Below are 56,279 nucleotides of genomic sequence, written 5' to 3' on the forward strand. Positions count from 1 at the left end.
GGCTAGCAAAGTCGGACTGAACACGGCTCGACGGCTCCATATAGCAGTAGCCATAGGGCCTTCGGCCGATACCTTTCGGCTGCGCCCCAACGACGATCAGACATCGCGGCCGCGCCCATCCGAGGCGCCCCTGCTGTCCAATCCAATGGCGCGCACGGAACCGACTAGAATATGGGGTTCTCTGCACCCCAACTCACAGATTTATGCGCTCGCGAATCGCCAAACGCCTTCCTCCTGACGCCGACAAGCTCGTCGGCCTCTCGCTCGCCCTGTTCGCTTCAGGCAGCCGCACCGAAGACCGCTTCTGGGAGGCCAAGCTCGACACGCTGCTAGCGAAGGTCGTGCGCAACGGCAATCAGACTACGCTCGACGCCGCGCTCGATCATCTGCAGCAGAATCACCCGGACGCCTACGGCGCGCTTGCCGATATGGCCGAGACGCACAGCGAATCGTTCGTCGTCGAACATGAGGGCGCGCAATATGAAGCGCTGCTCGTCGCCGCGCCGGTGCTGGCCTGGACGCGCTATGTCATCCCTTCGGGCCCGCTGAAGGCCGAAGGCGCAGACGCGCTGCGCACCCATCTGCAGGCCCACGTGCTCGCGAACGGCACGCGCGTGGCGATGGCACCGTATCTCTATAGCATCGACCAGTTGCCGCGCCACCATGTCGAAACCTGGCGCCTCGCACAACAACTGACGCAGGCGGCGCTGAGCGGCGCACCGGCGAAAATCAGCTCGGGTGAGCTGCCGGAAACGTCGCCGATCCTCGCCGATCCGCGTTTCCTGCTCGCCGTTGTCGCGGCACCTGTCGGCGCCCCGCTCTTCCGCTGGCAGGAAGAGGAACACGGCTCGCGCATCGAACGCGGCCAATGCCTGGAGCAATGGGCCACCCAGGGCGGCGCCAACCTTGCCGTCGTCATGCCGGGCTGCGAATTCGAATGCCTGCTACCCGACGCCTACTACTCCGCCTGCCGCGACGCGGACGAGCGCGTGCGTCCGCACACGATCCGCACTGCCGTGCGCTACCTGCTCGACACGATTGGCGCGGGCGCGCAGGACTTGCGCGCCGTTGTCGCCGGCTTCGGCGAGCGCCGCATCGACGAATACCGCATCGGTTTCACGAAGCGCGGCAGCAACGACGTGCTGTATGGCGTTGTCTGGCCGCTTTATGGCCGCGAGAACGGCGACGCCGACATCGACGAAGAACCGACCGAAGAGAGCGTTAGCAGCGGTCCGCTCGAAGAGATCGTGGCGCTGCTCAAGGAATCGGGTATTACCGACATCCGCCGTCACGCCGGCCGCTTCGAGCCGGAATATTGCGATGACTGCGGCGTTCCGCTCTATGCGGATCCACTCGGCGAGATCGTCCACGCCGAGATGCCGGAAGATGCTGAGCCTGTACAGCCACACTTCCACTAAGACAATTCCAAAATTCCTACTTGGTCCCGCCTGTGTGCGGGACTTTTTTTTGCCCTATGTCTTATGCCTTTTGGACAGGCCGCCAGCGCCCAACCTTTTTGTCATCATGGTGCTGTTGGTCTGGTTCACCGCCGCTCAGAAGCGGTGCGCGTTGCACAACATTTCGAGAGACCGTCAACGAGAGGAGGGCATATCCATGCGGTTCGTTGTACTCAATCCGGACGCCGAACGGCGTGAAGGGCTCAAGGCGCTGTTAAGACAAATCGACCGTCGCGCACGCTTCAATGACGCGCCGGACTGGCGCAGCGCGGAGCGCGCCATGCAACGCTTCACCCCCAACCTGATCGTGATCGATTGGCACGACGGCATTCGCGCCGGCGAGCTGCGCCACTTTGTCATGCGGCACCGCAGCCTCCCCGTGGCCATCCTGGTAGACAGTGCCGAAACGCCCACGACCGTGCGGATGCTCATCGACGAAGGCGCCCGCGGCATCATCCGGCGCACAACGGACTCCATCCTGATCGTCAAGTTTCTGGAGCTGATCATGCTCGGCGGCGATCATCTACCGGCCGACGTGCTCGGTCCGTGTACGCCCTGGCCCCTGCCGCCCCGGCGCAACGCCAAGGCCGCTGCACAGGCACGCAAGGTGCGCCCGAAGGTCAACCTGTCGCCCCGGCAGGAGCAGATCCTGCGCTGCGTCCACATGGGCAATACGAACAAGATGATCGCTAGAGCGCTCGGCATCAGCGAGGGTACGGTGAAAGTCCATCTCACCAGCATCTTTCAGCAGCTCGGCGCGCCCAATCGCGCGGCGGCCGTCGCGATCTATAACGGATTGCTCGCAAACCAGCTGCAGGTGCTGCGCTCGCAGTGCGAACGGCCGGCGAAGCCCAGGCACGGCGAACACGGCCCCGTGCCGTTGCGCGCACGCGAGCCTCTGGCGTTTCGCTATCCGTTGCTGGCAGGCGACAGTGTGGAGGCGCTGCCCGTCGCCGCGGAGCCGCAGGCGCCTTACGGCGACCCTGCCGCGGCGCAGCAGGAGCGCCCCATCGAGGCCGACGAGGCCGACGAGAGTACTGACGAGGAAGCCCTGGTGCTCGCTCGCGCACACGTCTTGCCCTCCAACGAGTAATATGAAGCACATGGGGTTCCTATTTACGCCGCTTCCGCTCTGGGTTGCTATCGGTGCCTGGGTTGTCACCGTGGGGCTGCTCGCGCTCGCGTTGTGGAAGAACCCCTTCAAGCGTCTTCAGGACGCAACGCTCCAGCACGTGTGGCTCGCGATCGTCGTCGCGATCTCCGTGCTGTGGGCGAGCAATGCGTGGCTCGAAGACGGCACCGTGCTGCACCTGCTCGGCGCCACGCTCGTGGTGACGCTATTCGACTGGGGACTGGCGCTTGTCGCCATGGGCGTCGTCGTGGGGCTCGCCGCGCTCATCTTCGACGCCACCTGGGAAGGTGTCGCCCTCACCTTCCTGATATTCGGCGCGTTCCCTGTCGCGATTTCGGCGTTGTTGCAACGCGCCTGCACCGCGTGGCTGCCGCGCAACCTCTTCATGTTCATCGTCGGCCAGGGTTTCGTGTCGCCGGCCATCGCTGTTTCGGCGGCGGCTTATCTCGCGCTCGGCACCCATGTCGCGCTCAACGGTGGATCGGCGATCACCGTGCCCGCGGGTTATGCGTTCAGCGTATTTCTGCTCGCTTCGGGTGAAGCGTGGTTCACGGGCATGGCGACGGCGTTGATCGCCGTCTACCGGCCGACCTGGGTCACCACCTACGACGTGCGCCGCTATCGGTTGGGCGGCCCGCGAACCTGAGCCGCCGCTTCGATCGAGAGCCCCGCCGCCAGCAACGCAATGACGGGCGCGACGACACGTCGCGATCGGCGGGCGGCGCATACGTAGCAGCACTTGCGCCGATCCCTCCGTTCAGGCAGAAGAAAATAATTGTTTCCGGATTGAACTCAACCCGGCTGTGCCGCATCTTACGGTGCCTGACGTCACACCCTCTTCTCTAGCAAGCAGATGGACTGCAATCATGCATCCCGCCGGCTGTTGTTCGTCGCCGGTCAACTGGCGGCGTGTGCCGCGAGCCTCATGCTCATCGCCGCGCCAGCCGCGCGGGCCGATCAACTCGAGCAACACAACGATCTTGTTAATCAGTTCGTCACCCGGATGCACGCGGACCCGCTGGTCGCGGATTGCGCGGCGCACGGCGATTTCGTAGCAAACACGTCGGCGGCGCTCGATCACGTCGAGTTTCCGCCAAGTTCGTTCGACAGTGCACACGCAAGCGTGACGCCGTGGAACGACTCGTTCGACGAAGGCAAGCAGCGCGTGAAGGTCGACACGATCGTGACCGTCGACGGCATTGGCATTGCCAAGGACAGCGGCAACGCGCCCTACGATCTGAAATTCCGCTGCGGCTATGTCGGGCAGCAGATGCTCGCGTTTAGCTGGAACGATCCCGTCCCGCTAGCGCACGCACGCGGCGCGCACGGCACCGCACCGCAAAGCGGCGCACACGCAAAGGGCAAGCATTCGACCAAGAAGGCCACCGGCAAGGGTTCGAAGAAGACGGCGCCGAGCAAGTCGAGCCATAGTTCGTCGACGAGCGGCACGAAGTCCGCCAGCAAATCGACGAAATCGACAACGAAATCCACTGCAAAGAAAACAACTTCAAAGAAGACGACGGCTCACTGAAAGTCGTTGGCGTTCTCGATGCAAAAAGGGGGAAGCGGCCTGGCCGTTTCCCCCTTTTTTATGCGCCGTGGCAATGACGCCGTTACGCAAACGTCTCCACGTGATGCAATATGGCCTGCAACATCGCAGCGCCGAGCGCGGCGCTACGCTCACCGTTCCAGCCTACGCGTTCGTCGGGCAGATTGGCGTTGTCCTTGAACGGCATTTCAAGGGTGAGGGACAGGCAGCCATAGCGATGGCCGATGTACTTCGACGCGAGTTTGAGCGCATCTTCGCGATAGCGGCTCGCCTCGTAGCCGTGCTGGTCCTGGAAGTCCGGGCTCGCCACCTTGAACGCCTCGATGAACGCCTTCTGCTCCGTGCGTTGCTGATCGGTAAAGCCCGGCAGCATTTCAGAGCCCGCCACGAATACATAAGGCAGCGTCTCGTCGCCGTGGATGTCGAAGAAGAGATCGACGCCGGTGGCTTCGATCGCATCGCGCACGACCAGCACCTCGGGGCTGCGCTGCGCGTCCGGCTCCATCCACTCGCGGTTCAGGTTCGCGCCCACGGCGTTGGTGCGCAAATTGCCGTGCACGCTGCCGTCCGGATTCATGTTCGGCACGATATGGAACACGGCGCGGTCATACAGCTTGCGCGCGACCGGATCGCCTGCCCAGTCGCCCCAGCCGGCGAGCCGCTTGACGAGGCCTTCCACGAACCACTCGGCCATGCTCTCACCTGGGTGCTGACGAGCGATGATCCACACGGTCTTCTTGGGCTTGCCGTCGGGCGCGGTGTCGCCCGGCATGCCGAGCGAGAGCAGCGACATGGGACGGCCTTCCACGCTCTGACCCAGCTCCGTGAGCGTGGCGTGCGGCAGTTGCTGAAGCGCGCCGAGGAACTCCGAGTGGCGCTCCTCGCTATACGGCTCGAAGTACGCATAGTAGATGCTGTCGAAGTCGGGCGTGTGATCGATGACGAGCTGCTTGCCGTCATAGCGGGTCGGCACGCGGAACCAGTTCACGCGGTCGTAGCTCGCCGCGGCCTGGTAGTTGCGCCAGCCCTCGGGAAACGCACAGGCCGACGCATTTTCGAACGTCATCACGCAACGTTCGCCGCGCACGCCCGACACGCGGAAGTAGAACCATTGTGCGAACTCGGACTGGTTGTCCGAGCGCACGCGCAGACGGATGTCGTCGGCGCGCTCGCTCGACAGAACCTCGATCGCGCCCGCATCGAACTGGCTGGTGATGGCAATCGTCATAGTCTTTTCCTTCCGGCTTGCTTGTTCACTTACTCGGCAATGCGCCGACGAAATACATAGGTCGAATCGTTCGATGCATCCGCATCGAATGCATAGCCTTCCACGTCGAACGCCTTGAGCGCTTCGGGGTCGGCCACGCGGTTCTCGACGGCGTAACGCGCCATCAACCCGCGCGCGCGCTTCGCGTGGAAGCTGATGATCTTGTAGCGCCCGCCCTTCCAGTCTTCGAATACCGGTGTGACGACGGGCACGGCGAGCTTCTTCGGCTTCACGGCCTTGAAGTATTCGTTCGACGCGCAGTTCACGAGCACGCTCGCGCTTTTCGACGCGACTTCCCGATTGCGCTCGATCTGTGCGTTGAGCGCGTGCGTGATGCGCTCGCCCCAGAACGCATAGAGATCCTTGCCGCGCGCGTTTTCGAAACGCGTGCCCATTTCGAGACGATAAGGCTGAAGCAGGTCGAGCGGACGCAGCAAGCCATAGAGTCCCGAGAGCACGCGCACATGCTGCTGCGCATAGTCGAGATCCGCGGTCGAGAGCGACTTCGCGTCGAGGCCTTCATAAACATCGCCGTTGAACGCGAGCACCGCTTGTTTCGCGTTGGTCTGGCTGAACTGCTTCGACCAGTCGGCGTAGCGCTGGAAATTCAGGCGCGCGAGCGGGTCGGAAATGCTCATGAGCGACCCGATCTGCTGCGGCGAGAGGCGGCGCAGGCCCGCGATCAGCTCGGCCGCGTCGTCGACGAAATCGGGGATGGTGTGGGTTTCGATGTGCGCCGGCGTGTCATAGTCGAGCGATTTGGCCGGCGACAGAACGATTATCATAGAGGCTTGCAGGCACGATGTGCCGATGTTCAAAGGCGAAAGCCCGATTGTAGCGAATTCACGAATGACCGGCCTCACGCCCCCAACCGCAACCTCCCTCTCGCCGGCCTCCGCTGCCGCGCTTCCCGTGGTTCTCGACTCCAACGTCTGGCTCGATATTCTCGTGTTCGACGACCCGCACACGCGCCCCATTCGCGTGGCGCTCGAGCGCGGAGCGATCCGGGCGCTGATCGACGAACGCTGCCGTGCGGAACTGGCCCACGTGCTCGACTATCCGCAGTTCGCCGGCCGCGGCGTCGCGAAAGCGGACGCACTCGCCGCGCTGGCCGGGCTCGTTGCGCTGATCGAGTTGCCCAAGCTTGCCGCCGATGCGCGGCCCCTGCCCCAATGCCGCGACCGCGACGACCAGAAATTTCTGGAACTGGCGCGTGCAAGCGGCGCGCAGTGGCTCGTCTCGAAGGACCGCGCGGTGCTCAAGCTTGCGAAGCGCGTGGCGCGCGATTTCGGCTTTCGCATCGCGACGCCCGACGCGTTCGTCGCCGAATGCGTGCAAGATGCCGCTCAAGCCGCGCAGGCCTGATCTCCGCGTTGCGACGCCCGCGCCCGACCGGGCCACCGCAGCCGCGCCGATTTGCCTACAATCAACCTTTCCCGTCCCAACGCCCGACTTCCGCCCGCGACATGAACGCACCGCATCCCACGAAGCATTCGCAGGACACCCTGCTCACGCCCTCTTTTCCGTCGCGTCTGCCGAACGTCGGCACGACGATCTTCACCGTGATGAGCGCGCTCGCCGCTGAAAAGGGTGCGGTCAACCTGGGTCAGGGCTTTCCCGACTTCGATTGCGACCCACGCATCGTCGACGCCGTCGCGCAAGCCATGCGCGAGGGCCACAACCAGTACCCGCCGATGGCCGGCGTGGCCGCGCTGCGCGAGGCGATCGCGGACAAGATCGAGCACGTGTACGGCCGCCGCTACGACGCCAACAGCGAAATCACGGTGACGGCGGGCGCCACGCAAGCGCTGCTCACGGCGATTCTCGCGACCGTGCACACGGGCGACGAAGTGATCGTGGTCGAGCCGACCTACGACAGCTATCTGCCGTCGATCGAACTGGCGGGCGGCAAGCCCGTGTTCGTGACGCTCGAAGCGCCCGACTACGCGATTCCGTTCGACCGCCTCGCAGCGGCCATCACGCCGAAAACGCGCCTCATCCTCATCAATACGCCGCACAACCCCACGGGCACGGTGTGGCGCGCAGAGGACATGCAAAAGCTCGAGGAGATCGTGCGCGGCACCAACGTGCTGATCCTCTCCGACGAGGTGTACGAGCACATGGTCTACGACGGTCAGCCGCACGAGAGCGTCGCGCGCTATCCGGAACTGGCCGCGCGCAGCTTCATCGTGTCGAGCTTCGGCAAGACCTATCACGTGACGGGCTGGAAAGTGGGCTACGTGGCCGCGCCCGCGCCGCTCACGGCAGAGTTCCGCAAGGTGCATCAGTTCAACGTGTTCACCGTGAACACGCCCATGCAGTTCGGCCTCGCGCAATACCTGCGCGACCCCAAACCGTATCTGGAACTACCCGCGTTCTATCAGAAGAAGCGCGACTTCTTCCGCGCGGGACTCGCCAACACGCGCTTCAAGCTGCTGCCGTGCGAAGGCACCTACTTTCAGTGCGTGGACTACTCGGCGATCAGCGACCTGCCCGAAGCGGAATTCTCGAAGTGGCTCACGGCGGAGATCGGCGTGGCCGCCATTCCGGTTTCGGCGTTCTATCACGAGCCGCATGAGTCGGGCGTCGTGCGCTTTTGCTTCGCCAAGCAGGAAAGCACGCTTGCGACCGCGCTCGAGCGGCTTGCGCGACTCTGACGTGCTTCACGCGCGATGATTCCGCGAACGGCAGTGCGTTCCCGATCATCGCGCGCGATAGCGTGCGCGGCGCGTTGCCAGGCGCCGCAACGCTTACGCGTTCGCCTCAATATAGGCCTTGCGGTCGGCATTGACGCGCTGCGCCGTCGGGCGTTCGCCGATCAGCTTGAGATACGACTTCCAGTCGATGCCTGCGTCGGCGAGGAAATCGCTGCCGTACACCGCTTGCGTGGCGCGCCCCACGAGCGGCAAGCTCACGAACGCAGCAGCATCGGCCACGCCGAAGCGATCGCCCGCCACGTAAGGCGTGAACTTCGCGATCCGCTTGAAGCCCGCCACATAGCGGCGCAACCGCTTCTCCATGGTCGCCTTGACCTCCTCGGTCGCCTTGCTTCCAAAGAACGCCTCACCGTAAAGCTCGCGCGCGTTGAGCTCGAGGTGCGTCTCGATGAAGACGATCAGTTCGCGCTCCTTCGCCGCCTGCCACGGATCCGCCGCGAAGATGGGCTTTTCTGGAAAGCGCGCCGCCAGATACTCGACGATCACTTCCGATTCGCACAAAAAGCCCTGCTCCGTTTCGATGAAAGGCACCTTGCCGCCCGGCGACTGCGCGAGCAGCGCCTCTTCGAGCGGCAGCTTGTTCGGCACCTCCTCGAACGCGATACCGTGTTCGAGCAGCAGCAGCTTGACCTTGTTGTAGTAATTCGAAAGCGCGAAACCGTGCAGCTTGATCATCCTCATTGCCTCCTTGAGCGGGGCAGTTCCCTTACCGAAACCGCCGAACCGTTTTCATAAAATTGTACGACCGTGCTATTCTAGGCCAATCATGGAGCCAGGCTTCCAATGACTTCACATCATTTCAACATTGAGACAATCGGCATCGTCGGCACCGGTGCGATGGGCCGCGGCATTGCGCAGATCGCCGCGCAGGCGGGCCTCGCGGTGCGCCTCTACGACACGAACCCGCAGGCGGTCACCGCCGCGCGCGATCATCTCGCCGACACCTTCGCGAAACTCGCGGCAAAAGGCAAGCTCGACGAGCCCGCCGCCAAGGCCGCGCTCGAACGCGTGACCGGCGCGCACACGCTCGACGAACTCGCGGCCTGCGATCTCGTGATCGAGGCGATCGTCGAGAATCTCGAAGCCAAACGTACGCTGTTTCGCGAACTCGAAACCGTGGTGAGCGAGCGCTGCCTGCTCGTCTCCAACACCTCTTCCCTCTCGATTACCGCCATCGCCGCCGCGTGCAGCGACCCGTCGCGCGTTGCGGGCTATCACTTCTTCAACCCCGTGCCGCTCATGAAGGTGGTCGAAGTGATCGACGGGCTGCGCAGCGATCCCGCCGCCGGCGACGCGCTCATGGCGCTCGCACGCCGCATGGGCCACACGCCGGTGCGCGCGAAGGATATGCCCGGTTTCATCGTCAATCACGCGGGCCGCGGCATGAACACCGAGGGCTTGCGCGTGGCGGGCGAAGGCGTGGCGAGCTTCGTCGAAATCGATCGCATCATGCGCGAGCAGGCGGGCTTCCGGCTCGGACCGTTCGAGCTGCTCGACCTCACCGCGCTCGACGTGTCGCATCCGGTGATGGAGTCGATCTATCACCAGTTCTATGAGGAGCCGCGCTTCACGCCGTCGCCCATTACGGGCGTGCGGCTCGCGGGCGGGCTGGTTGGCCGCAAGGCGGGCGAAGGCTTCTATCGCTATGTCGATGGCAAGCAGCAGGTGCCCGACGAACCCGCAGCGCCCACTGCGCTGCCCGCGCGTGTCTGGGTGAGCCGCCGCAACGCCGCCGCGCGCGACGCCGTAATCGCGCTTGCGTCGAAAGCCGGTGTGGCCATTGACGAAGGCGATACGCCCGCCGCCGACGCGCTGATCGTCGTCGCGCCACTCGGCCTCGACGCCACGACGGCCGCGCTCGAGGAACAACTCGACGCGCGCCGCGTCGTCGCCATCGATACGCTGTTTCCGCTCGACGCAGCAAAGCGCCGCACGCTGATGACAACGCCCGCCACTACACGCGAAGCACGCGACGCGGGCCACGCGCTCTTCGCCGCCGACGGTGTGCCCGTCACGGTGATTCGCGATTCGACGGGCTTCGTCGCGCAGCGCATCGTCGCGACGATCGTCAATATCGGCTGCGATATCGCGCAGAAGCAGATCGCAACACCGCGCGACATCGACCTCGCGGTTACGCTCGGGCTCGGTTATCCGCGCGGCCCGCTCGCGCTCGGCGACGCGCTGGGCGCACGCACGATCCTCACGATCCTGCGCAACATCCACACCGTGCTCGGCGATCCGCGCTATCGCCCGTCGCCGTGGCTCGCGCGACGCGCACAGCTCGGCCTTTCGCTGACGCAAAGCGACGCAGCAGACATCAACGCATCGAACGAGGCACCGCAATGAGCGCCGAACTCCGTAGCACCCGCCCGCAAGGCCACGAATCGACACTCGTCCTCACGCTGTCGAATCCCGGCGCACGCAACGCGCTGCATCCCGACATGTACGCTGCGGCCATTGAAGCCTTCGATGCCGCCGAGCGCGACCCGTCGCTGCGCGCGATCATCCTGACGGGCGCCGACAATTTTTTCTGCGCGGGCGGCAACCTGAACCGCCTGCTCGAAAACCGCGCGAAGGACCCTTCGGTGCAGGCCGCCAGTATCGACCTGCTCGGCGCCTGGGTCACCGCCATGCGCCAGTCGAGCAAGCCGATCATCGCAGCCGTGGAGGGCGCGGCCGCCGGCGCGGGCTTCTCGCTCGCGCTCGCTGCCGACCTGCTCGTCGCCGCCGATGACGCGAAGTTCGTCATGGCCTATTCGCGCGTGGGTCTGACGCCCGACGGCGGCGGCTCGTGGTTCCTCGCGCGCTCGCTGCCGCGCTCGCTCGCGTTCGAACTGATGGTGGAAGGCAAGCCGATCGGCGCGGCGCGCCTCGCGGAACTCGGTGTGGTGAACCGGCTCGCGAAACCGCAAACCGCGCTCGACACGGCGCTTGCCTGGGCCGACGAGCTGACGAAGATCTCGCCGAATTCGGTGGCGCGCATCAAGGGTTTGACGAACGCCGCGGACACGCAACCGCTCGAAGCGCAGCTCGCCGCGGAGCGCGACAGTTTCGTCGCGTCGCTCCATCACCGCGACGGCCTCGAAGGCATTACCGCGTTCCTCGAAAAGCGCGCGCCTGTGTACAAGTAGAGAAGCGCGAACGCGGCGATCCACAGGAGAATCAGGAAAAGGGAGACGAACATGGCGCAAGCCACCCCGGATGGAGACACGCAAAAACCCGCGCAAACGCGCACCGACTACTCGGCGTTCGAAGGCACGCGCCCGGTTGCCGAGCGCCAGCGCTTCGACACCGAGGCGCTGAGCGCCTGGCTCACCGCTCACGTGGAAGGCTTCCAGGGCCCGCTTGCGATCGAGCAGTTCGCCGGCGGCCAGTCGAACCCGACGTTCAAGCTCGTTACGCCCGGCCGCACCTACGTAATGCGCGCCAAGCCAGGCCCCAAGTCGAAGCTGCTGCCCTCGGCGCACGCGATCGAACGCGAATACCGCGTGATGGATGCGCTCGCCGCAACAGACGTGCCGGTTGCGAAGATGCTCGCGCTGTGTGAGGACGAAGCGGTGATCGGCCGCGCGTTCTATGTGATGGAGTTCGTCGAGGGCCGCGTGCTCTGGGACCAGTCGCTGCCCGGCATGACGCGCGAGGAACGCGGCGCGATCTACGACGAGATGAACCGCGTGATCGCCGCGCTCCACAACGTGAAGCCCGATGCCGTGGGCCTTGCAGACTACGGCAAGCCCGGCAATTACTTCGCACGCCAGATCGATCGCTGGAGCCGGCAGTATCAAGCGTCGGAAACGGAACGCATCGACGCCATGCATCACCTGATCGAATGGCTGCCGAAGCACATGCCGGACGATGCGGGTTCGCGTGTGTCGGTCGTGCATGGCGACTATCGCCTCGACAACCTGATCTTCCACCCGCGCGAGCCGCGCGTACTGGCCGTGCTCGACTGGGAGCTCTCCACACTCGGCGACCCGCTCGCCGACTTCTCGTATCACTGCATGGCCTGGCACGTCGATCCCGCTCAATTCCGCGGCATTGCCGGGCTCGACTGGCAGGCGCTCGGCATTCCCGACGAGGTCCAGTACGTCGCGCGCTATTGCGAGCGCACCGGCCTCGAGATTCGCGGCGACTGGAACTTCTATCTTGCCTACAACATGTTCCGGATCGCGGCGATCCTGCAGGGCATCATGAAACGCGTGGTGGACGGCACCGCCGCGAGCGCGCAGGCAATCGACGCAGGCCGGCGCGCCAAGCCCATGGCCGAACTCGCCTGGCGCTACGCGCAGAAAGTTCGCTAAAACAAGCACGACTTACTTTTCACTGTCACTGCATCGCATTGCGAGGTCACCGATGAATTTCGATTACTCCCCGAAAGTGCAGGCGCTGCGCGAGAAACTGCTCGCGTTCTTCGACGAACATATTTATCCAAACGAGGCGGTCTTCCACGAGGAAGTCGAGCGCAATCGTGCGAACGGCAACCCGTGGGTGCCCACGCAGATCGTCGAGCAGTTGAAGGAGAAGGCGCGCGCGGCCGGGCTATGGAACCTGTTCCTGCCCGCCTCCGAACGTGGCGCGGGCCTCACGAACCTCGAATATGCGCCGCTGTGCGAAATCATGGGGCGCGTGCACTGGGCGCCCGAAGTGTTCAACTGCAGCGCGCCCGACACCGGCAACATGGAGACGATCGAGCGCTATGGCAGCGAGGCGCACAAGCAGCAATGGCTCGCGCCGCTGCTGGCAGGCCAGATCCGCTCGGCCTTTCTGATGACCGAGCCCGACGTGGCCTCGTCGGATGCGACGAACATCCAGACGCGCATCAAGCGCGACGGCGACGACTATGTGATCAACGGCACGAAGTGGTGGTCGTCGGGCGCGGGCGACCCGCGCTGCGCGATCTATATCCTGATGGGCAAGACCGATCCCGACGCACCGCGCCATGCACAACAGTCGATGATCCTCGTGCCCTCGGACACGGCCGGCATCACCGTGCGCCGCCCGCTCACGGTATTCGGCTACGACGACGCACCGCACGGCCATATGGAAATCACGCTCGAAAACGTCCGCGTGCCCGCATCGAATATCCTGCTGGGCGAAGGACGTGGCTTCGAGATCGCGCAAGGTCGCCTCGGGCCGGGCCGCATCCATCACTGCATGCGCCTCATCGGCCTGGCGGAACGCGCGCTCGAGTTCATGGCGAAACGCGCGCTCTCGCGCGTGGCCTTCGGCAAGCCGGTCGCCCAGCAGACCGTCACCCAGGAGCGCATTGCAGAAGCGCGCTGCATGATCGAGCAGGCACGCCTGCTCACACTCAAGACGGCATACATGATGGACACCGTCGGCAACAAGGGCGCGCGCGGCGAGATCGCGATGATCAAGGTGGTCGCGCCGAACATGGCCTGCCAGGTGATCGACTGGGCAATGCAGGTGCACGGCGCGGCGGGCGTGAGCGGCGACTTCCCGCTGGCCTACTCGTACGCTTCGGCGCGCACGCTGCGCTTCGCGGACGGCCCCGACGAAGTCCACCGCAACGCCATCGCCAAGCTCGAATTCGCGCGCTACATGGACGCGGGCGCGGCGTCGCGCGTGGAAATGCCGGTTACGCGCTCGTAAGCCCACAAGTGCAGCAGGGGCGCTTGGCCGCCCTCTGCGAGCGACGCCGATCTATGCTAATTTGCGCCAGATCCGGCGTCGCGACAGTCTCTCGCGGCGCCTTCCTTCCTGGTGCCAAGGAGCCACGATGATCGACGTCTACAGCTGGGCCACGCCGAATGGTCACAAAGTCCATATCATGCTCGAGGAAACCGGCCTCGAATACCGGGTGCATCCGGTCGATATCGGTGCGGGCGACCAGTTCAAGGCCGAATTCCTCGCCATCAGCCCGAACAACAAGATTCCCGCCATTACCGACTCCGAAGGTCCGCGCCGTGCCGACGGCCAGCCGTTTTCGCTGTTCGAGTCGGGCGCGATCCTGATTTATCTCGCAGCGAAAACGGGGCGCTTCATGCCCGAAGACCTCGCCGCGCGCTACGACGTGCTGCAATGGGTGATGTTCCAGATGGGCGGCCTCGGCCCCATGCTTGGCCAGGCGCACCACTTCCGCATCTACGCGCCCGAGAAGATCGACTATGCGGTCAATCGCTACACGAACGAAGCCAAGCGCCTCTACAACGTGATGGAAACGCAGCTGGAAAAGACCGAATATCTGGCCGGCGACGAGTACACCATCGCGGATATCGCCGCTTTCCCGTGGACGCGCTCCTGGCAAAACCAGGGCATCGATCTCGATTCGCTGCCCAACGTGAAGCGCTGGCACGAGGCGATCGCCGCGCGGCCTGCGGTCAAGCGCGGCGTCGAAGTGCTTGCGAATGCGCGCAAGCCGCTCATGGACGAAAAAGCGAAGGAAATGCTCTTCGGCGCGACGCAATACGCCAAGCACTGATTACGCTGAAACCCGGCAAAACGAAAGGGGCGCCCGCTTTGCAGCGGAGCGCCCCTTTTTTGTTGAGCACGCAACCGCTTCAGAAGTAATGCCGCGTGATGAACTCCGCCACGCATGCGGGACGTTCGCTCTCCTCACGCTCGATGCTCACATCCCACACGACCTGCACGCCGCCGCGTTCCACGTCGCTCACTTCCTTCACCGCGATACGCGCACGCACTTTCGCGCCCACAGGCACCGGCTGCGTGAAGCGCACGCGGTTGAGCCCATAGTTCACGCCCATGCGCTGGCGCATATGCAGCGTTCCCCCGAGCAGCACAGGAATCAGCGAAAGCGTGAGAAAACCGTGCGCAATCGGGCCGCCGAACGGCGACTCGCGGCGCGCCCGTTCGGCGTCGACGTGGATCCACTGGTGGTCGCCCGTGGCATCGGCGAAACCGTGCACGTCCGCCTCACTCACTTCGCGCCAGCCGCTCACGAGCGGCCCCGCACCGATCAGCGCGCGCAATGCCGCCGCGTCGGCAATCTGCGTGACGTCTCCTTCACTCACGATGCACTCCCCGGATGGCGAAGGCCGAAGAGCGCCTTCGAACGCACGACCACGATCAGTTCGCCGTGCTGGTTATGGCCTTCCCACTGCGTTTCGACGATGCCGCGATCGGGCTTGCTCGCCGAAACGCGCTTGCTCAATATCGTGTTCGTCATCGTGAGCGTGTCGCCGACGCGCGTGGGCTTGAGCCAGCGAATCTCGTCGACGCCGGGCGAGCCCATTGAGGTCGAGTCCTTCAGGAAGTGACGCACGAGCATGCCCATCATGACCGAGCAGGTATGCCAACCGCTCGCGACGAGGCCGCCGAACATCGACGCTTCGCCACCGGCCTCGCTCACGTGGAATGGCTGCGGATCGAACTGCTCCGCGAAATGCACCACCTCGTCGCGGCCAAACGTGTGCGAACCGACCGCATAGCGTTTGCCCACTTCGAGATCTTCGAAACTCAAACCCATCCATTTTCTCCGCTGATGTTGCTCGCTGCCGCCGCGCGTTACGCTGCCTGCGCGAAACCGGGCAGCGAGGCGAAGCGTTCAAGATGATGATCGACATCACCGAGCGTCGTTTCGATAATCGCGAGACGCTTGAACAAGTGCGCGGCCGCCACTTCGTTGGTGACGCCCATGCCGCCGTGCAGTTGCACGGCCTGCTGGCCGATGAAACGCGCCGCCTGGCCAACGCGCACCTTCGCCGCCGAAATCGCACGGCGCCGCTCGTCGGCGGATTCGCTACTGTAACGCGCGGCAGCGAGATAAGTCAGCGAGCGGGCCTGTTCCGCGTGGATCAGCATCTCGGCCATGCGGTGCTGCAGCGCCTGGAAGCGCGCGATCGGCACGCCGAACTGCTGGCGCGTTTTCGTGTACTCGACCGTGGCGTGGTTGAGCGCGTCCATGGCGCCCACGGCTTCCGCGCACAGCAGGAACGTGGCGTAGTCGGCAATCTTTTCCCACGTCGTCGCGCCCGCGCTTGGGTCGCCAAGACGACGCGCAGGCGCTTCCTTGAAGGTCAACGTTGCCGCGTGCTGGCCGTCGATCGTGCGGTAGTCGCTCACCTCGACGCCCTTCGCATCGCGCGCGATAACGAAGAGCGCCACCTCGCCCGCGAACCGTGCCGGCACGATCCAGTAGTCGGCCTGGGCACCGTGCTGCACGACCGATTTCGTGCCGGTGAGCGCGAAGCCGTCGCCGGTCTCCTTCGCCTGCGTTTCCAGCGAGAACAGGTCATAGCGCGACTGCGGCTCATGGAAGGCAGCGGCAAGCTTGATCTCGCCCAAGGCAACGCGTTCGAGCAGCGCCGCATTTTCGGCGTCGGCCACACCCGTGAGCTTGAGCGCCTCGACGCCTACCGCGGTTGCCCAGTACGGCTCGATCACGAGCGCGCGTCCCAGTTCCTGCATGACGACGAGCATATCGAACGGTGCGCCGTCGAAGCCGCCCTGATCCGCCGGCACCGGCAGCGCGGTCAGGCCAAGTTCGACGAACGCGTTCCAGTGCGCGTCCGACACGCCCGCAGGCGTCTTCACGATCGCCTGGCGCGCTTCGAAGCCATAGTTCTTGTCGAGATAGCGACGCAGCGCGTCGGCGAGTTGCTGCTGCTCTTCGGTGAAGTTGAAGTTCATTGCGCCGCTCCTCAAATACCCAGAATCATCTGCGAGATGATGTTCTTCTGAATTTCGTTCGATCCGCCGTAGATCGACGTCTTGCGATAGTTGAAGTAGTACGCCGCGAGCGGCGCCGCGTCGTTGTCGCCGCCTGCCGCGTGTTCGTGCTCGCCCTCCAGGAAGGCCGGATCGAACGCCGCAGCGAGTGGGCCTATCGCATCGACCATCAGCTCGGTCAGCGCCTGCTGGATCTCCGTGCCCTTGATCTTGAGCATCGACGCTTCGGGACCGGGGCCGCGCCCGTTGGAGGCGCTCGCGATCACACGCTCGGCGGTCACTTCGAGCGCCATCAGCTCGATCTCGACGGCGGCCACGCGCGCCGCGAACACGGGATCTGCCAGCAGCGGCTTGCCGTGTTTCTTCTGCTTGAGCGCGACGCCCTTGAGGAATGCCAGTTCGCGGTTCGACGCGCCCACGCGCGCAATGCCCGTGCGCTCATGACCAAGCAGATACTTCGCGTAAGTCCAGCCGCGGTTCTCCTCGCCAACGAGATTCTCGACGGGCACCTTCACGTCTTCGAAAAATACTTCGTTAACCTCATGGTCTTCATCGAGCGTGATGATCGGACGCACGGTAATGCCGGGCGTTTTCATGTCGATGAGGAGGAACGAAATGCCTTCCTGCTTCTTGGCCGCGGGATCGGTGCGCACGAGGCAGAACATCATGTCGGCGTGCTGGCCGAGCGTGGTCCAGGTCTTCTGGCCGTTCACGACGTAGTGATCGCCTTCGCGAACGGCACGTGTGCGCAGCGAAGCAAGATCGGAACCCGAGCCCGGCTCTGAGTAGCCCTGGCACCACCAGTCGTCACCGGATAGGATGCGCGGGAGATAGCGGCGCTTTTGGGCCTCGTTGCCGTACTTCATGAGCACGGGCGCGACCATCGAAACACCGAACGGCAGCACCGGCGGCGCGCCGATGCGACCACACTCGGCGTCCCAGATGTGGCGTTGCGCTTCGGTCCAGCCGGGGCCGCCCCATTCTGTTGGCCACGCAGGCGCGGACCAGCCCTTCTTCCCTAGCAGCTTGTGCCAGCTGGCGATGTCGTCGCGCGAGAGGCGCTTGTGGTTGAGAACCTTGTCGCGCATCGCCTGAGGCAGGTTGGCCTCGAGCCAGGCGCGGATTTCGGCGCGGAATGCGTCGTCGGCGGGGGTGTAGTCCAGATCCATGCGCTATGTCTCCTGGCCGCGGCCGGTGCGAAGCATTCCTCGCGCCGCGGCGAAGACCCGCATGACATTATTGCAGCGGACCCTTCAACGCGGCCGGAACCGGCAGCGGCATCACATCGATGCCTTCTTCGACGAGAGCTTGCGCATCTTCCGCGGAAGCGACTCCACGGATGTTGCGCGACGGCGCTTCGTTGTAGTGAATGCGCCGCGCCTCCTCGGCGAAACGGTCGCCTACGTTCTCCGTCTTATCGAGGACCTCGCGGATCACACGCATCGCATGCGCCTGCCATTGCGCCGCCTGCTCCTGCGGCGACGCTTTCGGCGTTTCGCTCGCGCCGGACAGGTTCAACCGGGGCGCGGACGGCAAGCGGGTCACGTGGGTGGCGCCGCACATCGGACATTCGACCAGCTTGCGGGACAGTTGCGATTCGAAATCGTCAACCGATGCGAACCAGCCTTCAAACCGATGTCCGTCTGGACACTGTAAATCGAGGACCTTCATGGGAATCGAGGCTTGCGATGAGTTTAGCGCAAATCGTAAATTTGTGAACGACCGTTCGAAAAAATTCCTGCGGCCAGGCACCGGGATTTTCCCGGGGGTTCGATTGTAGCGCTGCTCGGGCGAGCGCGCTGAAGGTGCTTGGTGCGCGCAGAAGCGACAACGGCGGCCGCGAGGCCGCCGTTGATCGGGTGTTCGACGCAGCGGCTAGCTGTCAGCCCTGCTCCGCCTTCGCGAGCGGCCACGCGCCCGACAGCGCCTTTTCGAGCCAGAACGTACCGATGATCGTCTTCACGTCGGTGATCTTGCCCGTGCGCACCCATTCGAGCAGTTCGGGAACCGTCGCCGTGAAGGTTTCGAGAAACTCGCCGTCGTCGAGCTGCGCCGCGCCTGCCGTCAGCCCGCGTGCGAGATAGATGTCGATGAACTCGGTCGAGTACGAAATCACCGGATGGATCTGCGTGAGATAGACGTACTCGCGTGCCGTATAGCCCGTCTCTTCCTTGAGTTCGCGGATCGCGCAGGCGAGCGCGCCTTCCTGCGGATCGAGCTTGCCAGCCGGGAATTCCGTCATCACGCGCGAGAGCGGGTAGCGGTACTGGCGCTCCATCAGCACGCGGCCGTCATCGAAGAGCGGGATCACCATTACCGCGCCGGGATGCTGAACGTACTCGCGCGTGGCGTGCTTGCCGTCCGGCAACGCGACCGTGTCGCGCTTCAGGGTAAGAAAATTGCCCGCGTAGAGCGTCGTGCTTTCCATGCACGTCTCGGCGAGCGCCGGGTCGTGTTGATGATGTTCAGCCATAGTCAGCCTCGTGGGTGCTCAGAATAGTCGGGAAGCCGCGGGCGCGCCGCAAGAAGTGAAGTCGGACAGACTGCCGGCCGGACTTCCGGGACGCACAGCACGTGCCGGCCGCGGGCCGGCCACGCGCATCACGCCGGGCGGCGTTTGATGAGATATTGCCAGGTGAAGCCGGGAAACGCGAACACGACAAAAAGACTGAAGGTGATCGCGTAGAACTGCCAGCCCTGGTCAAAACGGTTGCCGGCGCGCGCCTCCAGCAGGAAGCCGAACGCACCGACCACAAAATACAGCACGATCATTTCAGCAATGCGAATCCACGCACTCTTCTTCGGTGCGCGAAGCGGCACGACGCCGAACAATCGCTGGTTGAGGAACGGCAGGTTGGCGCCCGCGAGCGCCAACAGCACGATGAACCAACCCGCTGCCGACATTAGAGCGGCAGCGTATGCGTGACGGCTTGCAGGCAGACCGACATCAGCGGGCCCGGGATGATGCCCAGCACGAGCACCGCCACACCATTGAGCGTGAGCAGCGCGCGGTTGCATGCGTGACTTTCGATCGGTGCTTCGTCCTGCGGTGCGTCGAAGTACATCAGCTTGACGATACGCAGGTAATAGAACGCGCCGAACAGCGACGTGATCACGGCGAGCACGGCAAGCCACGTGAGGCCGGCGTTCATGGTCGCTTCGAGCACGGCGAGCTTCGCGTAGAAGCCAACCGTCGGCGGAATACCGGCGAGCGAGAACATCATGAGCATCATGACGAACGCGAACACGGGGTTGCGCTGGTTCAAGCCCTTGAAGTCGTCGATCGTTTCCGCTTCGAAATCGCGACGCGAGAGCAGCATGACCACGCCAAACGCGCCGAGCGTCGTGATGAGGTAGACGATGCTGTAGAACATGGCCGAACTGTATGCGCTGGCCGCGCCCGTCGCCTTGTTGTCGACGATACCGGCGAGCAGGCCGAGCAGCACGAAGCCCATGTTCGAAATGGCCGAGTACGCGAGCATACGCTTGACGTTGCGCTGCACGATACCCGTGATGTTGCCCACGATCATCGAAAGCGCGGCGAGGATGATCAGCATCTCTTGCCAGTCCACTGCCAGCGGCAGCAGGCCCATCACGAGGAAGCGCACGGCCCACGCGAATGCCGCGACCTTCGGGCCGCCGCCGGTGAGCAGCGTCATGGCCGTAGGCGCGCCTTGATAGACGTCGGGCACCCACATATGGAATGGCACCGCGCCCATCTTGAACGCGACGCCGGCGACGATGAACACCACGCCGAACAGCAGGACGATATCGTTGATATGGCCCGACGCCACGGCCTTGAACACTTCGTTCAGTTCGAGCGAGCCGGTCGCGCCGTACAACATCGAGATGCCATAGAGCAGGAAGCCCGAAGCGAGTGCGCCCAGCACGTAGTACTTCATCGCGGCTTCGTTCGACTGAGTCGCGTCACGGCGCAGTGCAATGACCGCGTAGAGCGAGAGCGACATCAGCTCGAGGCCGAGGTACAGCGTGAGGAAGTTGTTGCCCGAGATCATTGTGATCTGGCCGAGCAGCGAGAACATGCCAAGCAGGAAGAACTCGCCCCTGAACATGTCGCGGTCTTCGAGGTACTTGCGCGAGTACACGATCGACACGGCGTAGCCGAGCGTGACCACCGACTTCATCGCGCTTGCGAACGGATCGATCACGTACATGCGCGTGAAGTAGTAGTACACGTGCGGATCGAACGCGTTCACCGCAAACCAGATACCGGCTATGACCGTAGTCAGCAGCGCGATGAAATAGGTTGTGCGACGGCCCGAAGGGCCGGTGAACGTGTCGTTGAGCCACGCGACGACGAGGCCGGTCATCACCAGCGCGTCGGGTAGCAGAGCGTTCAAAGGGGCGTTTGGCATGATCTTTTGTTCCTCCGCTCGGTATTACTGTGACAGCGGCAGTTTCGACACTGCGACGTGGGAGAGGAGGTTTTCCACGGAAACGTGCATCACATCGGTAAAGGGCTTCGGGTAGATGCCCATGAAAAGCGTAAACAGCGCGAGCACCGCAAGCATGAAGTATTCGCGACTGTTGATGTCCTTCAGCTCGCGAACATGGTCGTTCGCGACGGCGCCGAAGTACACCCGCTTGTACATCCACAACGTATAGGCCGCGCCCAGGATCAGCGTGAACGCCGCCCCGAAAGCGATCCAGAAGTTGTACTTCACGGCAGCCAGAATCACCATGAATTCGCCGACGAATCCAGAGGTGCCCGGCAGACCGCAGTTGGCCATGGCGAACAGCATGACCAGCGCCGCGAACTTCGGCATGGTGTTGACCACGCCGCCGTAGTCCGCGATATCGCGTGTGTGCATACGGTCATACAGCACACCGATGCACAGGAACATGGCGCCCGAGACGAAGCCGTGCGAGATCATCTGGATGATCCCGCCTTCCATCGCGAGCTGGCTCGACGGGCCGAACATAAAGAAGCCGAGCGTGACGAAGCCCATGTGGGCGATCGACGAATACGCGACCAGCTTTTTCATGTCCGACTGCACCATCGCCACGAGGCCGATGTAGATCACAGCGATCAAGGACAGCGTGATGATGACCGGCGCCAGGTAGTGACTCGCGTCCGGTGTGACCGGCAGCGAGAAACGCAGGAAACCGTACGCGCCGAGCTTGAGCATGATCGCGGCCAGCACGACCGAGCCGCCCGTGGGCGCTTCGACGTGCGCGTCCGGCAACCACGTGTGGACCGGCCACATCGGCACCTTGACGGCGAACGCGAAGAAGAACGCGACGAACAACAGGATCTGCGGCGTCATGGCGATCTTCGCGGCCTGCCACGAGGCGAGGTCGAAGGTCCCGGTAATGCGGTACAGGTACAGCAACGCGACCAGCATGAGCAGCGAGCCGGCCAGCGTGTAGAGAAAGAACTTGAACGCTGCGTACACACGGTTCGGTCCGCCCCACACGCCGATGATGATGTACATCGGAATGAGCGTGGCTTCGAAGAACACGTAGAACAACAGACCGTCGGCGGCGCAGAAAACGCCGATCATGATGCCCGACAGGATGAGGAACGACGCGTAATACTGCGCAACGTTCTTCGTGATGACCTGCCAGCCGGCGATCACGACGATCACGGTGATGAGCGCCGTGAGCACGACGAACCACATCGCAATGCCGTCGACGCCCAGGTGATACGCAATGTTGAACCGCTCGATCCAGACCGTCTTCTCCTCGAATTGCAGCGAAGCCGTAGTCGTATCGAAGCCCGTAACGAGCGGGATGGTGACGAGGAAACTAAGCACCGAACCGATGAGTGCGAGCCAGCGGTCCGCACTCGGATTCCGACGGGAACCCACTACAAGAACGATGATGCCGAATACGATCGGCATCCAGATCGCAATACTGAGAATCGGAGTTGCGTGCATGCGTTTCCTCGTCTTATTTTGCCTTATTTGCCGCTGAGCGTTACAAACAGGGTGAGGAGGCCAAGCATGCCAATAATCATGGCAAATGCGTAGTGGTAGATATAGCCGGATTGCAGGAAACGAATGACAGTTGCAAACCAGCCGATAAACTTGGCGCTCCCGTTTACGACGCCGTCGATCACGACGACATCGCCCTCCTTCCACAGACCGCGACCGATAGCGACTGCTCCGCGAGCGAAGACGATTTCGTTGATCTTGTCGAGGTAATACGCGTTTGCCAGCAGCTTGTAGACCGGCGCGAACGTACGCGACACGACGGTCGGCAGATCCGGGCGCTTCATGTAGAAGAACCACGCCACCACCACACCCGCGAGTGCGAGCCACACCGGCAGACCCGAGAACGCATGCGCGCCCATCGCGGCCCAGCCCTGGAATTCCTTGCCCATTTCCGCGAGCGCTTCGTGGTTCTCGCCAACGAAGATGACGTTCTGGAACGCCACGCCATGCGAGAAGAAGTCACCGAAGAGCAGCGGCTGGATCGCGAACGCACCGGCGATCACCGAGGGGATCGCGAGCAGAACGAGCGGCACCCAGATGACCCACGGCGACTCGTGCGGCACGTGCACGTGGTGTTCGTCGTGGCCATGGCCATGCCCGTGGGCGGCTTCGATCGCCATCGGCGATTCGGGATGCTTCGGACCGCGGAAGCGCTCTTCACCGTGGAACACGAGGAAGTACATGCGGAACGAGTACAGCGCCGTGACGAACACGCTTGCCACCACTGCGAAGTACGCGAAGCCCGAACCCGGCAGGTGCGAGAGCTTCACGGCGTCGATGATCGAATCCTTCGAGTAGAAGCCCGAGAAGAACGGCGTGCCGATCAGCGCGAGCGAACCGACGAGCGACGTGATCCACGTAATGGGCATGTACTTGCGCAGGCCGCCCATGTTGCGCATGTCCTGGTCGTGGTGCATGCCGATGATGATCGAACCCGCGCCGAGGAACAGCAGCGCCTTGAAGAACGCGTGCGTCATCAGGTGGAAGATCGCGACCGGGTAAGCCGACACGCCGAGCGCGACCGTCATGTAGCCGAGCTGCGAGAGCGTGGAGTACGCGACCACGCGCTTGATGTCGTTTTGCACGACGCCAAGGAAACCCATGAAGAGCGCGGTGATAGCGCCGATCACAACGATGAACGAAAGTGCCGTTTCCGAAAGCTCGAACAGCGGCGACATGCGCGCGACCATGAAGATACCGGCCGTCACCATGGTTGCCGCGTGAATCAGCGCGGAGATCGGCGTCGGGCCTTCCATCGAGTCCGGGAGCCAGACGTGCAGCGGGAACTGCGCCGACTTACCCATCGCGCCGATGAACAGGCAAATACACGCAACGGTGAGCAGGTTCCACGAGGTGCCCGGGAACGTCAGCGCGGAGAGCTCATGACCCCGCGCGAAGATGTCGTTGTAGTTCAGCGAGCCGCCGTACGCGAGCAGCAGGCCGATGCCGAGCAGGAAGCCGAAGTCGCCCACGCGGTTCACGAGGAACGCCTTCATGTTCGCGTAGATGGCGCTTTCACGCTTGAAGTAGAAGCCGATCAGCAGGTACGAGACGAGACCCACCGCTTCCCAGCCGAAGAACAGCTGCAGGAAGTTGTTGCTCATCACGAGCATCAGCATCGAGAACGTGAAGAGCGCGATGTACGAGAAGAAGCGCTGGTAGCCCTCTTCTTCCGCCATGTAGCCGATCGTGTAGATGTGGACCATCAGCGACACGAAGGTCACGACGACCATCATGAGCGCCGTCAACGAGTCGATGAGGAAGCCGACTTCGAACTTCAGGCCGCCTACCGACATCCATTCGTAGACCGTTGCGTTGAAGCTCGCACCGCCCATCACGTCGAACAACGTGATGCACGACAGCACGAACGCAATCGCGACGCCAAGAATGGTCACCGTATGCGCGCCCGCGCGCCCGACCGTCTTGCCGAACAAACCGGCAATGAGAGAACCGGCGAGTGGCGCCAGCGGGATCGCCAGCAATAAGGTTTCGTTGAGTGTTGTTGCCATAGCAGCCTGCCTTAGCCTTTGAGCTGATCGAGGTCCTCGACGTTGATCGTGTCGAGGCTGCGGAACAGAGTCACAAGAATAGCCAGACCAATCGCGGCTTCCGCTGCCGCAACAGTTAGCACGAAGAACACGAAAATCTGTCCGTGAACGTCACCGAGGTAATGCGAGAACGCGACGAAGTTCGTGTTCACCGCCAACAGCATCAGCTCAATCGCCATCAGGATGATGATGACGTTGCGCCGATTGAGAAAAATGCCAACGATCGAGATCGCAAAAAGGATCGCGCCGAGGACGAGGTAATGGGCCAGTGTCAGCATGGTTCGCTCCTTCGCGCTTAGCTCTTCGTTGCCGGTGCAGCCGCGGGTGCGGCGCTCGCGCCTGCCGCGGGCGCAGCCCCGGCTTCGGCTTGCGCCGGTTCCGCCGGCTCCGGCACTTCGACGACCGGCTGCATCTTCACGAGGCGCACGCGGTCCTGGCGACGCACGCTGACCTGCTTCGACACGTCCTGACGCTTCGAATCTTTCGGCTCGCGCACGGTCAGCGCGATGGCCGCGACGATCGCCACCAGCAGCACGAGGCCGGCGACTTCGAAGGCGAAGATGTAGTCGGTGTAGATGATCTTGCCGATCAGGTGCGCGTTCGAGATCGCGGCGGCGGCAGCCGGCGTGGTGTCGGGCACCGGCGTGCTCGTCGCGCCGTAGCCGTGCCACAGGATCAGCGCGGTTTCGATCACGATGATCGCGCCCACGATGGTCGCCACCGGGATGAAGCGCTTGAAGTCGCGGCTCAGCACGTCGATGTTGATGTCCAGCATCATCACCACGAACAGGAACAGCACCATCACCGCGCCCACATAGACGAGCACCAGCAGGATCGCGAGGAATTCAGCCTCGAGCAGCATCCAGATCGCGGCCGCGTTGAAGAACGCGAGCACGAGGAAGAGCGCAGACGCGACAGGATTGCGCGAAGTGATCACCTTCAGCCCTGACAGCGTGAGCAGCAGCGCGAAGATGTAGAACAGGACGGTCGTGAATTCCATGATTACTGGTTCATCGTTGAGGCCTTCGTGAAGCGGATTGCGCGGCGCAAACTGGCGGCCAGACCAGGGAGCGTCGCGCCGCGGCGGTCAGGCTGCGGTAACTCGCGGGCGTTCAGCACACGCGTTCCCCACAGCCGGCCCGGACCGCGGGCCGATGCAGCGTCAAACTGAAAGATCAACGGTACGGTGCATCCGCTGCCTTGTTCGCCGCGATCTGGGCTTCATAGCGATCGCCAACGGCCAGCAGCATATCCTTCGTGAAATACAGATCGCCGCGCTTCTCGCCGTGATACTCGAGAATGTGCGTTTCGACGATCGAGTCGACCGGGCAGCTCTCTTCGCAGAAACCGCAGAAGATGCACTTGGTCAGGTCGATGTCGTAACGCGTCGTGCGGCGCGTGTTGTCCTCGCGCACTTCCGATTCGATCGTGATCGCGAGCGCGGGGCACACGGCCTCGCACAGCTTGCACGCGATGCAGCGCTCTTCGCCATTTTCATAGCGGCGCAGCGCATGCAGACCGCGAAAACGCGGGGAAATAGGCGTCTTTTCTTCCGGAAACTGCACCGTGAACTTGCGCTTGAACGTGTAACGACCCGTCAGCGCGAGGCCCTTGAGCAGTTCGGTCAGGAAAAACGTCTTGAAGAAGTTTTGGATAGCGTTCATGGTTGTGTTCGCCCCTTATTTCCAGATGCTCAACGGCGACATGTACCAGAAGCCGACCACGATCAGCCACACGATGCACACCGGAATGAACACCTTCCAGCCGAGACGCATGATCTGGTCATAGCGATAGCGCGGGAACGTCGCGCGGGCCCAGATGAAAACCGACAGCAGGCAGAAGACCTTCAGCACCAGCCAGAACACGCCCGGGATGAAGTCGAGGAACGCGAACGGGGCGCTCCAGCCGCCGAGGAACAGCACCGAGGCGAGCGCCGAGATCACGATCATGTTGATGTACTCGGCGAGGAAGAACAGCGCGAACGCCATACCCGAGTAATCGATCATGTGACCCGCGACGATTTCCGACTCCCCTTCCACCACGTCGAACGGGTGGCGGTTCGTTTCGGCAAGGCCCGAGATGAAGTAGACGACGAACATCGGCAACAGCGGCAGCCAGTTCCACGAGAGGAACGTGATGCCCCAGCTCGCGAACATGCCGCGCATCTGGCCTTCGACGATCACCGAAAGATTCAGGCTGCCCGACACCATCAGCACGACGACGAGCGCGAAGCCCATCGAAATTTCGTACGACACCATCTGCGCCGCGGCGCGCATGGCGCCGAGGAACGCGTACTTCGAGTTCGAGGCCCAGCCCGCGAGAATCACGCCGTAGACGCCGATCGACGAGATCGCCATCGCGTAGAGCAGGCCCGCGTTGATGTCGCCGAGCACCGCGCCCGCCTGGAACGGAATCACCGCCCAGACCGCGAAGGCCGGCACCACCACCATGATCGGCGCGACCATGTAGATCCAGCGGCTTGCCTGCGCAGGCTGAATCACTTCCTTCAGGAGCAGCTTCAGCACGTCGGCGATCGGCTGCAGCAGACCTGCCGGGCCCACGCGGTTCGGACCGAGACGCACGTGCATCCAGCCAATCAGCTTGCGCTCCCAGAGGATCAGGTACGCGACGCACAGCAGGATCACCACCGCGACGACGAGAATGCGCACCAGTGCCCACACGGTGGGCCAGGCCACGCCGAGCAGTTGGCTGCCGCCTGCATTGATCGTATCGAACAAGCTCATTTACGCCTTCTCCACCAGCAGTTCACCGAACAGGCTGCCGAGTTGCGCACCGGCAGGCGTCGCCGCCGACACGCGCACCACCGTCGGCGCAAGATTCGCATCGCGCGTTGCAGGCGCCGTCACCGACAGATCGCCCTGGCGCACGCGCACGGCGTCGCCTTCCTTCAGGCCGAGCTGGTCGAAGTATGCCGCCGGCAGGCCGATCGCGTTCGCCACGCGGGCAGCCGTGGTGAGCTGCAGCGCTTCGCCGCGGCGCACGATGGGATCGGCGTGGTAAATCGGCACGTCGGCGATGCGTTCGAAGCGGCCTTCCGCGGCTTTCGCGAGGCTGCCGCGCGCAATCGTAGCGCTGGCCTTGTTCGACAGACGGCCTTCGAAGCTGCCGTCGCCGATTGCCTTGCGGCGCACTTCTTCAGCCGTGTCGTACTCGAAGCCCTTCGCGCCCAGCAGCGTGCCGAGCACGCGCAGGACCTTCCACGCCGGACGCGTGTCGCCGAGCGGGCGCACGACGCCGTTGAACGTCTGAGCCGTGCCTTCGGCGTTGATGAACGTACCCGAGGTTTCCGTGTACGGCGCGATGGGCAACAGCACGTCCGCGTAGTCGAGGCCCGTCTTGTACGGCGAGAACACGGCGACCATTTCGGCCTGCGCGAGCGCGGCGCGCGCGGCTGCCGGGTTTGCCGTGTCGAACTCCGGTTCGACGTTGAAAAGCAGATAGCCCTTGCGCGGCTGCTCGAACGCTTCGCGTGCGTTCAGGCCGTCGCGGCCCGGCAGTGCGCCGGCAATGTGCGCGCCAACCGTGTTGGCGGCTTCCGTGAGGAAGCCAAGCGTCGCGCCCGTCATTTCGGCGATGAACTGCGCAGCGGCATGCAGGCGCGAGAATTCCGGATGCTGAACCGCGGCGTTGCCGAGCAGGACGTAGCGGCGTTCGCCGCTCGCGAGCGAGGCGGCAACTTGCTTAGCGGCTTCAGTGGCCTGTGCGCCTGCGAAGCCTTCCGGCAACGCCACGCCCTTCGCTTGCGCAACAGCCGCTGCGATTGCAGCAAGTTCGTCGAGCCATGCCGAGGGCGCGGCGACGATGCGCTGCGCGTTCGGGATCAACGAGCCGTCAGCCGTGGCTTGCAGGAAGCTGACCTGTGCACCGCCCTTCGCGGCCTGGCGCAGACGCGCGGCGAACAACGCGTGATCGCGGCGCAGGAACGAGCCGATCACGAACGCCGAGTCGGCGTACGAGAGTTCGGCGATCTTCGTGCCGAGCCACGGCGCGCCTTCCAGCGGCGCCGAGAAGTCGCTCTGGCGCAGGCGGAAGTCGACGTTCGGCGTGCCGATCGCGTCCGCGAACTGCTTCGCGAGATACAGTTCTTCGAGCGTGCTGTGCGGGCTTGCGAGCAGCGCAAGCTGGTTCTCGCCGTGCTCGTCGCAAATGCCCTTGATGCCCTTGACGACGTATTCCAGCGCGGTCTGCCAGTCGGTCTCGATCCACTCACCGCCCTGCTTGATCATCGGGCGCGTGAGACGCTCTTCGCTGTTCAGGCCTTCATACGAGAAGCGGTCCTTGTCCGAGATCCAGCATTCGTTGATGGATTCGTTCTCGAACGGCAGCACGCGCATCACGCGGTTGTTCTTCACCTGCACGACGAGGTTCGCACCCGTCGCGTCATGCGGGCTTACCGACTTGCGACGCGACAGTTCCCACGTACGCGCCGAGAAGCGGAACGGCTTGCTCGTGAGCGCGCCGACCGGGCACAGGTCGATCATGTTGCCCGAGAGTTCCGAGTCGACCGTCTTGCCGACGAACGAGGTGATTTCCGAGTGCTCGCCGCGGCCGAGCATGCCCAGCTCCATCACGCCGGCGATTTCGTCGCCGAAGCGCACGCAGCGCGTGCAGTGGATGCAGCGCGACATCTCTTCCATCGAGATGAGCGGACCGACGTTCTTGTGGAACACCACGCGCTTTTCTTCGCTGTAGCGCGAGGCGGACTTGCCGTAACCGACGGCCAGATCCTGAAGCTGGCATTCGCCGCCCTGATCGCAGATCGGGCAGTCGAGCGGGTGGTTGATCAGCAGGAATTCCATCACGGCTTGCTGACCCTGCACAGCCTTGTCCGACATGGTGCGCACGACCATGCCTTGCGACACCGGCGTCGCGCACGCGGGCACGGCCTTCGGCATCTTCTCGACATCGACGAGACACATCCGGCAGTTGGCCGCGATGGAGAGCTTCTTGTGATAGCAGAAGTGCGGGATGTACGTGTCCACGCGCTGAGCAGCCTGGATCACCATGCTGCCCTCGGGCACCTGCACCTTCTTGCCGTCTATTTCAAGTTCAACCATGATGGTTAATCGTCCCTAACCTGTTGCCGCTCAATTTCACAGCGGTCTACCCCGTTGCGTCGTGCTACGCGGTTCGAACACAACACACTGTCCTTCGCCCCTTAGGCGGCCACCGTTTCCGAGGCCGCGTGCGAGCCGGCATGACCGCCGACGAGACAACGCTTGTTGTGCACGTGATATTCGAATTCGTCCCAGTAGTGCTTGAGCATGCCGCGCACCGGCATGGCTGCCGCGTCGCCGAGCGCGCAGATCGTGCGGCCCATGATGTTGCCGGCCACCGAGTTCAGCAGGTCCAGGTCTTCCTGGCGGCCCTCGCCGTGCTCGATGCGGTTCACCACGCGATACAGCCAGCCCGTGCCTTCGCGGCACGGCGTGCACTGGCCGCACGACTCTTCGTAATAGAAGTACGAGAGGCGCAGCAGCGAGCGCACCATGCAACGCGTTTCGTCCATGACGATGACCGCGCCCGAGCCGAGCATCGAGCCCTGCTTGGCGATGGCGTCATAGTCCATGTCGGTCTGCATCATCAGGTCGCCCGGAATGACCGGCGCCGACGAGCCGCCCGGAATCACCGCCTTCAGCTTCTTGCCGCCGCGCACGCCGCCGGCGAGCTCCATGAGCGTCGCGAACGGGGTGCCGAGCGGGATCTCGTAGTTGCCCGGACGCTCCACGTCGCCCGAGATCGAGAAGATCTTCGTGCCGCCGTTGTTCGGCTTGCCGAGTTCCATGTACGTTTGCGGACCCACGGTCAGCAGGAACGGCACCGCGGCGAAGGTCTCGGTGTTGTTGATCGTCGTGGGCTTGCCGTACACGCCGAAGCTCGCCGGGAACGGCGGCTTGAAGCGCGGCTGGCCCTTCTTGCCTTCGAGCGACTCCAGCAGCGCGGTTTCCTCGCCGCAGATGTACGCGCCATAGCCATGGTGAGCGTGCAGCTGGAACGAGAAGTCCGTGCCGAGAATGTTGTCGCCGAGATAGCCCGCCTGGCGCGCTTCTTCCAGCGCAGCCTCGAAGCGGCGATACACCTCGAAAATTTCGCCGTGGATGTAGTTGTAGCCCACGGTGATGCCCATCGCGTACGCGCCGATGGCCATGCCTTCGATCACGCTATGCGGATTCCAGCGCAGGATGTCGCGGTCCTTGAACGTGCCCGGCTCACCCTCGTCCGAGTTGCAGACGAGATACTTCTGCCCCGGGAACTGGCGCGGCATGAAGCTCCACTTCAGGCCCGTCGGGAAGCCCGCACCGCCGCGGCCGCGCAGACCGCTCGCCTTCACGTCGGCGATCACCTGCTCAGGCGGAATCTTTTCTTCGAGAATACGGCGCAGCTGCTTGTAGCCGCCGCGCGCGACGTAGTCTTCGAGATGCCAGTTCTCGCCGTTGAGGCCCGCGAGAATCAGCGGTTTGATGTGACGGTCGTGCAACGAAGTCATTTCGAAAGCTCCTCGAGCAGCTGGTCGATCTTCGCGCGGCTCATGAAGCTGCACATGCGGTGATTGTTCACGAGCATCACCGGTGCATCGCCGCAGGCGCCCATGCACTCACCTTCTTTCAAGGTGAACTTGCCGTCGGGCGTGGTTTCGCCGAAGTCGATACCGAGCTTCTGCTTCAGGTATTCGGCGGCGCTTTCCGAGCCGCCTTCCGGGCCGAGCTGGCACGGCAGATTCGTACAGAGCGTGATCTTGTGCTTGCCGACAGGCCTCGTCTCGAACATCGTGTAGAACGTGGCAACTTCCTGGACCGCGACAGGCGGCATGCCGATGTACTCGGCCACGAACTGCATGATTTCGGGGGACAGCCAGCCATGCTCTTCTTGAGCCACGGCCAAAGCCGCCATCACGGCGGACTGTCGCTGATCGGCGGGGTACTTCGTCAACGCGCGATCGATTTCTTTCAGGCCTTCAGCTGAGATCATTTTCAGACACGACTCTTTCAATTCCTACCGTTTCTATTCCCGCCACACAAACACCCGCCGCGCGTTAGCCAACCTGCTCGCTGCGACGGACGTGGCGTTCCCGGTATTTCGCAGAGCGCCCTTCTTGACCGGGCGCACTGCCAGTTTGCTACTTAGCGATCAATCTCACCGAACACGATGTCCTGCGTGCCGATGATCGTGACCGCGTCGGCAATCATGTGGCCGCGCGCCATTTCATCGAGCGCGGACAGGTGGGCGTAACCCGGCGCACGGATCTTCAGACGATAAGGCTTGTTCGCGCCATCCGACACCAGGTAGATGCCGAATTCACCCTTCGGATGTTCGACGGCAGCGTACGCCTCGCCTTCGGGCACGTGGAAGCCTTCCGTGAAGAGCTTGAAGTGGTGAATCAGCTCTTCCATGTTCGACTTCATGTTCACGCGCGAAGGCGGCGCAACCTTGTGATTGTCGATCATCACGGGGCCGGGATTCTTGCGCAGCCACTCAATGCACTGTTTCGCAATGCGTGTGGACTGGCGCATTTCTTCAACACGCACGAGATAGCGGTCGTAGCAGTCGCCGTTCACGCCCACCGGAATGTCGAAGTCCATCTGGTCGTAGACTTCATACGGTTGCTTCTTGCGCAGATCCCACTCGATGCCCGAACCGCGCAGCATCGCGCCCGTGAGGCCCAGCTGCATGGCGCGCTCGGGGCTCACCACGCCGATGCCTACCAGGCGCTGCTTCCAGATACGGTTGTCGGTGAGGAGCGTTTCGTACTCGTCGACGCAACCCGGGAAGCGCGTGAAGAAGTCGTCGATGAAGTCCAGCACCGAGCCCTGGCGCGCCTCGTTCATGCGGGCGAGCGCCTTCTCGTTGTGGATCTTCGACGCCTTGTATTGCGGCATCGCGTCCGGCAGATCGCGATACACGCCGCCCGGACGATAGTAAGCCGCGTGCATGCGCGCGCCCGAGACCGCCTCATAGACGTCCATCAGGTCTTCGCGCTCGCGGAACGCGTAGAGGAACACCGCCATCGCGCCGACGTCGAGTGCATGCGAGCCGATCCACATGAGGTGGTTCAGCACGCGCGTGACTTCGTCGAACAGCACACGGATGTACTTCGCGCGAATCGGCACTTCGATGCCGAGCAGCTTTTCGATGGCGAGTACATAGCCGTGCTCGTTGACCATCATCGACACGTAGTCGAGACGGTCCATGTACGGCACCGACTGGATGAACGTCTTGCTTTCGGCGAGCTTTTCCGTCGCGCGATGCAGCAGACCGATGTGCGGATCGGCGCGCTGGATCACTTCACCGTCGAGCTCGAGCACGAGGCGCAGCACACCGTGCGCTGCCGGGTGCTGCGGGCCGAAGTTGAGCGTGTAGTTCTTGATCTCTGACATGCGACCCTCTTAGTGTTTCTTCAGACCGCCGTAGCGATCTTCGCGGATCACACGCGGCGTGATCTCGCGCGGCTCGATCGTGACGGGCTGGTAGACCACGCGCTTCTGCTCCGGGTCGTAACGCATTTCGACATAGCCCGAAACCGGGAAGTCCTTGCGGAACGGGTGGCCGATGAAACCGTAGTCGGTCAGGATGCGGCGCAGGTCGGGGTGGCCTTCGAAGACGATGCCGAACAGGTCGAACGCCTCGCGCTCGTACCAGTTGGCCGAATTCCAGATCTCGACGAGCGAGGGCACGATAGGCACTTCGTCGTCCGGCGCGAACACGCGCAGACGCACGCGCCAGTTGTTCGCGAGCGAGAGCAGATGCGACACCGCGGCGAAGCGCGGGCCTTCCCATGCGCCGTCACCGAAGGTCTGATAGTCGACGCCGCACAGGTCGATCAGTTGCTCGAAGCGCAGCGAGGGATTGTCGCGCAGCTCCTTGGCCACCGCGAGGGATTCGCCTGCCTTGACGACGAGCGTCAGTTCGCCGAGCGCCTCGGTGAGGCTGACGATGCGCGCGCCAAGGGCCGCTTCGAGGTTCGCTTTCAGGGTCTCGAGTTTGCTTGCCATATTGTGGGGAGGCACGCGGCCTTTATTGACGGGCGATGGTGCTGGTGCGGCGAATCTTCGCCTGCAACTGGATCACCCCGTAGACCAGGGCTTCCGCTGTCGGCGGGCATCCCGGCACATAAACGTCGACCGGCACGATGCGATCACAGCCGCGCACGACCGAATACGAATAGTGGTAGTAGCCGCCGCCGTTGGCGCACGACCCCATCGAAATGACCCAGCGCGGCTCGGCCATCTGGTCGTAGACCTTGCGCAGCGCGGGCGCCATCTTGTTGCACAGCGTGCCGGCGACGATCATGACGTCCGACTGACGCGGGCTCGGACGGAACACCACGCCGAAACGGTCAAGGTCATAACGGGCCGCGCCCGCGTGCATCATCTCGACCGCGCAACACGCCAGACCGAACGTCATCGGCCACAGCGAGCCGGTGCGCGTCCAGTTGATCAGCTTGTCAGCCGTGGTGGTGACAAACCCTTCCTTCAAGACCCCTTCGATACTCATGTGCTTTCCACTCCAGACGGACAGCCCACAGTTTCCCCGCAGTGCCGCCCATACAATCCGGCGATTAACCCATTATTCCCAGTCGAGACCGCCCTTCTTCCAGATGTAGGCAAAGCCCAGCAGGAATTCGAGCAGAAACAGCATCATCGACAGAAAGCCCGGCCAGCCGATATCGCGCAGGGCCACACCCCACGGAAACAGGAACGCGGTTTCGAGGTCGAAGATGATGAAAAGAATGGCGACCAGGTAGTAGCGTACGTCGAACTTCATTCGGGCGTCTTCGAAGGCTTCGAAGCCGCACTCGTACGGCGAATTTTTTTCGCTGTCTGGCCGGTTGGGACCGAGGACCTTGCCGATCGTCACTAGCGCTACGCCCAGACCAAGACCTACGAGGAGGAACAGAAGGACGGGGAAATAGGCAGCGAGGTTCAAGGCTATCCTCTATATCGGTTGGTTCTGAGGTTCCGCTGGAACTTGCATCGCTCCGCGGGAATCACTTCACGTACTTCGCGCTGCGAACAGAAAACGAACACGACGTAAGAAGCAAAAATGCCAGCCGAAGCTGAAGCAAGCGGCTGGCATTTTTTAGATAACATTGGTGCCGACGGCGAGACTCGAACTCGCACAGCTTTCGCCACTACCCCCTCAAGATAGCGTGTCTACCAATTTCACCACGTCGGCACTGCATGCAATCCGGGACAACAATTATTGCAACCCGCGAATCGCTTCAAGACTTAGATTCTAACTTGTTTCCGTTCTTTGTTCAACGCACAAAACAAGTTTTTCAAATTTATTTCGGAACGTCGTTACCCGGTTGCGAGGCTGCTGCAGCCGGCGAAGCCGCCGCCGCGGCGGTTGCGCCAGGAGCCGATGCAACCGCCGCCGAAGCAGCTGGCGCCGAGGCCGAATTCACCTGCGCCGGGGCTGGAACCGAAGCGCCAAGCACGCCCGCCGAAGGCTTCGCATGATACGACCCCAGGTAAGTTAACGCAAGGGTCGATACGAAAAACACCGTTGCGAGAACTGCGGTAGTACGCGAAAGGAAGTTCGCGGAACCGCTCGCGCCGAACAGGCTGCCCGACGCGCCGCTGCCAAAAGCGGCACCCATGTCCGCGCCTTTGCCGTGCTGCAGCAAGACGAGGCCGATCACCCCGAGCGCCGACAGAAGCTGGACGACGATAATCAACGTTTTCAAATACAGCATCACACTCACCTGAGTCCTGGTTGAACGCCCGCCCCTCCCGGAGCAAACGCATTAGCAGCCCGCACGACGCGTTTTATTTCGAATGCTTCGTGCGCAAGCCTTTAGCTCGCGACGCTGGCGCCCGCCGTAGCGGCCGCGCAGATCGCAAGGAAATCACCCGCTTTGAGCGACGCACCGCCGATCAGGCCACCGTCGATGTCGGCCTGACGGAAGAGCTCCGCCGCATTTTCCGGCTTCACGCTGCCGCCGTAGAGCAGCGGCACGTCCGCCACTTGCGCGCCCTTGGCGGCGAGGCGCGCGCGCAGGAACGCATGCACCTGCTGGGCCTGCTCCGAGCTTGCGCTCTTGCCCGTGCCGATCGCCCAGACCGGCTCGTAAGCGACGACGATACGCGCCGCTTCTTCAACCGACAGCACGGCCAGCACCGCATCGATCTGTGCGCCGACCACGCGCTCGGTCGCACCCGATTCGCGTTCTTCGAGCGTCTCGCCCACGCAGACGATAGGCGTGAGGCCCGCCGCCAGCGCGCGCTGCGTCTTCACGGCGACGAGTTCGGAGCTTTCGCCGTGATAAGCGCGACGTTCCGAGTGACCAACGATCGCAAAAGCCGATTCGAAGTCGGCGATCATGCCTGCCGCGACCTCGCCCGTATAGGCGCCCTGCTCGTGCGCCGAAACATCCTGCGCACCCCACTGAACCCGGCTGCCGCCGAGCAGCGCCTGCGCCTGCGCGAGATACGGAAACGGCACACACACACCGACATGCACGTCCGGGGCCAGCGCCTGCGCACCGCGCGCAACGCCTTCCAGCAGTGCCGCATTGGCCGCGAGGCGGCCATGCATCTTCCAGTTACCGACTACGAGCTTCGATCGTTGTTTCGTCATTGTTCCGGTTGCTGTTAAAAGCGGACGCAAAACACATAATTTTACTGCGTGAAATCCAGGCGGGTCAAACCGCCCCGCCTGCGACACACAAAAAATACGCGAAAAAAATCCCGAAAAATCAAGCGCGAGCGATTCGCCCGCGCCGATATGCCGTCAGGCCGCGCTGCTCCAGTCGAGCATGATCTTGCCGATATGCTCGCTGCTTTCCATCAACGCATGGGCTTCGGCGGCCTGCGCAGCCGGAAATACGCGGAACACGACGGGTTTGATACGACCCTCTTCGATGAGGGGCCAGACCTTCGCCTTGAGTTCCTGAGCAATCTGCGCCTTGAACTCCACCGAGCGTGCGCGCAGTGTCGAACCGGTCACCGTGAGCCGGCGGCGCAGGATCTCGCCCATGTTGAGTTCGGCCTTGGAGCCGCCGAGCGTCGCGATCAGCACGATGCGGCCACCGGTCGCGAGCGCGGAAAGCTCGCGCGCCACATAGCCGCCGGCGACCATGTCGAGAATCACATCTACGCCGCGGTCGTTCGTAAGCGCCTTCACGACCTCGACGAAATCGCTGGTGCGGTAGTTGATGGCGCGGTCGGCGCCAAGCGCCTCACAGGCATGACACTTGTCGTCGGAACCTGCGGTGGCGAACACGCGAAAGCCAAGGGCATGCGCGATCTGGATCGCCGTCACGCCGATGCCGCTCGAGCCGCCTTGCACGAGCAGCGTCTCGTTTTCGCCGCCCTCGCCCTGGCCGAGGTAGGCGCGCTGGAATACGTTGCTCCAGACCGTGAAGAAGGTTTCGGGCAGCGAGGCCGCCTCGACATCCGTGAGCCCCTTCGGCACCGGCAGGCATTGCCCGAGCGGCGCAACCGCGTATTCGGCGTAACCGCCGCCGGCGATCAGCGCGCACACCCGGTCGCCAATCTTCAGCCCGAACGGATTGTTCTTCTCATCGATCGAGCCGCCAACGATCTCGCCCGCGACCTCGAGCCCCGGCAGGTCGGAAATGCCCGGCGGAGGCGCATACGAGCCCTTGCGCTGGAACACGTCGGGACGGTTCACGCCCGAGGCGCTCACCTTGATCAGCACCTCGCCGGCCTTCGGCTCAGGGGTTGGCCGTTCGGCCAGCTTGAGCACGTCCGGCGCACCGAATTCCGTAATCTCGACAGCCTTCATCTCGCGTCTCCTCAGCGCCTCGCGCCCCAATCTGGGCGCCTCCATCTGAATGGCAGTACGCATGCGGCACGATTGACGTGTGCGCACTGCCATTCACCCTCATTGTCATGAAAAACGGCCGGCGCGTTATGCACGCTGCCGGCCGTTGGAGCTTACTGCCTTACTGCTGCGGCTCGCCCTGCGGTGCGCCATTCGCCTGCTCGTTGAGCAGTGCCTTGGCGGACAGGCGCACGCGGCCCTTCTCATCCGTCTGGATGACCTTGACCTTCACGACCTGGCCTTCCTTCAGATAGTCGTTGATGTCCTTGATACGCTCGTTGGCGATCTCGGAGATGTGCAGCAGACCATCCTTGCCCGGCAGCAGGTTCACGATCGCGCCGAAGTCCAGCAGCTTGAGGACAGCGCCTTCGTACACCTGGCCCACTTCGATTTCGGCCGTGATGTTCTCGATGCGCTTCTTCGCTTCGGCCATGCCTTCGCTCGACGTCGAAGCGATGGTCACGACGCCGTCGTCCGAAATGTCGATGGTCGTGCCGGTTTCTTCCGTCAGCGCACGGATCACCGAACCGCCCTTGCCGATCACGTCGCGGATCTTTTCCGGGTTGATCTTGATGGTGATCATGCGCGGAGCGTACGCCGACAGCTCCGTGTTCACGCCCGACACCGCCGAGGTCATCTTGCCGAGGATGTGCATACGGCCTTCCTTCGCTTGCGCGAGGGCGACCTGCATGATTTCCTTCGTGATGCCCTGGATCTTGATGTCCATCTGCAGCGCGGTCACGCCAGCTTCCGTACCCGCCACCTTGAAGTCCATGTCGCCGAGGTGATCTTCGTCGCCGAGGATGTCGGTCAGCACGGCGAACTTATTGCCTTCGAGGATCAGGCCCATCGCGATACCCGCGACGTGCGCCTTCATCGGCACGCCGGCGTCCATCAGCGCGAGGCAGCCGCCGCACACCGAAGCCATCGACGACGAACCGTTCGACTCGGTGATTTCCGAGACCACGCGGATCGAGTAACCGAACTCTTCGGCGCTCGGCAGGCACGCGACGAGCGCGCGCTTTGCCAGACGGCCGTGGCCGATTTCACGGCGCTTGGGCGAACCCACGCGGCCCGTTTCGCCGGTCGCGAACGGAGGCATGTTGTAGTGGAGCATGAAGCGGTCGCGGTACTCGCCTTCGAGCGCGTCGATGATCTGCTCGTCGCCCTTGGTGCCGAGCGTCGCCACGACCAGCGCCTGCGTTTCGCCACGCGTGAACAGCGCCGAACCGTGGGTACGCGGCAGAACGCCCGTGCGGATCTCGATCGGGCGCACGGTGCGCGTGTCGCGGCCGTCGATACGCGGCTCGCCGTTCAGGATCTGCGAACGGACGATCTTCGCTTCGAGGTCGAACACGATGTTGCCGACCGTGGCCTTGTCGGCCGCCGTCGTGCCGGCCGCAGCGGCTTCTTCTTCGAGCTTGGCCGACGTGGCTGCGTAGACTTCCTTCAGCTTGGTCGAACGCTGTTGCTTGTCGCGCAGTTGGTAAGCGGCGAGCAGGCTGTCGTTGGCGATAGCCGTGACGCGCGCGATGAGCGCTTCGTCCTTCGGCGCCGGCGTCCAGTCCCACTCGGGCTTGCCGCCGTCACGCACCAGTTCGTGGATCGCGTCGATGGCGGTTTGCATTTGCTCGTGGCCGAACACGACCGCGCCGAGCATCACGTCTTCCGGCAGCTGGTCGGCTTCCGATTCCACCATCAGCACCGCACGCTCGGTACCGGCCACGACGAGGTCGAGGCGCGAGTCCTTGATCTGCGCGCGCGTCGGGTTCAGCACGTACTCGTTGTTGATGTAGGCCACGCGTGCGGCGCCCACCGGGCCGTTGAACGGCAGACCCGAAATGGCCAGCGCAGCCGACGCGCCGATCAGCGCGGGGATGTCAGCCGGGATTTCCGGGTTGATCGACAGGACGTGGATCACGACCTGGACTTCGTTGTAATAGCCTTCCGGGAAGAGCGGGCGCAGCGGACGGTCGATCAGGCGCGAGATCAGTGTCTCGCCTTCCGACGGACGGCCTTCACGGCGGAAGAAGCCACCCGGGATCTTGCCGGCCGAATAGGTCTTCTCGATGTAGTCGACGGTGAGCGGGAAGAAGTCCTGACCCGGCTTGGCGGTCTTCGCGCCGACGACGGTCGCGAGCACGACGGTGTCTTCGACGTCGACGATGACAGCACCGCTGGCCTGACGGGCGATTTCACCCGTTTCGAGGCGCACGTTGTGCTGGCCCCATTTGAATTCCTTCACGACTTTATTGAACATGGTCATGGTCACTCACTCCTTACTCATTTGTTATGCACCGCCCGCACACGCGGACGATGCGGCAAGACAGGCTCCGGCACCGCGCAGGAAGAGGAGTGTTATGCCATTCCAGCGAAGCGCGAGGTTGCGGCGCATCGCCGCTCACGATCTGCTGGAATGACACAAAGCTCTGCCCCGTGGCCCGGCCCTGCTGCTTGTACTGCTGGTGCTACGTGGTGTTGCCTGATGTTTTCGAACCGGCGTTTATCGCATCAAGACGACTTGAAAAGCAGCATGAAGCGCACCGTTCAAAAACAAAATGCCTGCATCAGCGGAACTGACACAGGCATCTTTGCGGAAGACCTTCCGATTACTTACGCAGACCCAGCTTTTCGATGAGCGCGCGGTAACGGTCGGCGTCCTTGCCCTTCAGGTAGTCGAGCAGCTTACGGCGGCGGCTCACCATGCGCAGCAGACCGCGGCGGCTGTGGTGATCCTTCGCGTGCGACTTGAAGTGCGAGGTCAGTTCGTTGATACGCGACGTCAGGAGTGCAACCTGAACTTCGGGCGAACCCGTGTCGTTGGTGCCGCGCGCGAATTGCGCGACGACGTCGGACTTCTTGATATCTGCTACGGACATTTTGCTTTTCCTTTAAAACAAACGAGCGGTCACGGAAGAAAGGCCGTGCCGTGGCTTGGTTCTCACTACGATTGCTTGCCGCGGGTTTCGCGACAAGGGGCGTATTGTAGCACAGCCCCGATTTGCCGCGAACCCGCTTGTAAGGCGCGCCGTCAAGGCCGCTTCATCTGGCAGACCGTGGCGGGCACGGTGCGCTCCGCGGGCAGCGCCAGCACCGTGCGAAAGCCGTAGCCTGCGCCTTCGTTGTCGAAACGCACGCCGGGCGTGCCCTGCTTGTCCATTTCCATGACATAAAGGGGCTGAATCGCCTGGTGATCGTCTGCGCGCATCCACATGGGGTGAAAGCCGGCCTCCTCGCCTTTGAAGCGCATGCCTTCCAGCGCTTTCGCGACCGCCTCGGGGTCGGCCGTGCCGGCCTTCGTCATGGCCTGCGCGAGCATCTCCACCATCATCGACATGCGCAGCACCGGGTAGTCGTCCCTGGCCGCGGGGTAGCGCGCGCGGAACGCCTTGTACCACGCATCGGAGGCCGCGCCGCCCACGTTCGGATGCCAGTCGGCCACCGCGATCACGCGCTTCACGCCCGCATCGCCCAGGGCCGCCGGCGCGCCGAGGCTGTTGCCGTAGAACGTGTAGAACTTCGCGTCGAGCCCCTGCTCGCGCGCGGCCTTCACGAGCAGCGTGAGGTCGTTGCCCCAGTTTCCGGTGATGACAGCATCGGCGCCCGCGGCGCGAATCTTCGCGATGTACGGCGCGAAGTCCTTCACGCGGCCGATGGGATGAAACTCGTCGCCGACGATAGCGATGTCCGGGCGGTCCTTCGCGAGCGCGGCGCGAGCAAGCGTGCTCACGTCGTGGCCGAAGCTGTAGTCCTGGTTGAGCAGATACACCTTCTTCACCGACTTGTCCGCGGCGATGACGTCTGCCAGCGCGTCCATGCGCATGCCCGCGTGCGCATCGAAGCGGAAGTGCCAGAAGCTGCAATTCGCGTTCGTGAGCGCGGGATCGTCGGCGGAATAGTTCAGGAAGATCTGACGGTTCTGCGGATCGCGCTCGTTTTGGCGATCGATGGCCGTCACGAGCGCCGCCGCCACCGCCGAGCTGTTGCCCTGCATGACATAGCCGATGCGGCGGTCCTGCGCCATGCGCAGCTGCACGAGCGCCGCCTCGGGGCTGCCCTTGCTGTCGAGCGTGACCAGTTCGAGCGGATGCCGCCCGTCACGCAGCGCGACACCGCCGCTCGCGTTGACCCGCTCCACGCCGAAGCGCAGGTTGCGCTCGACAGCTGCGCCCGCGTCCGCGAACGGGCCGGACATGCCTTCGATGAGCGCGAGCTGGATCGGTTTGCCGGTCGGCGTCTCGTCCACCTGTGCGCCGTTTGCGCTCGCGAGCCCTGCCGCCATCGCCGCGATGGTGAGCATGGCCGCTGCCGCACGCGCCATGCGTGCCGTTATGCGCTTTTCTCTCATTTTTTGATGCCAGCCCGATTGTCATTCGAAGCGCGGATCATAGGCCGCGAGGCGGTGCGGCGGCAAGGCCGCGATCCACCGCTTGACCGGACAGGCCCGGCCCGCGAGCGCGTCGCGCCGTGTCAAAATAACGGTTCCACATACACCGCGGTCATTGGAACCTTGCCATCGGGGGACATCATGTTCACGCGCCTATCCACCTCGCTCGCCACGCCCGTGCGCCTCGCCTCGCGCCGCCTGCGTCTCGCCCTCCTCGCGGGCGTGGGCGCACTTGCGCTCGCCGGCTGCGCGCAGCCGTGGCAGCAATTCCATGCGGGCGACGACGCACAGTCCGTAATCGCCCGTTTCGGCCCACCGGCTGAAACCTACGACCTGCCTGACGGCGGCAAGCGCCTGATGTGGCCGACCCAGCCAATGGGCGAAACCACCACGGCCGCCGACATCGACGCCAACGGCCGCGTCGTGAACGTGCGCCAGGTGTTGCAGCCCAACGAGTTCTATCGCGCGGAGATCGGCAAATGGACGCGCTCCGATGTGCTGGTGAACTTCGGCCGCCCGGTCGAGACCTCCTACTTCCCGCTGATGAAAAAGGAAGCGTGGACCTACCGCTACCTCGAAGACAACGTCTGGTACATGCTCTATAGCTTCTACTTCGACGACCAGGGCATTCTGAGGCTCACGCAGAAGACGCCCGATCCGCTGCACGACCCGGATCGACGCAGCATGTTCTGATCGCGTTGCTCCCGCCGCAGCAAAACAAAACCCCCGCGCTCTTGCGAGCCCGGGGGTTTTTCATTGCCTCGTTGGCGTAACGACGTAAAGACGTGAAGCGAGGCTAAGCGCCCCGCCCGCGCTTACACCGCTTCCGAGCGCTGCGGATTGACCTTGTCGCCCGAGTAAAGCTTGTTGAGCGCCGAGATATACGCCTTCGCCGAAGCAGCAACGATATCCGGATCGGTGCCCACGCCATTGACGATGCGGCCGGCCTTCGAGAGGCGCACCGTCACTTCGCCCTGCGCCTGGGTGCCCGTCGTGATCGCGTTCACCGAGTACAGCAGAAGCTCCGAGCCGCTGCCCACTTCGGTTTCGATGGCGTTGAGCGTGGCGTCCACCGGACCGTTGCCCGCCGCTTCGCCGGTCACTTCCTTGCCGTCGGCCGAGAACACGACGCGCGCGTGCGGACGCTCACCCGTTTCCGAGTGCTGCGCGAGCGAGATGAACTTGAAGTGCTCCTGATCCTGCGCCTGCGCCGACTCTTCCGTGACGATCGCGATGATGTCTTCGTCGAAGATTTCGGCCTTGCGGTCGGCCAGTTCCTTGAAGCGCGCGAACGCGTTGTTCAACTCGGCTTCGCTGTCGAGCGCGATGCCCAGTTCCTGCAGGCGCTGCTTGAACGCGTTGCGGCCCGAGAGCTTGCCGAGCACGATCTTGTTCGCGCTCCAGCCCACGTCTTCCGCGCGCATGATTTCGTAGGTATCGCGCGCCTTGAGCACGCCGTCCTGGTGAATGCCCGAGGCGTGCGCAAACGCGTTTGCGCCGACCACGGCCTTGTTCGGCTGCACGACGAAACCGGTGATTTGCGAAACGAGCTTCGAAGCCGGCACGATCTGCGTGGTGTCGATGCCGAGATCGAGGCCGAAGTAGTCCTTGCGGGTCTTCACGGCCATCACGATTTCTTCGAGCGACGTGTTGCCCGCGCGCTCACCGAGACCGTTGATCGTGCACTCCACCTGGCGCGCGCCGCCGATCTGCACGCCGGCCAGCGAGTTCGCCACGGCCATGCCGAGGTCGTTGTGGCAATGCACCGAGAACACCGCCTTGTCCGAGTTCGGAATGCGCTCGCGCAGCGTCTTCACGAGGTTGCCGTACAGCTCGGGAATGCCGTAGCCGACCGTATCGGCGATATTGATCGTCGTCGCGCCTTCGTTGATCACGGCCTCGAGCACGCGGCACAGGAAATCCATGTCCGAGCGGCTGCCGTCTTCGGGCGAGAACTCCACGTCGTTCGTGAACTTGCGAGCGAAGCGCACCGCCAGCTTCGCCTGCTCGAGCACCTGCTCGGGCGACATGCGCAGCTTCTTCTCCATGTGCAGCGCCGAGGTGGCGATGAACGTGTGGATGCGGAAGTGGTCGGCGGGCTTGAGTGCGTCGGCGGCGCGCTGGATGTCCTTGTCATTCGCACGGGCGAGCGAACAGATCGTGCTGTCCTTCACCATGCCGGCGATCGTGTGGATCGCGTCGAAGTCGCCGTTCGAGCTGGCCGCGAAGCCAGCTTCGATGATGTCGACCTTCATGCGCTCGAGTTGCTTCGCGATGCGGATTTTCTCTTCCTTCGTCATCGACGCACCGGGCGACTGCTCGCCGTCACGCAACGTCGTATCGAAGATGATGAGCTTGTCTGCTGCCATTTCGGGTCTCCAGGGGGACTTGTTCAGTGTCTAAAACGGATTTTGGGTGTTCGCGCCACCGATGGCGACGCTGACAATGAACGAGGCTTACGGAGGGCGAGCGAGATCAGCGCGGCAGGCGCGCTAGCGCTAGCGTGCTTAGTCGCGCGCCGGCTTGAAGAGAAAAGAGGGGGAACTGGATGGTGTCCATGCCGCCGACTATAGCCGGAATCCGCCGATAGCGCAATTGGAGAGGGCCGCTATAGGCAGACCAGCGCGGGCGAGTGCAAAAAGAAAAAGGGCCGCGCTCGCGCGCAGCCCTCTTTATGGCATTCCCGCCCCCGCGCTCTACCGCTCGCGCGGCGAAGAGCGCGCCGGATTCGAGCGTCCGCGCACGGCCTGCCAGGCCCAGAACACATAGCCCGAAAGCCCGTAGAGCACGAAGAGGCCGAACAGCATCAACGGCGGATCGGACGACACCAGCACGAACGCCACCACCACGAGCAGCGTGGCCGCAAACGGCACGCGATGGCGCACATCCAGCGCCTTGCCGCTGTAGAACGGCGCGTTCGACACCATCGTCACGCCCGCGTAGATCGTCAGCACGAAGGCCACCCAGGGCAGCCACGAGAGCTTCACGGGCACGCGGTTGTCGGTGGCGAGCCAGACGAAGCCGGCGATCAGCGCGGCCGCTGCCGGGCTCGGCATGCCCTGGAAGAAGCGCTTGTCCACCACGCCGATATTCGTGTTGAAGCGCGCAAGGCGCAGCGCCGCCCCCGAACAGTAGATGAAAGCCGCGAGCCAGCCCCAGCGCCCGAGATCCTTGAGCACCCACTCGTACATCACGAGCGCCGGCGCGACGCCGAACGACACCATGTCCGAAAGGCTGTCGAACTGCTCGCCGAACGCGCTCTGCGAGTGCGTCATGCGCGCCACGCGCCCGTCCATGCCGTCGAGCACCATCGCCACGAAAATCGCGATGGCCGCCACCTCAAAGCGCACGTTCATGGCCTGCACGACCGCGAAAAAGCCGCAGAAGAGCGCCGCCGTGGTGAACGCGTTGGGCAGCAGGTAGATGCCGCGCTTCTTCAGGAACTCCTGGCGCGCCGCGCGCCGGTTCGCGGCGACGCCCAAGGGCTCCTGCACGGCCTTGTTGCGCCGGAACGGCCGCGGCAGCGGTGCGCCTGCAGGGTTACGGGGTCGACGCTGTTTGAATCCGGCCATCGCAGCCCTCCTTTATGCCGATTGGGTCGGCAGTTCGGCGAGGATCGTCGACGAGGCGGACACCTTCTCGCCGATCGACACACGCGGGCGGCTGCCCACGGGCAGGTAGACGTCGACGCGCGAACCGAAGCGGATGAAGCCATAACGCTGGCCGCGCGAAAGCGGCTCGCCGGCGCGCACGTAGCAGAGAATGCGGCGCGCGATGAGGCCCGCGATCTGCACCGAGGTGACGGTCGTGCCGTCGGCCATCGTCAGGACCACGGCGTTGCGCTCGTTCTCGGTCGAAGCCTTGTCGATGGCGGCGTTCAGGTACGCGCCCGGGAAGTACTCGACCTTGGCGACGGCGCCATCCACGGGCGAACGCTGCGAGTGCACATTGAAGACGTTCATGAACACGCTGATCTTAAGCGCTTCACGGTTTGCATACGGGTCGTGCGCGGTTTCCACGGCGACGATGCGGCCGTCGGCCGGGCACAGCACGGCATTGGCCTGGCTCGGGATCGGGCGCGGCGGATCGCGGAAGAACTGAACGACGAAGATCAGGATCAGCCAGAAAGGCCATGCGAGTCCGAAGCCTGCGACCGCATGGATCAAGAGCGCCACGACGGCCGCAATGGCGATGAACGGCCAGCCTTCGCGCGCGATGATCGGATGGGGGTAATTCATGGTGGCTTCGCTGTTATTTTAAAAACCGTAGGATAGCAAAAGCCGCCCAGGGTTCATCCCACCTGGGCGGCTTTTTCGGGTCCGATTCGGATCAATCTGTTCTGCGAGGGTACAAAACCGCACGCACAATCAGATTCGAACCGTCAGATTAGTTCTTCGACTGGTCGACGAGCTTGTTCGCTGCGATCCACGGCATCATCGCGCGCAGCTTCGCACCGACCACTTCGATCTGGTGCTCGGCGCCAAGACGGCGACGCGATTGCAGCGTCGGCGCGCCGGCCTTGTTTTCGAGGATGAAGCTCTTGGCGTATTCGCCGGTCTGGATGTCCTTCAGGACTTCCTTCATGACCTTCTTCGTCTCGGCCGTGATGACGCGCGGGCCCGTCACGTACTCGCCGTACTCGGCGTTGTTCGAGATCGAGTAGTTCATGTTGGCGATGCCGCCTTCGTAGATCAGGTCGACGATCAGCTTCAGTTCGTGCAGGCACTCGAAGTACGCCATTTCCGGCGCGTAGCCGGCTTCCACCAGCGTTTCGAAGCCAGCCTTGATCAGGTCGACCGTACCGCCGCACAGCACGGCTTGTTCCCCGAACAGGTCGGTTTCGGTTTCTTCGCGGAAGTTCGTTTCGATGATGCCGGCACGGCCGCCGCCGTTCGCCGCTGCGTACGACAGCGCGATGTCACGTGCTGCGCCCGACTTGTCCTGGTGGACAGCGATCAGGTGGGGCACGCCGCCGCCTTGCGAGTAGGTGCCGCGAACCGTGTGGCCCGGCGCCTTCGGGGCGATCATGATGACGTCGAGGTCGGCGCGCGGGATCACCTGGCCGTAGTGCACGTTGAAGCCGTGCGCGAATGCGAGCGCTGCGCCGTTCTTGATGTTCGCGTGGACTTCCTTCGCGTAGACATCGGCGATCTGCTCGTCGGGCAGGAGCATCATGACGACGTCGGCGTTCTTCACCGCTTCGGCCACTTCCTTGACCTGCAGGCCGGCGTTCTCAGCCTTGCTCCACGATGCGCCGTTCTTGCGCAGACCGACCGTGACGTTCACGCCGCTGTCCTTCAGGTTCAGCGCGTGTGCGTGGCCTTGCGAGCCGTAACCGATGATCGTGACCTGCTTGCCCTTGATGAGGGAGAGATCGGCGTCCTTGTCGTAGAAAACTTTCATGTTGGTTCCTTGGCGAGAGTCTGGTGAATTTCGGTACTGCTGTTAGCTTTTGCTGCACCGGATGCGATTGAAAACGCATCCGGTCAAGTTCCGGTGCAAGATCGACTGTGGTCGGGTCACACCTTCAGAATGCGCTCTCCGCGCCCAATGCCCGAGCCGCCCGTTCGAACGGTTTCGAGAATCGCGGTCGCATCGATCGCTTCGATGAACGCGTCGAGCTTGTCGCTCGCGCCCGTCAGTTCGATCGTGTAGGTCTTTTCGGTGACGTCGATGATGCGGCCGCGGAAAATATCCGCCATCCGCTTCATCTCCTCACGTTCCTTGCCGACCGCCCTTACCTTGATCAGCATCAGCTCGCGCTCGATGTGGGCGCCCTCGGTAAGGTCGACCACTTTCACCACCTCGATCAGGCGGTTCAGATGCTTCGTGATCTGTTCGATCACGTCGTCCGAGCCAATGGAAACGATGGTCATGCGCGACAGCGAACGGTCTTCGGTCGGCGCCACCGTCAAGGTTTCAATGTTGTAGCCGCGTGCGGAGAAGAGGCCGACCACGCGCGAGAGCGCGCCCGGCTCGTTTTCCAGCAGAACGGAAATAATGTGTCTCATGGTGTGATCCGCGATTTATCCAGGTTGACGAGGCTGCCGCCCTTCCCCGCGAACCCGCGCGCCCCTTGTGTGGACGCGCGCCGCGCGAGGTTGAAACGGCGCCATGGCAAATACCGTTACAGGTCTTCCGAGCCGAGCAGCATCTCTGTGATGCCCTTGCCGGCCTGAACCATCGGCCAGACGTTTTCGGAAGGGTCGGTCTGGAAATCGAGGAACACCGTGCGGTCCTTCAAACGCAGCGCTTCCTTGAGCGCCGGCTCGACGTCCGCGGTCTTTTCGATCCGCATGCCGACGTGGCCATACGCTTCGGCGAGCTTCACGAAGTCAGGCAGCGCATCCATGTACGAATGCGAATAGCGCTTGCTGTATTCGATCTGCTGCCACTGGCGGACCATGCCGAGGTAGCGGTTGTTCAGCGAAATGATCTTCACGGGCGTGTCGTACTGCTTGCAGGTCGACAGCTCCTGAATGCACATCTGGATCGAGCCTTCGCCCGTGATGCACAGCACGTCGTCGTCCGGGTGTGCCATTTTCACGCCCATCGCCGCCGGCAGGCCGAAGCCCATGGTGCCGAGACCACCGGAGTTGATCCAGCGGCGCGGCTGGTTGAAGCGATAGAACTGCGCGGCCCACATCTGGTGCTGGCCCACGTCCGAACACACGAACGCGTTGCCGCCCGTGAGCTCCCACGCTTTTTCCACCACGTACTGCGGCTTGATGATGTCGCTCGAACGGTCGAACTTCAGGCAGTTCTTCTCGCGCCAGCCTTCGATGTCCTTCCACCAGTCGGCCAGCGCGGCCGTATCCGGACCGTGTTCGGCGTGCTGAAGCTGCTCGATGAGCTCCTTGAGCACTTCCTTGACGTCGCCGACGATAGGGATATCGACCTTCACGCGCTTCGAGATCGACGACGGGTCGATGTCGATGTGAATGATCTTGCGCGGACGCGAGGCGAAGTGCGCCGGGTCGCCGATCACACGGTCGTCGAAGCGCGCACCGATCGCGATCAGCACGTCGCAGTGCTGCATCGCCATGTTCGCTTCGTAGGTGCCGTGCATGCCGAGCATGCCGAGGAACTTGCGGTCGCTTGCGCGGTAGCCGCCCAGACCCATCAGCGTGTTCGTGACCGGGTAGCCGAGCAGATCGGCGAACTGGTTCAGTTCGCGCGACGCATCGGCGAGGATGATGCCGCCGCCGGTGTAGATATACGGACGCTTGGCCGAGAGGAGCAGCGAAACCGCCTTGCGGATCTGCCCCGAGTGGCCCTTGGTGACCGGGTTGTACGAGCGCAGCGAAACGTTCTTCACCGGTTCATACGCGCACGGCGTCTTCGACACGTCCTTCGGAATGTCGATCAGCACGGGGCCGGGACGGCCGGTGCGCGCAATGTAGAAAGCTTTCTTGACGGTAGCGGCGAGGTCGCGCACGTCCTTCACGAGGAAGTTGTGCTTCACGCAGGGACGCGTGATGCCGACCGTGTCGCACTCCTGGAAGGCGTCTTGACCAATCGCGGCGGTAGGCACCTGGCCGCTGATGATCACCATCGGGATCGAGTCCATATAGGCCGTCGCGATGCCCGTCACCGCGTTGGTGACGCCAGGTCCCGAGGTCACGAGACACACGCCGACGTTGCCGGTCGAACGCGCATAGGCGTCGGCCGCGTGCACGGCTGCCTGTTCGTGGCGCACGAGAACGTGCTGGATCTTGTCCTGCTTGTACAGCTCGTCGTAGATGTAGAGTACCGAGCCGCCGGGGTAGCCCCAGATGAATTCGACCTGCTCGTCGGCGAGCGCCTTCATCAGCACGGTTCCGCCGATGGATTGGGTGTTGCCTTGAGGGTCAGATTCTTGCGAAGGGGGGACCGACGTGGAGAATTCCGCGCTGGGCATATTCATCATTCACCTTTCGAATTTTCGGCAAAAAATTGATCGGGTGCTCTCTGCCGGGCTTGTGGCTCGGGTTCAAGCGGCGCGTCCAGTTGACAGATGAGCTTCTTGGGCCACATCCGAATTGAGACAAGTCACTTATGTTGCGAACCGTCGAAGATAGCGGCTCGATGCCTTTCGGTCAAGCAAATATTGAGAACGCAGGCACGAACGTTGCGACATCGCGCACGCCTCGCGGCGCCCGCCAGGAGCCGACAGGGGCACCACGAAGGCATGCACCTCTATGATGCGAAGCATTCTCACAGCCTTCCTGCTACCCTGCCGGCGCGAAAATTTGCTAGGATCCGCGAGTTTTACGACTTTTTTCGAACGATTACGCGTACGCTGGCGGCGGCGCCCTGCAACGGATGGCATCAGACAAGGAACTCGCCGACTTTCTGGCGGGCGTCGAAAGACGCGCGTTCAAGCAGACGGTCTACGCCGTAAGGGACGACGACGCCTCGCTCGACATCGTGCAGGACGCGATGATCAAGCTCGCGGAAAAATACGGAGACCGCCCGGCCGCAGAACTCCCCCTGCTCTTTCAGCGTATTTTGCAAAATACGATGCACGACTATTTTCGTCGGCAGAAAGTACGCAATACTTGGGTGAGTCTGTTTTCGTCGCTCGGCAACGCCGATGACGAGGAGTTCGACCCCCTCGAGACCTTCGAGGCCGAGCAGGGCACGGCTGGCGCCGAAAGCAGCGAGCAGCAGATCGAGCGCGCTCAGGTGCTCCAGATGATCGACGACGAGATCCAGAAATTACCGGCACGTCAACGGGAGGCGTTTCTGATGCGTTACTGGGAGGATATGGATGTCGCCGAGACTGCCGCCGCAATGGGCTGCTCCGAAGGCAGCGTGAAAACGCACTGCTCCCGGGCCACCCACACGCTGGCGCAAGCGCTCAAGGCCAAAGGAATCACGCTATGAGCTCCGCCCTCGAAAATAAAGAACTAGAGTTCGTGCGGGAGATGCGTCGTGCGCTCGATGAGAGCGCCGCCAACCTGCCCGCTGGTACCACCGCCCGGCTCGCCGCCGCACGCAAGACCGCGCTCGCCCAGAAAAAGGCAGAGGTCGTGCTCGTGCGCGCGCCGTCGCTCGCCGCAGCCGGCGTCGGCAGCCTGTCCGGCGCGCCGGCGCACCTGCCCGCGCGCCGCCGTTCTGCGTTCGCGCGCTTCGCGCTCGCCTGGCCGCTTGCGGCGCTCGTGGCGGGCCTCTTTGCCATTGCGTACTTCGAAGATCAGCAACGCACCGCTGAACTCGCCGATATCGACGCGGCCATGCTGAGCGACGACCTGCCGCTCACGGCCTACCTCGATCACGGGTTCAACGCGTATCTGACGCGCGCGCACTAAGGAAATCTGAGCAGGAGACCGACGGGGTGAGTTACAAGCGCGGCCTGGCCGTTGTCATTGGATCTGTGGTCGCGGCAGTCGTGTCGTATGTGGCGACCTACCCGCGCTTTCACCCCGAGCCGACTGGCGAAATCACCGCTGGCGCGGCCGCGCCGGTGAAAGCGCCCTCGGCCGACAATCCGATTGCGACCGCGTTCGCGCCGGCGCCTGGCGGCCAGTCCGACCCGCTCGCGTGGGCGCGCCTCAGTGAAGCGCAGCACGTCGCTCTCGCACCGTTCGCTGTTGAATGGGATCGCTTCAGCGACGAGCGAAAACGCAAATGGCTGAAGATCGCAGCACGTTATCCGAAGATGTCAGCCGAAGCACAAAAGCGCCTGCATGAACGCATGGCGGAATGGGTTGGCATGACGCCGGAGCAACGGCGCGTCGCGCGCGAAAACTACCAGGTGTCCAAGGAATTGCCGGCGCAGGCGCGCCAGCGCGCCTGGAAGGCTTACCAGCAGCTCCCCGAAGAGCAGAAAGAACGCCTTGCCGCGAGCGAGCACAAGCGCCGGCCCACCGTCGTGAGCGCCCCGCCGAGCGGCAACAAGAGCGAGATTCGCGATATTCAGCGCCTCGTCAACGAGCGCGATCATGGCGGCTTGCCGCATGCTCCCGCCGGCGTCACGGGTGCATCGGGCGCGGGCGGCGCGAGCAGCACGGGTTCAGGTCTCGCGCCCACGGCGCCTGGCACGCCGAGCGAGCCGCCGGCAGCTTCGTCGTTTGCGTCGGGCATTCCCGCCGCCGGCAGCTTCGTGCCGGCCACGCCGATTCCCGTCTCACCCGCCGAAGCACCCGCGGCGTTCAAGGGCTCCTGAAGCCTCCACCGGCGCTCACGCCCCCTCGTTAACCCCGCCGCAGCGTTCCGACCATTTCGTCGCGCGCGTTTTCGAGGTTATGCTTGGGCGTCCCGTCCCCGAACCGACGCCATCGTGTCCGAAAGCGCCCAAGCCGCCGCCCTGCCGTCCGCCGTCGTCTTCCCCGTTGAACCCGCGCCTGTTTCGATTCGCCGCCGCCTCGCCGCATTCGTCTACGAGAGCGTGCTGCTTTTCGGCGTCGTCTTTGCCGCCGGACTCGCGTTCAGCCTCGTCATGCAGCAGCGCAACGGCTACACGCATCACAACGCGATGGCGGCCTGGATCATCTCCGTGGCCGGCGTGTACTTCGTCGGCTTCTGGCACAAAGGCGGGCAAACACTGCCGATGAAGACCTGGCGCCTGCGTGTGATCGGCCCGGACGGCCAGCCGCCCACGCTCGCGCGAGCAGCATTGCGCTACCTCGCCGCGTGGCTGTGGTTCCTGCCGCCGCTCGTGCTGCATCCCCTGCTCAGTCTTTCCGTTCCGCACACGCTCGCTCTCGAAGCCGTCTGGTTCGCGCTCTGGGCCGCCAGCGCCCGCTTCTCCCACGACCGGCAGTTCCTTCACGACCGCATTGCGGGCACGCGCATTGTCGCAATTGCGCGACAACGCACGTCGGCGTAGCAGCCGCATCACCTTCTCCCTCGCGCCGGAAAAGCGTGGGCATGGCACCACCTGGGACTGCGTAACGAGACCTTCTCGTGACTGTCATGTTGCCGTCACGGCGGCATGGCGCAATGCGCGTATTCCAACCTGCCGCGCGCGCCATGGCCCAAAAGACGTCAGCGACCACCCTGTTCCGGCAGACCACCGGACGAGGCACCGATTCCGCCACGTTCCACCCGTCCCCCGGCGGAGCCACCTTTCCCGCCCCGCCCCTGCCGCCCGCTTCGTTCGACGACGCCTCCAGCAGCGGCTCCCACGACGACGATCACCCCGACCCCACGCGCTACCGCACGATCTGGCTGTCCGATATCCATCTCGGCACAGGCGGCTGCCAGGCCTCGTATCTGCTCGACTTTCTGCGCCACAACGAGTCGGAGTATCTGTACCTCGTGGGCGACATCATCGACGGATGGCAGTTGAAGAAGGGCTGGTACTGGCCGCAGGCGCACAACGACGTCGTGCAAAAGGTGTTGCGCAAGGCGCGCAAGGGCACCCAGGTCATCTACATTCCGGGCAACCACGACGAGAGCGCGCGCCAGTTCTGCAATCTCGCGTTCGGTGACATCCACGTGCGCGAGGAAGCCTTTCACACGACGCTGGCCGGCAAACGCCTGTGGGTCGTGCACGGCGATCTCTTCGACGGTGTGATCCAGCACGCCAAGTGGCTCGCCTATCTCGGCGACTCGGCCTATACGCTGATCCTTCTGCTCAACCGCTGGTTCAACCGCGTGCGCGCGAAGCTCGGCTTCCAGTACTGGTCGCTCTCGCAGTACCTCAAGCATCAGGTGAAGAACGCGGTGAACTTCATCTCCTCGTTCGAGCGCGTGATGACCGACGAGGCGCGCCGCCGCGGCTGCGACGGCGTGGTTTGCGGCCACATCCACAAGGCCGAGATCCGCGACATCGACGGCATTCTGTACTGCAACGACGGCGACTGGGTGGAAAGCCTTTCCGCGCTCGTCGAGACGTTCGAGGGCGAGTTGCGCATCGTCTACTGGACCGTGAAGCGCGCACCGGAAGCGCAGGTCTCGACACGCAAGGCGCGCGTGAGCGCCGTTTGAGAAACGACTACCGCTACGCAACTGCAGCCATAACCGCACTACGTAACGCCGAGAGGGCCGACGACCAATGAAAGTAATGATCGTGACCGATGCATGGGAGCCGCAGGTAAACGGCGTGGTTCGAACGCTGAAAAACACGACGCGCGAACTCATCGCGCTCGGACATCAGGTCGAACTGCTCACGCCGCTGGAGTTCCGCACGATACCCTGCCCCACGTACCCGGAAATCAAGCTCTCGCTGTTTCCGAAGCGACATCTGCGGGACCGCATTCGCGCATTCGGCCCCGATGCCATCCACATCGCAACCGAAGGTCCGCTCGGACTCGCCGCGCGCCGCTACGCGATCGACCACGACCTGCCTTTCACGACCGCTTATCACACGCGCTTTCCCGAGTACGTGCAGGCGCGCTTCGGCGTACCGCTGTCCTTGACGTACCGTTTCCTGCGCTGGTTCCACAAGCCTTCGCTCGCGGTCATGGCGCCCACGCCCGTCGTCAAGACCGACCTCGAGAAGTTCGGCTTCACGAACGTCGTGCTGTGGACGCGCGGCGTGGACCTCGACATCTTCCGGCCGATGGAGTCGAAGGTGCTCAACACGGCGCGCCCCATCTTCCTCTATGTGGGCCGCGTAGCCGTGGAAAAGAACGTCGAGGCGTTTCTCAAGCTCGATCTGCCAGGCTCGAAATGGGTGTGCGGCGAAGGTCCGGCGCTCGCCGAGCTGAAGTCGCGCTATCCCCAGGCGAATTACCTGGGTGTCCTGAGCCAGCCCGAGCTTGCGAAGGTCTACGCCGCCGCCGACGTCTTCGTGTTCCCGAGCCGCACCGACACCTTCGGCCTCGTGCTGCTCGAAGCGCTCGCCTGCGGCACGCCGGTGGCCGCCTACCCGGTGACGGGCCCGATCGACGTGCTCGGCACGGGCGGCGCGGGCTCGATGAACGACGACCTGCGCGAAGCGTGTCTCGAAGCGTTGAAGATCGATCGCGCCGAGGCGCGCGCCTGGGCCGAGCGCTTCTCGTGGCGTGCGGCTTCGGAGCAATTCGCGGCGCATCTCAAGCCGCGCTCGCGCGCGACGATGGAGCCTTCCAGCGCTGCCGCCTGAGCACGAGGCCGGCCATGGTCCGCGCATCGATTGTCCGCGAGCGCGCCGGGGAGACGGACGACCCCGGCGCAACCGCCTCTCACGCGTGCGATACTGGGGTACTACCTGGCACCACCATGACGCCCCGTCCTCCGTCACCGCCGCATAGCGCCCAGGGCGCACACAATCCCAATCCGCCAGCCCGCCAGAGTGCGGGCGGCTCGACGCGTGCCGCGCGTACCGCCGAAGCGCTCGATCCGCGCGCGCCGGCTTCTGCCGCTAATCCACCGGCCGCACCCGGCGTCGAGCCGCAAACCGCATCGGTAAGCGAGCACGCCGCTCCTGTCGCGGCACGCGCAGCCCCACCGGAGCCGCCCGAGCCGCCGCACCTGCACGAACCGCTCGGCCCCGACGATCCGCTCGCTCCGTTGCCCTTTAACCCGTACAAGGGCAACCGTGGCATTACCCGCGCATGGAAGGCGCTCAAGTACTCGATCAAGGGCTTTCGCGCCGCCATCCGCGAGGAAAGCGCGTTTCGCCAGGAGCTCACGCTCGCGGCCATCCTCGTGCCCATCGGCGTGTTCATTCCGGTCGAGCCGGTCGAGCGTGTGCTGCTGCTCGGCTCGGTGATCCTGGTGCTGATCGTCGAGCTGCTCAATTCGAGCATCGAAAACGCCGTCGACCGCATCGGCCTCGAGCGCAACGAGCTTTCGGGCCGCGCCAAGGACCTGGGCAGCGCGGCCGTCACGCTCGCCTTGCTGCTCTGCGTGCTGACCTGGGGGCTGATCCTCGTACCCCGCTTCGGGCCCCTGCTGCTGCACGGAATCGGCGTACTCTAGTGCCCGAACACCCCCGTGTAGCGGGGCCCCGCCTCTGCCCCACGCTCTTGACAGGCGCAAGCTGTCGGTGCGCGCGGGCCGTCGGTTTATAATCGAACGACAGTCTTATAACGACCAACCACGTCCGGGCCGCGCGCACCGCAATATACAAGCGGGCGCCTCGCGCCCGGCACAGCATTTTCAGGGCCGGACGACATGGATGCCAAACCTCCCCGCCGTACACGTGAACGGATTCTCGAGTTGTCGTTGAAACTGTTCAATGAAATCGGCGAGCCGAACGTCACCACGACGACCATCGCCGAGGAAATGGAGATCAGTCCAGGCAACCTGTACTACCACTTCCGCAACAAAGACGACATCATCAACAGCATCTTCAGCCAGTTCGAGCAGGAGATCGAAAAGCGTCTGCGCTTTCCCGAAGACCATCGCGCCACCATCGACGAGATGTGGGCGTACTTGCAGTACATGGTGGA

At 63.5% G+C, this 56,279-nt stretch carries 56 protein-coding genes and 1 tRNA gene (1 of these 57 running past the window's edge); 20 read left to right on the top strand and 37 right to left on the bottom strand.

The features are described from left to right. Window positions 1-203: 203 nt before the first annotated feature. The 4 genes from U5A57_RS26690 to U5A57_RS26705 all read left to right on the top strand — a co-directional run bounded on the left by U5A57_RS26690 (window position 204) and on the right by U5A57_RS26705 (window position 4,120). The gene (locus tag U5A57_RS26690) at window positions 204-1,418 is read left to right on the top strand and encodes a DUF2863 family protein (protein ID WP_321914639.1); all 1,215 of its coding nucleotides are present in this window, start codon (window positions 204-206) and stop codon (window positions 1,416-1,418) included. Window positions 1,419-1,614: 196 nt separating this feature from the next. Beyond that, entirely contained in the window at window positions 1,615-2,550 is a 936-nt protein-coding gene (locus tag U5A57_RS26695; RefSeq protein ID WP_321914770.1) for a response regulator transcription factor, read from the top strand. A gap of 10 nt (window positions 2,551-2,560) precedes the next feature. Beyond that, window positions 2,561-3,235, top strand: coding sequence for an energy-coupling factor ABC transporter permease (locus U5A57_RS26700; RefSeq protein WP_321914640.1), 675 nt, complete (start codon window positions 2,561-2,563; stop codon window positions 3,233-3,235). A gap of 207 nt (window positions 3,236-3,442) precedes the next feature. Next, window positions 3,443-4,120 carry a BspC domain-containing protein gene (locus tag U5A57_RS26705; RefSeq protein ID WP_321914641.1) on the top strand — a complete coding sequence of 226 codons (678 nt, stop codon included), beginning with the start codon at window positions 3,443-3,445 and terminating at the stop codon, window positions 4,118-4,120. An 82-nt stretch (window positions 4,121-4,202) separates the two neighbouring features. Here U5A57_RS26705 and U5A57_RS26710 read toward each other — a convergent pair whose 3' ends face one another. Continuing rightward, window positions 4,203-5,366 carry a M14-type cytosolic carboxypeptidase gene (locus U5A57_RS26710; RefSeq protein WP_321914642.1) on the bottom strand — a complete coding sequence of 388 codons (1,164 nt, stop codon included), beginning with the start codon at window positions 5,364-5,366 and terminating at the stop codon, window positions 4,203-4,205. Window positions 5,367-5,395: 29 nt separating this feature from the next. Continuing rightward, window positions 5,396-6,190, bottom strand: coding sequence for a peroxide stress protein YaaA (gene yaaA / locus U5A57_RS26715; RefSeq protein ID WP_321914643.1), 795 nt, complete (start codon window positions 6,188-6,190; stop codon window positions 5,396-5,398). A 64-nt stretch (window positions 6,191-6,254) separates the two neighbouring features. On the opposite strand from yaaA, the gene U5A57_RS26720 reads away from it, so the two are divergent. Beyond that, window positions 6,255-6,770 (top strand): putative toxin-antitoxin system toxin component, PIN family, encoded by a 516-nt coding sequence (locus U5A57_RS26720; protein ID WP_321914644.1) that lies wholly within the window; start codon window positions 6,255-6,257, stop codon window positions 6,768-6,770. Window positions 6,771-6,871: 101 nt separating this feature from the next. After that, entirely contained in the window at window positions 6,872-8,062 is a 1,191-nt protein-coding gene (locus tag U5A57_RS26725) for a pyridoxal phosphate-dependent aminotransferase (RefSeq protein ID WP_321914645.1), read from the top strand. A 93-nt stretch (window positions 8,063-8,155) separates the two neighbouring features. On the opposite strand, the gene U5A57_RS26730 is transcribed toward U5A57_RS26725, so the two are convergent. After that, on the bottom strand, window positions 8,156-8,797 hold the full coding sequence (locus U5A57_RS26730) for a glutathione S-transferase (protein WP_321914646.1): 642 nt from the start codon (window positions 8,795-8,797) through the stop codon (window positions 8,156-8,158). Between the two features lie 108 nt (window positions 8,798-8,905). Here U5A57_RS26730 and U5A57_RS26735 point away from each other — a divergent pair, with 108 nt between their 5' ends. From U5A57_RS26735 to U5A57_RS26755, 5 genes are all read left to right on the top strand, one after another. Continuing rightward, window positions 8,906-10,468, top strand: a complete 1,563-nt coding sequence (locus U5A57_RS26735; protein WP_321914647.1) for a 3-hydroxyacyl-CoA dehydrogenase — start codon at window positions 8,906-8,908, stop codon at window positions 10,466-10,468. Beyond that, the gene (locus U5A57_RS26740) at window positions 10,465-11,253 is read left to right on the top strand and encodes an oxepin-CoA hydrolase, alternative type (protein WP_321914648.1); all 789 of its coding nucleotides are present in this window, start codon (window positions 10,465-10,467) and stop codon (window positions 11,251-11,253) included. Before U5A57_RS26735 ends, U5A57_RS26740 begins: the two co-directional genes overlap by 4 nt. A gap of 51 nt (window positions 11,254-11,304) precedes the next feature. After that, the gene (locus U5A57_RS26745) at window positions 11,305-12,423 is read left to right on the top strand and encodes a phosphotransferase (RefSeq protein WP_321914649.1); all 1,119 of its coding nucleotides are present in this window, start codon (window positions 11,305-11,307) and stop codon (window positions 12,421-12,423) included. 52 nt (window positions 12,424-12,475) lie between these two features. Continuing rightward, the gene (locus U5A57_RS26750; protein WP_321914650.1) at window positions 12,476-13,735 is read left to right on the top strand and encodes an acyl-CoA dehydrogenase; all 1,260 of its coding nucleotides are present in this window, start codon (window positions 12,476-12,478) and stop codon (window positions 13,733-13,735) included. A gap of 127 nt (window positions 13,736-13,862) precedes the next feature. Then, a complete protein-coding gene (locus U5A57_RS26755) occupies window positions 13,863-14,564 on the top strand; it encodes a glutathione binding-like protein (RefSeq protein WP_321914651.1) in 702 nt (233 codons plus the stop codon). A gap of 79 nt (window positions 14,565-14,643) precedes the next feature. Here U5A57_RS26755 and U5A57_RS26760 read toward each other — a convergent pair whose 3' ends face one another. The 28 genes from U5A57_RS26760 to U5A57_RS26895 form a co-directional block, all read right to left on the bottom strand. Continuing rightward, entirely contained in the window at window positions 14,644-15,114 is a 471-nt protein-coding gene (locus tag U5A57_RS26760; protein WP_321914652.1) for a MaoC family dehydratase, read from the bottom strand. Further along, a complete protein-coding gene (locus U5A57_RS26765) occupies window positions 15,111-15,569 on the bottom strand; it encodes a MaoC family dehydratase (protein ID WP_321914653.1) in 459 nt (152 codons plus the stop codon). The genes U5A57_RS26760 and U5A57_RS26765 overlap by 4 nt, the downstream gene beginning before the upstream one ends. A 38-nt stretch (window positions 15,570-15,607) precedes the next feature. Then, window positions 15,608-16,732 (bottom strand): acyl-CoA dehydrogenase, encoded by a 1,125-nt coding sequence (locus U5A57_RS26770; RefSeq protein ID WP_321914654.1) that lies wholly within the window; start codon window positions 16,730-16,732, stop codon window positions 15,608-15,610. Between the two features lie 11 nt (window positions 16,733-16,743). Further along, window positions 16,744-17,940, bottom strand: a complete 1,197-nt coding sequence (locus U5A57_RS26775; RefSeq protein WP_321914655.1) for an acyl-CoA dehydrogenase family protein — start codon at window positions 17,938-17,940, stop codon at window positions 16,744-16,746. A 67-nt stretch (window positions 17,941-18,007) separates the two neighbouring features. Continuing rightward, entirely contained in the window at window positions 18,008-18,442 is a 435-nt protein-coding gene (locus U5A57_RS26780; RefSeq protein WP_321914656.1) for a DUF1178 family protein, read from the bottom strand. Between the two features lie 211 nt (window positions 18,443-18,653). Next, entirely contained in the window at window positions 18,654-19,244 is a 591-nt protein-coding gene (locus U5A57_RS26785; RefSeq protein WP_321914657.1) for an NUDIX hydrolase, read from the bottom strand. Window positions 19,245-19,372: 128 nt separating this feature from the next. Then, entirely contained in the window at window positions 19,373-19,675 is a 303-nt protein-coding gene (locus tag U5A57_RS26790; protein ID WP_321914658.1) for a DUF2818 family protein, read from the bottom strand. Continuing rightward, window positions 19,675-21,147: an NADH-quinone oxidoreductase subunit NuoN gene (gene nuoN, locus U5A57_RS26795; protein ID WP_158757394.1), complete on the bottom strand. Its 1,473-nt coding sequence runs from the start codon at window positions 21,145-21,147 to the stop codon at window positions 19,675-19,677. Before nuoN ends, U5A57_RS26790 begins: the two co-directional genes overlap by 1 nt. Before the next feature lie 24 nt (window positions 21,148-21,171). Next, entirely contained in the window at window positions 21,172-22,671 is a 1,500-nt protein-coding gene (locus tag U5A57_RS26800; RefSeq protein WP_321914659.1) for an NADH-quinone oxidoreductase subunit M, read from the bottom strand. Between the two features lie 23 nt (window positions 22,672-22,694). Further along, complete coding sequence (nuoL, locus tag U5A57_RS26805) at window positions 22,695-24,737, bottom strand: NADH-quinone oxidoreductase subunit L (protein WP_321914660.1); 2,043 nt, start codon at window positions 24,735-24,737, stop codon at window positions 22,695-22,697. 11 nt (window positions 24,738-24,748) lie between these two features. After that, entirely contained in the window at window positions 24,749-25,054 is a 306-nt protein-coding gene (nuoK, locus tag U5A57_RS26810) for an NADH-quinone oxidoreductase subunit NuoK (RefSeq protein ID WP_006052894.1), read from the bottom strand. 17 nt (window positions 25,055-25,071) lie between these two features. Then, window positions 25,072-25,776 (bottom strand): NADH-quinone oxidoreductase subunit J, encoded by a 705-nt coding sequence (locus tag U5A57_RS26815; protein WP_321914661.1) that lies wholly within the window; start codon window positions 25,774-25,776, stop codon window positions 25,072-25,074. Window positions 25,777-25,951: 175 nt separating this feature from the next. Then, complete coding sequence (gene nuoI, locus U5A57_RS26820; RefSeq protein ID WP_069265275.1) at window positions 25,952-26,440, bottom strand: NADH-quinone oxidoreductase subunit NuoI; 489 nt, start codon at window positions 26,438-26,440, stop codon at window positions 25,952-25,954. Window positions 26,441-26,455: 15 nt separating this feature from the next. Continuing rightward, window positions 26,456-27,520, bottom strand: coding sequence for an NADH-quinone oxidoreductase subunit NuoH (nuoH, locus tag U5A57_RS26825; RefSeq protein ID WP_321914663.1), 1,065 nt, complete (start codon window positions 27,518-27,520; stop codon window positions 26,456-26,458). Further along, window positions 27,521-29,854 (bottom strand): NADH-quinone oxidoreductase subunit NuoG, encoded by a 2,334-nt coding sequence (nuoG, locus tag U5A57_RS26830; protein WP_321914665.1) that lies wholly within the window; start codon window positions 29,852-29,854, stop codon window positions 27,521-27,523. 101 nt (window positions 29,855-29,955) lie between these two features. Further along, window positions 29,956-31,284, bottom strand: coding sequence for an NADH-quinone oxidoreductase subunit NuoF (gene nuoF / locus U5A57_RS26835; RefSeq protein ID WP_321914666.1), 1,329 nt, complete (start codon window positions 31,282-31,284; stop codon window positions 29,956-29,958). Then, entirely contained in the window at window positions 31,281-31,766 is a 486-nt protein-coding gene (nuoE, locus tag U5A57_RS26840) for an NADH-quinone oxidoreductase subunit NuoE (RefSeq protein WP_321914667.1), read from the bottom strand. Before nuoE ends, nuoF begins: the two co-directional genes overlap by 4 nt. A 152-nt stretch (window positions 31,767-31,918) precedes the next feature. After that, the gene (locus U5A57_RS26845) at window positions 31,919-33,172 is read right to left on the bottom strand and encodes an NADH-quinone oxidoreductase subunit D (RefSeq protein ID WP_133182092.1); all 1,254 of its coding nucleotides are present in this window, start codon (window positions 33,170-33,172) and stop codon (window positions 31,919-31,921) included. 9 nt (window positions 33,173-33,181) lie between these two features. Next, a complete protein-coding gene (locus U5A57_RS26850; RefSeq protein ID WP_321914668.1) occupies window positions 33,182-33,787 on the bottom strand; it encodes an NADH-quinone oxidoreductase subunit C in 606 nt (201 codons plus the stop codon). 22 nt (window positions 33,788-33,809) lie between these two features. Further along, window positions 33,810-34,289 (bottom strand): NuoB/complex I 20 kDa subunit family protein, encoded by a 480-nt coding sequence (locus tag U5A57_RS26855; protein WP_027819582.1) that lies wholly within the window; start codon window positions 34,287-34,289, stop codon window positions 33,810-33,812. A 72-nt stretch (window positions 34,290-34,361) separates the two neighbouring features. Next, window positions 34,362-34,721, bottom strand: a complete 360-nt coding sequence (gene ndhC / locus U5A57_RS26860; protein WP_321914670.1) for an NADH-quinone oxidoreductase subunit A — start codon at window positions 34,719-34,721, stop codon at window positions 34,362-34,364. A gap of 164 nt (window positions 34,722-34,885) precedes the next feature. Beyond that, window positions 34,886-34,970: transfer RNA gene (locus U5A57_RS26865), tRNA-Leu, on the bottom strand. 109 nt (window positions 34,971-35,079) lie between these two features. After that, complete coding sequence (gene secG, locus U5A57_RS26870; protein WP_321914671.1) at window positions 35,080-35,493, bottom strand: preprotein translocase subunit SecG; 414 nt, start codon at window positions 35,491-35,493, stop codon at window positions 35,080-35,082. A 101-nt stretch (window positions 35,494-35,594) separates the two neighbouring features. Further along, window positions 35,595-36,377 carry a triose-phosphate isomerase gene (gene tpiA, locus U5A57_RS26875; protein ID WP_321914672.1) on the bottom strand — a complete coding sequence of 261 codons (783 nt, stop codon included), beginning with the start codon at window positions 36,375-36,377 and terminating at the stop codon, window positions 35,595-35,597. Between the two features lie 153 nt (window positions 36,378-36,530). After that, window positions 36,531-37,547, bottom strand: coding sequence for an NAD(P)H-quinone oxidoreductase (locus tag U5A57_RS26880; RefSeq protein WP_254343192.1), 1,017 nt, complete (start codon window positions 37,545-37,547; stop codon window positions 36,531-36,533). A gap of 160 nt (window positions 37,548-37,707) precedes the next feature. Continuing rightward, window positions 37,708-39,852, bottom strand: a complete 2,145-nt coding sequence (gene pnp / locus U5A57_RS26885; RefSeq protein ID WP_321914673.1) for a polyribonucleotide nucleotidyltransferase — start codon at window positions 39,850-39,852, stop codon at window positions 37,708-37,710. A 343-nt stretch (window positions 39,853-40,195) separates the two neighbouring features. After that, complete coding sequence (rpsO, locus tag U5A57_RS26890) at window positions 40,196-40,465, bottom strand: 30S ribosomal protein S15 (protein ID WP_042271770.1); 270 nt, start codon at window positions 40,463-40,465, stop codon at window positions 40,196-40,198. A gap of 152 nt (window positions 40,466-40,617) precedes the next feature. Continuing rightward, window positions 40,618-41,868, bottom strand: coding sequence for a branched-chain amino acid ABC transporter substrate-binding protein (locus U5A57_RS26895; protein WP_415765576.1), 1,251 nt, complete (start codon window positions 41,866-41,868; stop codon window positions 40,618-40,620). A gap of 246 nt (window positions 41,869-42,114) precedes the next feature. On the opposite strand from U5A57_RS26895, the gene U5A57_RS26900 reads away from it, so the two are divergent. Further along, the gene (locus U5A57_RS26900) at window positions 42,115-42,666 is read left to right on the top strand and encodes a hypothetical protein (RefSeq protein ID WP_321914675.1); all 552 of its coding nucleotides are present in this window, start codon (window positions 42,115-42,117) and stop codon (window positions 42,664-42,666) included. Between the two features lie 122 nt (window positions 42,667-42,788). Here the strand turns inward: U5A57_RS26900 and U5A57_RS26905 are convergent, their stop codons facing one another. The 6 genes from U5A57_RS26905 to U5A57_RS26930 all read right to left on the bottom strand — a co-directional run bounded on the left by U5A57_RS26905 (window position 42,789) and on the right by U5A57_RS26930 (window position 49,879). Further along, the gene (locus U5A57_RS26905; RefSeq protein WP_321914676.1) at window positions 42,789-44,342 is read right to left on the bottom strand and encodes a 2-isopropylmalate synthase; all 1,554 of its coding nucleotides are present in this window, start codon (window positions 44,340-44,342) and stop codon (window positions 42,789-42,791) included. A 327-nt stretch (window positions 44,343-44,669) separates the two neighbouring features. Beyond that, window positions 44,670-45,545, bottom strand: a complete 876-nt coding sequence (gene pssA / locus U5A57_RS26910; protein ID WP_321914678.1) for a CDP-diacylglycerol--serine O-phosphatidyltransferase — start codon at window positions 45,543-45,545, stop codon at window positions 44,670-44,672. A 12-nt stretch (window positions 45,546-45,557) separates the two neighbouring features. Then, window positions 45,558-46,211 carry a phosphatidylserine decarboxylase gene (locus U5A57_RS26915; protein ID WP_028205688.1) on the bottom strand — a complete coding sequence of 218 codons (654 nt, stop codon included), beginning with the start codon at window positions 46,209-46,211 and terminating at the stop codon, window positions 45,558-45,560. Between the two features lie 148 nt (window positions 46,212-46,359). Continuing rightward, window positions 46,360-47,376, bottom strand: a complete 1,017-nt coding sequence (ilvC, locus tag U5A57_RS26920; RefSeq protein ID WP_028205689.1) for a ketol-acid reductoisomerase — start codon at window positions 47,374-47,376, stop codon at window positions 46,360-46,362. Between the two features lie 116 nt (window positions 47,377-47,492). Beyond that, window positions 47,493-47,984 (bottom strand): acetolactate synthase small subunit, encoded by a 492-nt coding sequence (ilvN, locus tag U5A57_RS26925; protein ID WP_027795483.1) that lies wholly within the window; start codon window positions 47,982-47,984, stop codon window positions 47,493-47,495. A 116-nt stretch (window positions 47,985-48,100) separates the two neighbouring features. Next, window positions 48,101-49,879, bottom strand: coding sequence for an acetolactate synthase 3 catalytic subunit (locus tag U5A57_RS26930; RefSeq protein WP_321914771.1), 1,779 nt, complete (start codon window positions 49,877-49,879; stop codon window positions 48,101-48,103). Window positions 49,880-50,277: 398 nt separating this feature from the next. Here U5A57_RS26930 and U5A57_RS26935 point away from each other — a divergent pair, with 398 nt between their 5' ends. The 8 genes from U5A57_RS26935 to U5A57_RS26970 all read left to right on the top strand — a co-directional run. Continuing rightward, window positions 50,278-50,841: an RNA polymerase sigma factor gene (locus U5A57_RS26935; RefSeq protein WP_069265288.1), complete on the top strand. Its 564-nt coding sequence runs from the start codon at window positions 50,278-50,280 to the stop codon at window positions 50,839-50,841. Continuing rightward, the gene (locus U5A57_RS26940; protein WP_321914679.1) at window positions 50,838-51,266 is read left to right on the top strand and encodes a DUF3619 family protein; all 429 of its coding nucleotides are present in this window, start codon (window positions 50,838-50,840) and stop codon (window positions 51,264-51,266) included. The genes U5A57_RS26935 and U5A57_RS26940 overlap by 4 nt, the downstream gene beginning before the upstream one ends. A 26-nt stretch (window positions 51,267-51,292) precedes the next feature. Further along, window positions 51,293-52,123, top strand: coding sequence for a DUF3106 domain-containing protein (locus U5A57_RS26945; RefSeq protein WP_321914680.1), 831 nt, complete (start codon window positions 51,293-51,295; stop codon window positions 52,121-52,123). Window positions 52,124-52,237: 114 nt separating this feature from the next. Continuing rightward, a complete protein-coding gene (locus tag U5A57_RS26950; RefSeq protein WP_415774666.1) occupies window positions 52,238-52,786 on the top strand; it encodes an RDD family protein in 549 nt (182 codons plus the stop codon). 143 nt (window positions 52,787-52,929) lie between these two features. Further along, the gene (locus U5A57_RS26955) at window positions 52,930-53,889 is read left to right on the top strand and encodes a UDP-2,3-diacylglucosamine diphosphatase (RefSeq protein WP_321914681.1); all 960 of its coding nucleotides are present in this window, start codon (window positions 52,930-52,932) and stop codon (window positions 53,887-53,889) included. Between the two features lie 67 nt (window positions 53,890-53,956). Then, entirely contained in the window at window positions 53,957-54,988 is a 1,032-nt protein-coding gene (locus tag U5A57_RS26960; RefSeq protein WP_321914682.1) for a glycosyltransferase family 1 protein, read from the top strand. A gap of 116 nt (window positions 54,989-55,104) precedes the next feature. After that, on the top strand, window positions 55,105-55,806 hold the full coding sequence (locus tag U5A57_RS26965) for a diacylglycerol kinase (RefSeq protein WP_321914683.1): 702 nt from the start codon (window positions 55,105-55,107) through the stop codon (window positions 55,804-55,806). Window positions 55,807-56,001: 195 nt separating this feature from the next. Further along, window positions 56,002-56,279, top strand: the beginning of a protein-coding gene (locus tag U5A57_RS26970; RefSeq protein WP_158757374.1) for a TetR/AcrR family transcriptional regulator. It continues 445 nt past the right edge of the window; the window shows 278 of its 723 coding nt (coding positions 1-278); its start codon is at window positions 56,002-56,004; the stop codon falls past the right edge of the window.

The sequence above is a fragment of the Paraburkholderia sp. J11-2 genome (assembly GCF_905220185.1).
Lineage (GTDB): Bacteria > Pseudomonadota > Gammaproteobacteria > Burkholderiales > Burkholderiaceae > Paraburkholderia.

Coding starts and splice junctions, on each gene's coding strand:
- nuoL (WP_321914660.1), bottom strand. CDS start 24,737: ATGGCAACAACACTCAACGAAACCTTATTGCTGGCGATCCCGCTGGCG.
- U5A57_RS26955 (WP_321914681.1), top strand. CDS start 52,930: ATGGCCCAAAAGACGTCAGCGACCACCCTGTTCCGGCAGACCACCGGA.
- U5A57_RS26895 (WP_415765576.1), bottom strand. CDS start 41,868: ATGGCGGCAGGGCTCGCGAGCGCAAACGGCGCACAGGTGGACGAGACG.
- U5A57_RS26710 (WP_321914642.1), bottom strand. CDS start 5,366: ATGACGATTGCCATCACCAGCCAGTTCGATGCGGGCGCGATCGAGGTT.
- U5A57_RS26940 (WP_321914679.1), top strand. CDS start 50,838: ATGAGCTCCGCCCTCGAAAATAAAGAACTAGAGTTCGTGCGGGAGATG.
- U5A57_RS26845 (WP_133182092.1), bottom strand. CDS start 33,172: ATGTCAGAGATCAAGAACTACACGCTCAACTTCGGCCCGCAGCACCCG.
- U5A57_RS26855 (WP_027819582.1), bottom strand. CDS start 34,289: ATGAGTATCGAAGGGGTCTTGAAGGAAGGGTTTGTCACCACCACGGCT.
- pssA (WP_321914678.1), bottom strand. CDS start 45,545: ATGGCCGGATTCAAACAGCGTCGACCCCGTAACCCTGCAGGCGCACCG.
- nuoG (WP_321914665.1), bottom strand. CDS start 29,854: ATGGTTGAACTTGAAATAGACGGCAAGAAGGTGCAGGTGCCCGAGGGC.
- rpsO (WP_042271770.1), bottom strand. CDS start 40,465: ATGTCCGTAGCAGATATCAAGAAGTCCGACGTCGTCGCGCAATTCGCG.
- U5A57_RS26785 (WP_321914657.1), bottom strand. CDS start 19,244: ATGGCTGAACATCATCAACACGACCCGGCGCTCGCCGAGACGTGCATG.
- U5A57_RS26935 (WP_069265288.1), top strand. CDS start 50,278: ATGGCATCAGACAAGGAACTCGCCGACTTTCTGGCGGGCGTCGAAAGA.
- U5A57_RS26750 (WP_321914650.1), top strand. CDS start 12,476: ATGAATTTCGATTACTCCCCGAAAGTGCAGGCGCTGCGCGAGAAACTG.
- nuoE (WP_321914667.1), bottom strand. CDS start 31,766: ATGATCTCAGCTGAAGGCCTGAAAGAAATCGATCGCGCGTTGACGAAG.
- secG (WP_321914671.1), bottom strand. CDS start 35,493: ATGCTGTATTTGAAAACGTTGATTATCGTCGTCCAGCTTCTGTCGGCG.
- U5A57_RS26880 (WP_254343192.1), bottom strand. CDS start 37,547: ATGAAGGCTGTCGAGATTACGGAATTCGGTGCGCCGGACGTGCTCAAG.
- U5A57_RS26735 (WP_321914647.1), top strand. CDS start 8,906: ATGACTTCACATCATTTCAACATTGAGACAATCGGCATCGTCGGCACC.
- U5A57_RS26905 (WP_321914676.1), bottom strand. CDS start 44,342: ATGGCAGCAGACAAGCTCATCATCTTCGATACGACGTTGCGTGACGGC.
- pnp (WP_321914673.1), bottom strand. CDS start 39,852: ATGACCATGTTCAATAAAGTCGTGAAGGAATTCAAATGGGGCCAGCAC.
- nuoI (WP_069265275.1), bottom strand. CDS start 26,440: ATGAACGCTATCCAAAACTTCTTCAAGACGTTTTTCCTGACCGAACTG.
- U5A57_RS26960 (WP_321914682.1), top strand. CDS start 53,957: ATGAAAGTAATGATCGTGACCGATGCATGGGAGCCGCAGGTAAACGGC.
- nuoF (WP_321914666.1), bottom strand. CDS start 31,284: ATGACTTCGTTGCACGACCGTCACATCAAACCGCTGATTCTCGCGGGC.
- U5A57_RS26765 (WP_321914653.1), bottom strand. CDS start 15,569: ATGGGTTTGAGTTTCGAAGATCTCGAAGTGGGCAAACGCTATGCGGTC.
- U5A57_RS26740 (WP_321914648.1), top strand. CDS start 10,465: ATGAGCGCCGAACTCCGTAGCACCCGCCCGCAAGGCCACGAATCGACA.
- ilvN (WP_027795483.1), bottom strand. CDS start 47,984: ATGAGACACATTATTTCCGTTCTGCTGGAAAACGAGCCGGGCGCGCTC.
- nuoK (WP_006052894.1), bottom strand. CDS start 25,054: ATGCTGACACTGGCCCATTACCTCGTCCTCGGCGCGATCCTTTTTGCG.
- U5A57_RS26780 (WP_321914656.1), bottom strand. CDS start 18,442: ATGAAGGTCCTCGATTTACAGTGTCCAGACGGACATCGGTTTGAAGGC.
- U5A57_RS26775 (WP_321914655.1), bottom strand. CDS start 17,940: ATGGATCTGGACTACACCCCCGCCGACGACGCATTCCGCGCCGAAATC.
- U5A57_RS26720 (WP_321914644.1), top strand. CDS start 6,255: ATGACCGGCCTCACGCCCCCAACCGCAACCTCCCTCTCGCCGGCCTCC.
- U5A57_RS26730 (WP_321914646.1), bottom strand. CDS start 8,797: ATGATCAAGCTGCACGGTTTCGCGCTTTCGAATTACTACAACAAGGTC.
- U5A57_RS26695 (WP_321914770.1), top strand. CDS start 1,615: ATGCGGTTCGTTGTACTCAATCCGGACGCCGAACGGCGTGAAGGGCTC.
- nuoH (WP_321914663.1), bottom strand. CDS start 27,520: ATGAGCTTGTTCGATACGATCAATGCAGGCGGCAGCCAACTGCTCGGC.
- U5A57_RS26815 (WP_321914661.1), bottom strand. CDS start 25,776: ATGGAATTCACGACCGTCCTGTTCTACATCTTCGCGCTGCTGCTCACG.
- U5A57_RS26965 (WP_321914683.1), top strand. CDS start 55,105: ATGACGCCCCGTCCTCCGTCACCGCCGCATAGCGCCCAGGGCGCACAC.
- U5A57_RS26930 (WP_321914771.1), bottom strand. CDS start 49,879: ATGAATATGCCCAGCGCGGAATTCTCCACGTCGGTCCCCCCTTCGCAA.
- U5A57_RS26705 (WP_321914641.1), top strand. CDS start 3,443: ATGGACTGCAATCATGCATCCCGCCGGCTGTTGTTCGTCGCCGGTCAA.
- yaaA (WP_321914643.1), bottom strand. CDS start 6,190: ATGATAATCGTTCTGTCGCCGGCCAAATCGCTCGACTATGACACGCCG.
- U5A57_RS26850 (WP_321914668.1), bottom strand. CDS start 33,787: ATGGCAAGCAAACTCGAGACCCTGAAAGCGAACCTCGAAGCGGCCCTT.
- U5A57_RS26915 (WP_028205688.1), bottom strand. CDS start 46,211: ATGAATTACCCCCATCCGATCATCGCGCGCGAAGGCTGGCCGTTCATC.
- ilvC (WP_028205689.1), bottom strand. CDS start 47,376: ATGAAAGTTTTCTACGACAAGGACGCCGATCTCTCCCTCATCAAGGGC.
- U5A57_RS26790 (WP_321914658.1), bottom strand. CDS start 19,675: ATGTCGGCAGCGGGTTGGTTCATCGTGCTGTTGGCGCTCGCGGGCGCC.
- U5A57_RS26755 (WP_321914651.1), top strand. CDS start 13,863: ATGATCGACGTCTACAGCTGGGCCACGCCGAATGGTCACAAAGTCCAT.
- U5A57_RS26700 (WP_321914640.1), top strand. CDS start 2,561: ATGGGGTTCCTATTTACGCCGCTTCCGCTCTGGGTTGCTATCGGTGCC.
- U5A57_RS26800 (WP_321914659.1), bottom strand. CDS start 22,671: ATGCACGCAACTCCGATTCTCAGTATTGCGATCTGGATGCCGATCGTA.
- U5A57_RS26690 (WP_321914639.1), top strand. CDS start 204: ATGCGCTCGCGAATCGCCAAACGCCTTCCTCCTGACGCCGACAAGCTC.
- nuoN (WP_158757394.1), bottom strand. CDS start 21,147: ATGCCAAACGCCCCTTTGAACGCTCTGCTACCCGACGCGCTGGTGATG.
- U5A57_RS26745 (WP_321914649.1), top strand. CDS start 11,305: ATGGCGCAAGCCACCCCGGATGGAGACACGCAAAAACCCGCGCAAACG.
- tpiA (WP_321914672.1), bottom strand. CDS start 36,377: ATGACGAAACAACGATCGAAGCTCGTAGTCGGTAACTGGAAGATGCAT.
- U5A57_RS26770 (WP_321914654.1), bottom strand. CDS start 16,732: ATGAACTTCAACTTCACCGAAGAGCAGCAGCAACTCGCCGACGCGCTG.
- U5A57_RS26725 (WP_321914645.1), top strand. CDS start 6,872: ATGAACGCACCGCATCCCACGAAGCATTCGCAGGACACCCTGCTCACG.
- U5A57_RS26900 (WP_321914675.1), top strand. CDS start 42,115: ATGTTCACGCGCCTATCCACCTCGCTCGCCACGCCCGTGCGCCTCGCC.